This window comes from Ruegeria sp. AF1 (genome assembly GCF_056542125.1).
In genome coordinates, this window is record NZ_JBQFZG010000018.1 from 1 (window position 1) to 55433 (window position 55433).

Below are 55433 nucleotides of genomic sequence, written 5' to 3' on the forward strand. Positions count from 1 at the left end.
TAAAGCCCTCAACCGCATGACCCGTCTAGGTCGTGCGACCTATGAACGTGTCGCATAACGAACCGGGGAAAGGGGCAAATGCGGCCCAAGCGCTATTCGTGCAACGCGGTCCGCCAAAGCCTTTCGACGCGCTTGTCATTCACCTGCCAGCCCGCATCTCTCGGCAAAGCCGCGATCCGGCGATAACCGTAGCGGCCATACTGGCGGGCCAATTCTATCATGTCCGCCACCAGGCGCTTCTCATCAGTTCGACCTTTCGGCAGCTTTCGCTGTGTGGATCGGTGCTGTTTCAGGACACGACACGCCCGGCGTTCTGAGACACGCAGTTTGCGGCGCACATGGTTGATGCAGGCACGGCGACGGGCGGGGCTCAGTAGTTTCCCTTGGCCGCCTCCGTCAGGATCAGTTTGTCCAGGGTAAGATCCGAGACGGCCTTTCGAAGACGCTCATTCTCTTTTTGAAGGCGCTTGAGTTCCTTCAACTGATCCGTACCCATTCCGCCGTACTTTTTCTTCCAGCGATAATAGGTCTGTTCAACAAGACCAATCTGCCGGATTGCATCCAGGCGGGACATGCCTTGCCCCATCAATATCTCAACCTGTCGCAACTTCGAGACAATCTCTTCCGGCTTCGGTCGCTTGTTTGCCATTCGTGGTCCTCCGTTTCCTAAACATAACGGTGGACCAGTTCAGTTGGGGAGGCTCACTGCGTTCAGTAAAATTGGATTGCCACTTGGAAGAGGATGGCGGATTGGTGGATCAGAGTAAACGACCCCAAACTTACCAGCCGTCCGCACATTTCGACCAACCTGGAACAAGGGACGCATCGTCGGCCAGAAGCGACGGCACTGGCCGAAACAGGTTTGTGCATCAGATATCGTCAAAGGATGAACTGACTGCGCTCGTCACACTTGCGTTCCTCACTAATCCTCCTATGAAAGTGCAATAAATTTATCGGGGGAAAGCTTGCGATGCGCATGCGCGATACGTTCATCAAACCGATGCACCCTGAAGGTATTCGGTTTGTCGCAATCTTTGCCGCAATAGCTGTCGGCCTGTTTTTACTTTCTGACATTCTGGGTTGGATTGGCGTCGGTCTCACGATCTGGTGTTACTATTTCTTTCGCGACCCGGAACGGGTGCCGCCGACGGAAGAGGGTTTGATCGTCAGCCCGGCGGACGGGGTGGTTTCGCTGATCGAAGCAGCGGTACCTCCGAGCGAACTTGGGATGCCCGACGCGCCGCTTACCCGTGTCAGCGTGTTCATGAGCGTCTTCAACTGCCATGTAAACCGAACGCCAGTTGAAGGTGAGATTGCCGCTGTTGCCTATCGCCCCGGCAAGTTTTTCAACGCATCCCTGGACAAGGCGAGTGCCGACAACGAACGCAACAGCTTGCGTATTCGTATGGCAAACGGTCAGGATCTGGCTGTTGTCCAAATTGCGGGCCTAGTTGCCAGACGGATCGTCTGCTTCGTAAAACCCGGTGACAAGCTGCAAACCGGAGAACGGTTTGGATTGATCCGGTTCGGATCTCGGTTGGATGTTTATCTTCCTGATGGTGTCGAGCCACAGGTGCGTGTCGGGCAAACGATGATTGCGGGCGAAACCGTCCTAGCTAGTTTGCGCACACCTGAACAAAAATAGGTGGTGGGATCTGTGGCAAAACCATCTAAGCAGGAAGAGACCGGGTTCGCGCTGATCCATTTGTTGCCCAATGCGCTGACCATAACAGCTATATGCGCGGGCCTGACGGCGATCAGATTTGGTGTACAGGGCAATTACGTTCTTGCGGTGCAGCTCATTATTGCTGCTTGCGTGCTGGATGGGTTGGACGGGCGTATTGCGCGCCTGCTCAGCAGTGACAGCAAAATCGGCGCGGAACTAGATTCACTCGCAGATTTTCTGAACTTCGGAGTGGCCCCGCCGCTCGTTCTTCATTTTTGGGCCTTGCAGGATATTCAAAACGCAGCATGGCTTGCCGTCCTGTTTTATGCGGTATGCTGCGTGATGCGCCTTGCCCGTTTCAACGTGGGTAGCAAATCCGAAGCCTGTGATCAGAACGATGCCTATTTCAAAGGGGTCCCGGCCCCTGCGGGGGCGCTGTTGGTGATGCTGCCAATGTATGTTTCCTTCGCTTTTGCAGACGCCCCGCTGCTGCCCGGCATATTGATTTGTCTTTACATGGTGGTCATCGGTCTGCTGCTCATCAGCCGGATACCAACCTGGTCTTTCAAGACGACGCGGATCTCGCGCGAGAATGCAAAATACTTTCTCATCGGGGTCGCTGTTGTTGGCGCGGCGCTGCTGACCTATCCCTGGGTCACGCTGATCGCGCTTTGCGTTGGATATGTGGGAACGGTTGCTTGGGCCTGGCGTGGCAAGGAAGTCTCTTCTAACCGTTAAGGACCTGATATGGACATAAAAGCCGTTCAAAACTCCTATGCTCGATGGGCGCCCGTCTATGACAAGACGTTTGGAGCCATCACCTGTGTTGGGCGGCAGCACGCGGTTGACTATATCAATAGACACCCGGGCAAAGTACTGGAGGTCGGCGTGGGCACTGGTCTGTCACTGGAACACTACAAGCCCGAGATGCAGGTGACAGGGATCGATTTCAGCGAGGAGATGCTGAAAAAGGCCCGCGACAAAGTGGAAGCCCAATCACTGAGTCACGTCGAGGAGCTGCGGCAAATGGATGCCCGCTCGCTTGATTTTCCGAACAACCACTTCGATACGGTTGCGGCGATGCATGTGCTGTCCGTCGTTCCCGAACCGGAAAGGGTGATGGCAGAAATAGCGAGGGTCTGCAAACCGGGCGGCAGAGTGGTAATCACCAACCACTTCCAACGAAAGCGGGGTTTGATTGCTTCCCTTGAACGGTTTTTTGCCCCGCTTGCAAACACAATTGGTTGGCATTCTGATTTCGAAATCGACACAGTATTGCAAGAGGATGTACTGACCGTCGGAGAGCAAAGAACCCTGCCACCGCTGGGGATGATGACCTTTTTGGTTTTGACGAAAACAGCATTTGCATAACGGCCTTGTCAACAATTCTCGTGGCCCACAAACTAGGAATTGAGCAACAGGCATTGCCAAGTTGATCGCGCTGTCCTTTTCGGATAGCGCGTAACATGACCATACCGACTTCATTGCCGCGGCTGAAAGCTTCCGTTTTCCTCGTGAAATCATCGCTTATGCGGCGTGGGCATATCATCGGTTTGCGCTCAGCTCGGCGGATGTGGAGGGTTTGTTGGGGGAGCGCGGCGTGATCTTCTGCCGCGAAGCCATTCGCCTTTAGGTGAACCGTTTAGGGTCTCAGTTTGCGGATTGAATCCGACGAGACCGGCCCCAGCCGCACGACAAATGGCATATGGACGAAGTGGTCGTCCCGATCAACGGCGTGAAACATTGGCTGTGGCGTGCAATCGATGGCAATGGAGATGTACTCGACATTCTGATCCAGCCTCGCCGCAATGCCAAAGCCGCAAAGCGTTTTTTCGGTCGATTGGTTGCTGCCTATGGCGAACCACGTGTCGTTATCACGGACAAGCTGCGTAGCTATATACCAAGCCGTTCAAGGTCATCGCGCCGGGCGCCGACCATCGGGCGCACAAGGGGCTCAACAACCGGATCGATGGGTCACACCGGCCGACGCGAAAGCGGGAAAAGATGATGGGTCGGTTCAAATCACTAACCTAAGAGCAACGATTTCTCGTCGCCCATAACCAAATCAATACGATCTTTCGTCCCCGCCGCTATCGCCTTTCCACTCTCTCCTACCGCCATGTCAGAGCCGACGCGTTCAAGCTGTGGCAAGGTTATGCTACCGGGCTATCGGCTTGATTGCGCGGTCTCACGCTTATTCCAATCCACTTCTGATGACTTGGCAATGCCGGTCAACATAATCCGCAAAGGTCAATTCACGCCTGGGCTCCGCCCGTTTCAGCAGTTTAACCAACTGGTAGGATAATCGCCTCTCCAGTTCCATCCTTTCAGTTCTCGAAGATACTTGCGGAGGAACCAGACGGTCCCAAGTTTAAGTCCGAGAGGCTTCAAACGCCTCCCATGCTTTTTCGAACGCGTCGAAATCGAACCCGGTTGCGCGGGCGGGATCCAGAATCAGTTTTTCGGTTTCAAGCAATTTGATAATCGCCTGTTCAAGCTTGCCTACCTCTTCGGGCGGGATCACCAGCGCGCCATGCCGGTCCGCGTGCACGAGATCGCCATCCTTGATCACAAGGCCGAAAACTGTCACCGGTGTGCCAATCTCTTTTACGTGCACAAACCCGTGGCTTGGCCCGACAGACCCTGCAACTACCGGGAATCCATCCGGCAGGTCGCCGAGGTCCCGCATCACGCCGTTGGTCAGAGCGCCGCTGATGCCAAAGCCTTTGTGGACCGTCGTATTGATCTCGCCCCAAAAGGCGCCGACGCAATCTGGATAATCAAGATCCTCAACCACGGTGACAGCCGGGCCACTCCCACTTGCCATATGCCTGTAATAGTCCTTCCGAAGTTGGCGGATCACCTCAGGCGGTTCTGACGGCGGGCTCACAGCAGCGATCTTCGCTGTACGGGCATATCCCACCATCGCCCCCGCATCGGGATCAGAACACAACATCGTGCCCCAGGTAAATTCACTGAATCCGCGCTTGCCCTGCGCCACTTCGATGGCGTTACAAACAGTCGGAGTGTCGACCTTTTTCAGCAGGTCCAGCAAGGATTGGTTCATATCATCTCCAGCCAGCGGATCAGGGCCGCCGTTGTTTGTTGCGGTTGTTCCAATGTCGGCAGGTGGCCGGCGTTTTCGATGATCTCCAACCGGCTTTGTGGCATCAGCTCGTGCATCAACTCATGCCTTGAGACGGGGCACAGGCCATCGTCGCGCCCACAGAGAATGAGTGCTGTGTCGGTGAAGTTGCGCAGAGTGTTGCTCTGGTCAGGGCGATCACGCAGGGCTTTGGATTGATTGACGAAAACGTCCGGGCCAAGATCCATGGCCATGTCCATGCACAAATCCAGAATGGCGGCGCGGCGCGGACCGTCCGTCAGGTAGTTCGGTTTCATCTCTTCGGCCATAACCTTGCGCAGGTTGCCACGTCCGACGGCCTCAATCTGAGGGCCGCGCGTGGCTTTGACCTCGTCCAATTCAGCAAGTGGGTTCGTGTCCATCAATGCCAGACCAGCCACACGGTCCGGTGCCTGACGCAGGATTTCCATCCCCACAATACCACCCATCGAGAGTCCCGCCAGAGCAAAGCGTTTGGGTGCATAGACTAACACATCGGCGGCCAGCGCCTGCATCGTTTCATGGCCTCCGATTGGTGCGCACAGGATCGGGTATTTGCCTGATAAAGCGTCAATCTGCGGAGCGAACAACCGCGCATCGCACATCATTCCGGGCAAGAGGATAAGCGGCGTCATTTGACCAGGGCAGCCCCTTCGGCAAGCGCGCCCAACTTGGCGTAGGCGATATCCGGATCTACCGCACCAAAGCCGGCAAAGGTGCCAAAGCCGCAGTCCGATCCGGCGATTACACGCTCAAGTCCAACGATTTTCGTAAACCGCTCGATACGCTGAGCAATCAGTTCCGGGTGTTCGACAAAATTGGTCGTGGTGTCCACCACACCGGGCACAAGAACCTTGTCATCCGGAATTTCACCCTTGCGGTCACGGAATACCGTCCATTCATGCGCGTGGCGCGGGTTCGAGGTTTCGAACAGTACATAGCGAGATTTGGTGGACATCAGCGTCGAAAACACCTTGTCCATGCCGATGTCGCAGCAATGTGGCCCCTCGTAATTGCCCCAGCAGATATGGACGCGCACCTTGTCGGCTGGGACATTTAGCAATGCGTGGTTCAATGCCTCAACATGCATGTTGGCGATTTTCACGAACTCGTCGTCGGACAGATCGGTGAACAGCATATGCCGCGACAGGGCCAGATCCGGGCAATCCAGCTGCAAATCCAGACCCGCACCAATGATGGTCTCATATTCTTCTTTCATCGCGTCGGCCAGCGCGGCCAGATAGGCCTCGCGCGTTGGGTAGAAGTCATTCTGCAGAAAAAGGGAAATTACCCCTGGGCTGGCGGCGTTCATAAAACCGCGCGCGACCCCGTGTTCGGTCATCGCCGCCTTGAGATTGTCTATGTCCTTCTGCAGCTCAACTTGCCCTATTGAGCGCACCTCGCCCACGCACATGGGCCGTGCATATTGGGGCGTGCCGCCATCATCCGCCAGACGTTGCAGATATCCGGGAAACATTTTGAGGTCCGCAGGCGCATTGCGCGGGCTGTCACCTGCAAAACCGGTATACCGGTCCTTGACGTAAGTGGCGTAAGAAATCTTTGAGGTCTCACCGTCCGAGACGATATCTACCCCAGCCTTGGCTTGTTTCCGCACGGTCTCGGACACGGCAGCGGTCATGCAGGCGTCAAATGCAGCCTGATCGAACGGTTCCTCTCGCTCGCGAGCAAAGATGAAATCAACGACCTTCTGAGTTCGTGGCAGACTTCCCACATGGGTGGTTGAAACGCGGGTCATGTCTTCATCTCCTTCCAAATCTTGATCCAGCACCGGGCCGGAAACCCGGCGCTGGATGCGCTAAGCGCGCCCCGAATGAAACCGGGACACGCAATTTTGGCTTTAGGCACCCGTCCAGGTCGCGCCTGCCGGATCGTCGGTTGCGGTGATACGATACAGCCCCGCTTCTCCGGTCATCGACGGCTCGGCGCTGTAGCTTTCGCCGGGCAGAACCAGTGCGGTGTCGCCGTTGGACAGGGTGGTCTCGACCTCATTGATCCTGATGCGCCAATGGCCGCTGGCCGGCATCAGAACCACGGGTTTGTCCGCCTTGATCTGTTCGGCCACGGCCGAGCCACGGGTCAGGAAATCAACCTCGAACCCTGGCTTGTCCTTGATCAGGCCGTTTTCACCGATCACAACCGCAGGCTTGTCCGCCGCCAGCGCCATCAGGTCCCAGTAGCGGGCGACATATTTGCCGATCACCGCCTCAACGGGAACCTCGGGATAGGCTTTCAGTTCTTCCTCGGTCAGCAATGGCATGGGCTGCACATTGTGCGGCAGTTCCTCGCCCTTCTTGCTGTCATAGAGAACGCCATTGTTGCCCAGCACCAGGCCATGGGCCTGCGCGTCCTCGATCACCTGAGGCGCCCAGGTCACGCCGCCACCGGCATCGTCGCCCCCCAACATCGACATGATCATGCCATAGTCCTGGCCGACATTCTCGAACCCGCGGAAGATGCCGGTCGGGATGTTGAAGATGTCACCTTCTTCAGCGATGAACTCGCCCGCCGTGCCATAACGACCCCAGAAGAACCGCCATCGACCTTTAGCAACAAAGAACACCTCGGCGGTAGTGTGACTGTGCAGTGAGTTGCGGCATTTCGGCGGTTGCCCCGCTGCGCCGATGTTGAACCCGATCTTGTCGGTGATGTGGACGTGCTGATCCGGGCTTTCGCTGACGCCGCCGCCAATGATTGTAAAGTTCTCTTTCTGGTCTGAACCTGGCGTGTGGGCGTCGATGAACGCGGTTTTACAAGGCTTCAGTTCGCCATAACGGACGATGCGGCTTTCGATGGTACTCATATCTTTTCTCCTTTTGATTTGGGTTTGATGAAATCAATCCAAACCACCCGGCGGGCGATTGTTCAGCCGCCGGGCGCGCAGGCTGGCGCGATGGGCGTGGTACCGCCGCAACGCCTGCCCGGCATCCAGATTTGAGATACGGTGCGACATTCTAGAGATCACCGGTCTTCAGCAGAATCTGTTTCCAGATCGAGGTTTCGTCAAACAAGGTGTATTCTTTGCGCAGACCCCACGGACCGAACTCGGCGTGGCTGATGCCCAGCACAAAGACCTCGGCCCCTGTGGGCACGCCGAACACGCCCCAGCCGTCATGCTTGCCGTGCAAAGACCAGCGGATCGCGGCGCGCGGCGGCATCATCGGGTCGTCACGGCCGATCTGATGGTGGATCTTGAATTCGGCACGTGGGAACGCTGCGCGCAGACCCATCCAGAACCTATCAACCGGCCCCCAACTGTGGCCGGTCGTGCCGCCGGGATATTCTGACAGAACAGCGCGGTCGTATTCAGCCTCGATCACCCTCATATCGGCATTCATGATCCGGGTCAGGATATCCGCGTATTTCTGGCCCCATTCACTGTCATTGCCACGGCCTTTATAGGGGCCGGGCCTATCGTTCGCGGGCGTGAGGGGCTGCACGCAGGCGTCTGGCCCACCCTCGCGCGCGATCAGATCGCGGGCGTATTCCTTGGGATCCCAGCCCATCTGCTGCACGATCGCGCTCTGGTCGCGGATGAGCCACTCATCGTTGATCTGGTTGTTTATTGCGTGGCAGTCGGCAAGAATGCGGTAGATCAGTTTCTTGCCAGTCGCCTTGCCATAAACACCGTCACCGAGATGGCTCGCGGTGGATAAAAGGCGATGCGACGACAGCATGCCCTCTTCTGGCGTTCCCGACCAGATCACATCCTCGCCCAACAGTGTACGATCAGGGAACTCTGCAAGGGTCGCCATAGTGGCAGCAATGACATTCTGATTTCCGACAACCACCGACCCAGGCGAACGCACGACGATGTCCGGGGCATAATAGTCGTGCAGCGTCGCAATGCCGCGATCTTCCCAGATTTCTTTGGTGATTCCTATTATGTAATCGGGAAAGTCTTTGAATTTGGGATTAAATCCCTTCATGTCTTCCATCCTTCAGGTATGCGGGCGGAGCCTCGAACAATCAGCGGCCCGTCAATCTCGACCCGACGCGGGCCGGCATCGGGGTCCTCAATCTTGCCAAGCAGAATATCGACAGTTTCGGTGACCATGCGATTGGCAGGCTGTCGAATGGTGGTCAGGTTGTAGGCTGGCCATGAGGCGACAGTGACATCGTCGTACCCGATGACCGAAACGTCGCCCGGAACATTCAGCCCTAATTCGAACCGCAGCGTGTCCATCACGGAAATGGCCATGTGATCGTTGGCGACAAACACAGCATCAGGCGGATCGGCTTCGAACATCCTCAGCGTGGCTTGCCGGGCTTCTTCCGTCGAAAAATTTCCTACCTCACGGGCGTGCAGCGTAACCCCGGCTTTCTGCAAGGCGGCAACAAACCCTGTTTCGCGGTCACGCTGGGTCGAAGCTCCTTCCCACCCGGCGATATATCCAATCTTTTGGTGCCCAGCTGCCAACAGGAACTCAGCCGCCTTTCGACCACCGGCAACGTTGTCGGATGTAACTGACGACATTGCCGTGTCATCTTGTGCCCGATTGAACAACACCATCGGTATACCGGCCGTTCGGCAGCGGTCGGACAAATCCGAGGACAAAGCCACCGAAGCGGCGATGATCCCTTCGACCTGAAAGTCGAGTATTTCTTCGACCACATTGTCGATGTTTCCAGACTCATGCGAAGCCATGAATATCAGCACGTGGTATCCACGTTCCTGTAACGTGTTTGTCAGCTTCTCCAGCGCCTCGGGATAGAACTGGTTGTTCAGATAGGCCACGACAAGCCCGATGATCCGGCTTTTCCCGGACACCACAGCGCGGGCCAGAACGTTCGGGCGATAGCCCAGTTCCTTGGCCGCCTTGCGCACCTTTTCAACGGTTTTTTTCGACGCCGACGCGCCGGGGGTGAACACACGGCTGACCGCAGATTGGCTGACCCCGGCGAGACGGGCAACTTCCAGTGATGTAACTTTTTGTGTCGCCATCAGTCTGCCGTCCAACCTCCGTCAACTATCAATGCCGTGCCCGTCACCAGCGCCGACGCGTCCGAGGCCAGATAAACCACCGCCCCCATGATGTCCTCAATCTCTCCCGGGCGACCCAGTTTTATCTTGTCCAGAATCCAGGCCCGCTTATCCGGATCGTCGAAAGTCGACTTTGTCAGATCCGTCAGAATGAAGGTGGGGCAAATCGTGTTAACCCGGATCTTTGACGGTCCGAACTCAAGCGCCATCGCCTTGGTGAAGCCTTCAACCGCGAATTTCGACGCACAATAAACCGCGCGTTCGCGACCACCAACATGGCCCATCTGGCTAGAGATATTGATCAGTGAACCGGGACGGCCGACGTCGAGTAGGCCTTTGGCAACAGCCTGGGTCAGGAAATATGCACCTTTGACATTGACGCCTATCACCGCATCGAAATCTTCAGGCTGTGTTTCCACGGCCTTGCCGTGTCGGGCAAGCCCGGCTGAGTTCAGCAGAATATCGAACGGCCCATTTTGCGCTACAGCTTCAGCGGTTGCCGCCACGTCCGAAACATCCAGTTCCAGAGCCCTGGCAGACCATCCCTGCGCCGACATATCTTTTGCAATATCCTGCAGCGCACCTGCACGGCGCGCTGCCAAAGTGACCTCAGCACCATGTTCCGCCAGCGCCACAGCGCAGGCCATGCCTATGCCCGACGAGGCTCCGGCGACCAAAGCTCGCTTGCCGCTCAGGTCGAAACTGGGGGTGCTGGGAAAATGGGGCATATCAGACCTCGCCGACCGGGAATGGGATGGTGCCCGGTACACGTGCCTTATTGAACTCACGCAGTCGGGCAAAAACATCTACGCCCAATTGCCGATACACGTCCAGCAGATCGACCAACACCCAATTCTCGCGGATCAGCCCACCTTCCAGACGCCAGAAATCAAGTGACTTCAAAGTGATCCGTTTGCCCGAAGACGCAATCCCCATCCAGCCGTCATGGGTGACGGTCTGGATCATGTTCGGCCAGCCAGTCACAGCGGCGTAGTCGCCATCACCAAAAAAATGAAAGGTAATCTCGTCAGCGTGCTGGCCACGATCGGGCATTCCGTTGAGGAAGGGAATCTGGTGCCAGTTGCGGAATCCCGCGATACCGCGCGCTGTCCCGATCCCGGCGGGGCCGTACCAGTTCATGCGCGGATGCCAGAACCGCTCCATCTCCATCACTTCGGGCCCACCCTGGCTGGGGTGTTTCTCAAGATGTTTCAGCATGTCGACGATATGATTGCACGAGGCCAGAGATTTCACCTCATCCCACGGTCCGGATACAACGCCATCCAGAGACGCCGGGCCGGGAATGCAGAACTCCAGCCCCAGAGACGGGGCCATTGGCCAGGCATTCGCCTGCATCATGACTTCGGGAATATCCCAGAGTGTCTGGATCTCGACAACCTTGCCTTCTTCGAAACGGTAGAATTCGTGGAACCGCATATGGACCAAATGCCCGGTCGGCGGGATGTCCAGCCAGGGGGCGACAAAGGTGCCGAAGTAGTGGCCGCCGCAGCCGACCCAGTCGTTGCCCTGTTCTGTCCGACCACCCATTACGATCCAGTCGCGACGCTCAAGATCGGGCATGGATTTTTGTATCGGCGCATAACAGGTGTCATAGAGTTCCTGCGGGCCGGTCAGATCTCCGAATGGATACAACATGTGGATGGCAGCATCGGGCGCGATTACCGCCTCCAGCGCATCTCGTACCCCGGCTTCGTCGAATTTATACATAGCCTCGCGCAGGGGCGCGATCAGGGCCTTGTGGGTAGAGTAAGTATCCATTGCGAAATCTCGCATCGTGTTAACTTCTTATCCAAAAAATTCTGTAGCGCCCCGGTCGATTCCGGGCGCAAGATTCGTCCCGCTTACGAGGACGCCTCCGCCGTCTCGCGATATGGTGCGCCTTCACCATAGGGCACGTTGATGCCCCCGTAACGCCGGAGGCGGATGTTGCATTGTTCGGCATGGCCGACAAAGCCTTCCAGCATGCACAGGCGCGAGCCGTATTCGCCGATCATCGCCGCGGCCTCATCAGTGACGACTTTCTGATAGCTGTGGGTTTTCATGAATTTGCCGACCCAGAGCCCGCCGGTATAGCGCCCGGCCTTCTTGGTCGGCAGTGTATGATTGGTTCCGATCACCTTGTCGCCGTTGGCCACGTTGGTGCGCGGCCCCAGGAACAGCGCGCCATAACAGGTCATGTTTTCCAGAAACCAGTCGTCGCGGTCGGTCATGACCTGAACGTGCTCGGAGGCAATGTCTTCGGCCATTTGCAGCATCTCGTCATAGGTGTCGCAGACGATGACCTCGCCATATTCTTCCCAGCTGACTTTGGCGGTACCTGCGGTGGGCAGGATTCCGAGGATTCGGTCGATCTCGCTCAGTGTTTCTTGGGCCAGCTTGTGCGAGTTGGTGACGAGAACGCAGGGGCTGTTATAGCCATGCTCGGCCTGTCCCAGCAAATCGGTCGCACAAAGCTCGGCATCTGCAGCAGTTTCATCGGCGATGACCATCGTCTCGGTCGGACCCGCGAAAAGATCGATACCGACGCGGCCAAACAGCTGGCGCTTGGCTTCGGCCACAAAGGCGTTGCCGGGGCCAACCAGCATGTGAACCGGATCAATGGTCTCAGTCCCGATCGCCATGGCGCCGATGGCCTGGATCCCACCCATCACGTAGATCTCGTGGGCACCGCCCAGATGCATCGCTGCGATTACGGCCGCATTGGGTTTGCCCTGAAACGGCGGGGTACATGCGATGATGCGCGGAACACCCGCAACCTTTGCTGTTGCGACCGACATATGCGCCGATGCCACCATCGGGAACTTGCCGCCCGGCACGTAGCAGCCAACCGACTGCACAGGGATGTTCTTGTGACCCAAAATCACTCCTGGCAGAGTTTCAACCTCGATATCCAGCATCGAGTCGCGTTGTGCCTGCGCAAAGTTCGTCACCTGCTTCTGCGCGAATTTGATATCGGCCAGTTCGCGTTCAGTCAGCGAGTTGATCAATTCGTCGATCTGATCCTGGCTTAGACGGAAGCATTCCGGCGAGTAATTGTCGAACTTCTCTGACAGCTCACGCACAGCGGTATCGCCGCGGGTTTCGATATCCGCCAGCGTTGCCTCGACAACAGCTCGGGTTTTGGCATCGTCTTCTGCTCGGTCAGCTTCTGGTTTGCCGCGTTTCAGGTATTCAATAGCCATTGTCTCTATCCTCAGTTTTCAGGCCGGGGTGGAGTTTTTTCTCCCCGGTCAAATGCTTCCCAGCCTTCGCCATTGAACAGATCAACGCCAAGCTGCGTGGCGACATGGGCGAAGTCGACATTCACCCAATTGTCGATGATCTTGCCATCGACGACTTTCCAGAAATCCATGTAACGGATCTCGACCCGCTTTCCCGTCGGAGCGATGCCCAAGAACTCGCCCGAATGAGTCGCCTCCTGTCGGCCAAAAGCGGCAGCCCACTCGCCCATGTAAAGTCGGGCCTCGTCGATGCAGGTCTTATCAGAAAATGCTGCCTGGAACGGGCGCTGCCAGTTGTTCTGAAACTCCTTGAGCCCAGTTTTGGTGCCGCAGCCCTGGTTGCCGATCCAGCGGAACCCTTCTGCGAAGAATTCGCCGATATCGTCGATGCGGTGATCATTCAAACCATCGACCATGCCCTCGATCACGGCGCGGGTCTCGTCGGTTTTTCTCATGTCCGTGTTACGTGTCAGCACGGCCTGTTCGGGGCGGGAGCCCTTCATGTGTCTTTTCCTTTTATGGTTACCAAGGGGTTTTCTGTGTCGACTGGGAAGGTCAGCCTGCTGTCAGAAAATCCCTTGGCATCCGGTTGAGCGCCGGGTGGCGCGCAATGGCGTTATGTCTGGCAGAACAGCTCATTGGGTCTGTTCAGAAATTTCGGCAAAAAGGTCGTAACCCAGTTGCAACAGCAGATGTGGAATATCGAGCATGCACCAGTTCTCGATGATCTTGCCGTCTGCGCAGCGCCACCAGTCGCAGTCACGCATAAAAACGCGCTTTCCCGTTGGCTCCAGGCCGAGGAAGGGTTTGACGTGGACGCCGGTGATCTGCGGCCAGCCGCACAGGAATGCATAGTCGCCATCCCCGGCCTTGCAATTCGAACCAACGCCGGTGACGCCTGCATCCGTGCCGTCGCCCCAGCCCTCGAACGTGTTTTCGAAAGGGGACTGGAAGCCGGCAAACGCATCCACTGTCGCATAAGAGCCCAGCCCGCCAGGACCGTACCACACCATTCGGTCATCCCAATAAGGTCGCCAGCTTTGGTCTTCGGTCGTCAGCTGTATTAGCATGTCCTCGACCAGATCTGCTGTGGCGCGTGACTGCGCTGGGTCTGATGGCCCAATGACGATGCCGTCATGAGTTGCCGGACCTGGCACGACACCTTCATAGCCCTGTAGGTTCAAAGGCCAGAGGCCGAGTGCGATGATCAGTTCTGCAAAGCCGAGGAAGACATAGGATTCGACGATCTTGCCATCTTCCATTCGGTGGAATTCACCAAACCGCAGAAATGCCAGTTTGCCACTGGGTGGAATACCACAAAGCGGTCGCGTGAAATGACCATGGAAATACCCGGTTGAGGTGACCCACTCGCTTCCCAGGTATTCGCCACCCGTGACCACATAGTTCTGACGGGTGAGCCCCTCGAACGCCTCTGATATCGCAAAGATGACAGAGCTGACGTAGCCGTTGCCATCGTGGGCTGCATTGATCGGATGGCTCGCTTCGGTAGTGGCCGTTGCGGCGAAAATCTCGCTGCCGGCCGTCTCCATGGTCTCGCCGAGGCCCTTATCAAAGCTTTCGAGAAACTGACGATAAAGCTGTTTGTTTTCAAACGTGGTTCCGGTAGCAATACCCATCGCTGGGCGATTTGCGCGCTTGTTCATGGCGCTTTCCTTTTTAGAACGTGTTCCTATTCGCTGTGACGGTGTGCTGGCACGAGGACCTGCGCGCATCAAAGCAAATGGAATTCGTCCCGGCCGACGGGCCCCGCGCGCAGCCAAGTTCAGGCTGGCTGCGGGCGCGTGGGCAGATACGGACTGAGGATGAGTGCGCCCCATTTTTGTCAGCCTTTCACAGCCCCGGCGGTCAGGCCGCCCACGATCTGACGCTGGAAGAACATCACCAGGAGGAACAGTGGAACTGTGGCTGAAACCACCGCCGCAACAGCAAACATCACGTTGCCCTCAGTCTGTGTTGTACCGAGGAAGGCGGCGATGGCAGGCACCATTGTGCGGTTGCTTTCGGACAGCAGCATCGCGCCCACAGCAAAATCGTTATAGGCCAACAGGAAGGAGAACAGCCCGGTGGTAATGACACCCGGCCACATCACCGGAATGATCACGCGTCGGAAAGCCTGAAACTGGTTGCATCCGTCGACCTTGGCACTTTCATCCAACTCGCTCGGGATGTTCTTGAAGAAGGAATGCAGCATCCACAGGGTGAACGGCTGGTTGATTGCCACCAGCACGATAATGGTGGTCGGAAGAATCCCCCAAACATTCCATTCAAAGAAGGGCAGAAGATATCCTGAGACCAGAGTGATTGGCGGCATTGCACGGAAAATCAACGCCGTGATCAAAAGCCAAAATGTGTAGTTATAGGTTGACCGCGAAAGGGCGTAACCCCCTAACGTTCCGATGGTCAGCGAGATGGTAACTACAAAGAAACACACGATCCCGGTGTTCAGAACATTGCGCCAGAACTCTTCCTGAATCCATGCGCCCTCATATCCGGTGGTGGTGAACGGCGAGCCGTAAACCGCTTCGGTTCGGGCGCCGGTCAGGGCGTTGGTCCAGTCAGCGATCGAGAAGAAATCCAGCTCGACCTTGAACGATCCCCAAACCGTCCAAAGGAACGGAAAGGCGGCCAGGATAAACCAAAGGAGCACAAACAGGGACGAGGCGATCCGAAGGCTTGTAGGCATTCTTTGTGCGCGGCTGGCCATATTATCTCGCTCCTTTGAAATCGCGCCAGGTGCGGACAAGCACGGGCGACAGAAGAATGGCGACCCCGATTATCGTCATCACAGAGGTAGCGGCAGCGGAAGACAGTTGCCGAGTCTCGCCACCGAGATCGTAAAAGATGAAGGTGCTGAGTGATTGCGCATGCGCTTGTGCGCTGAAGCCGATAATAGGTTCAAACACCTTGAAGTTATCCATCAACTGGATCAGCGCAACAAATGTGACCAGAGGCATGAGGTGGGGAACAACCACAAATTTGACCTGTTGCCAGCGCGTAGCCCCGTCGATCTGGGCAGCCTCGATCTGGTCTTGGGGCAAGGTTTGCAGACCAGCATAGAACACGACAAAGGCAAAAGGAGCGGCGTGCCAAACACCATAGACCATCAGTGCTACCCACATCAGCCCTGTTGAGGCTTTTAGGCTGAAATTCGGATCTCCGGCCAGATATACGAGGGCGTTTCCGATCACCCCGCGACTGTCAATCATCCAAAACAGGATGAGCGAGCCGATCAGCGGGGTCACAATCATGGGCAGAAGAGAGAAAAAGATCATCAGACCCTTGAGTTGCCGGTGCAAGGAGTTGACCGCCAACGCAATCAACAGCCCCAATACAATTGTGAGCGGTGTCACGACAGCTACGAAGGTCAGCGTAAACGCCATTGCCCGATAAAAGGGCAAATTCCCGAGCTCCGAGAAAAACTCGCCCCAATTGTCACTCGAGGCCCAGATTTGACCAAACTCCTGTGTCGCCAGATGGCCTCGATTAAAGTAAATGTCCAATCCCACAAACCGGCCCAGAGGTTGCTCGGCGCGAAGGGCCGCAGTGGCCGCTTGATCAACAGTGGTCTCGGTTGTGCATCCGATAAGCGGGGTGCAGTTCTCAACCTCCAACAGAACGGCCGGGTGCGGGGCGAAAATCGATTGGGTCACCACCGAGACAATAGGCATGGCGATGAACAACAACATCGCAAGACCTGTGGGCAAGAAGAACCAAAGGAATGTCTTATGGCGCACGTTGCAATCCTCTCATCGGTGTGTTTGTGCGGACGCCGTTCAAGAACGCCCGCACAAGGCACATCTTATTGAAGGTAACCTTGCTCGATGGCGGCAGCCCGATAAGCAGCCTCGACATCGGCCAATGCCTGCTCGGCTGATTCCTTACCTTGCATGAAGTCCGCAAGTTCGTTGCCGAGCGCCGTGTGCATCAAGCCCATGTAAGGCAACATCGGATAGGGCAGTGTACCCATCTTGGCTGCCGCAAACACACCTTGGGCATCTTTACCAGGCTGGTAACCTTCGATAAGCCAGACTGCCAGAGGCGTGGTTTCATCATTCAGCATGTCCGGGCGGATGCCGTGCTTCATAGCAATGAACGTGGCCTCAGCTTCTTCATCCGGAATGTTTTTTCCGACAGTCCAACCGTCCCACCACAGGGTCGTCGCTGGTGTGGTGCCGCCGCCAACCGTCAGCGGAGCGCCAATCGCATGGCCATCGATCACCTCCTGTAGCACACCTTCGGTAGTGGTTTGCTGCGATGCGCGCGAGCCCCACATATTCATGATCGCAACGTTGCCAGCGCGGTATTCGGCATTGGTGGCATTAGAGTCATGCGTCAGGAAGTCGGGATTCATGTATTCCGACAAAGCCTTCATCATGTTCAGGGCGTTGACACCGGCCTCAGAATTCACGTTGGGTTCCGCCGTACCGGGTTTAAAATGGCTGCCGCCATAGCCAAGGAACATATTGTTGAATTCCTGCGCCAGGTTCCAACCCGATGCATAGGCTCCACCAACCGGGTTTTGCATGATGCCCTGCGCACGAATGGCCTCGGCCACCTCGAGCATTTCCTCATAGGTGGTCGGCACTTCGACGCCAGCCTGTTCCAGAACATCCTTGCGATACATCAGATGCTGCGCGTTCGCCATAAAGGCGACGGCCATGATGTTGTCGCCAATCTTGATCAGCTGCCCAGGCTGCAGGTCCTGGCCATATTTTTCCACCAGATCATTGAGCGGACGAATAACGTCTTCGTTCATCAGTGCCACAACCGAACTATTGGCGATGATTGCGGTTGTGTATTCCGACGGATTGCCTGACAGGCCAGCCACGTTGATGGTCTGGTGCTCGGATGTCAGGTTGGATTCTACCGGCGCTCCGGTGCATTCCTTTGCTCCGGCTGCGACGGCCTGGATGGCCGCAAATTCATTACCGACTATGTTGACACGTGCGCCGATTTCGCAGGCATATCCTGCGCTTGCGGCAAAGGCGGCTACCGAGCCGGCCAATGCAATATTCTTCAGAAACATCAATATTCCTCCCTAGATGGATGGGTGCATCTTCGAAGTCTGCACCCTGGTTACCCCGTCCCAACGGGTGTCGTTTGCGGTTCTCAGCCTTCCAGGCGAGCCCCAGTTTGCGCATCAAACAGATGGCAGTGGTCGGTATGGATATGAATCGAGACCTGATCGTCGATTTCGGCCCGATAGGTTTTGTCGGCCTTGACCGAGACCAGCGCACCACCGATCCGAACCGAGACCATGGTGCTGTCGCCCAACAGCTCTTGTGTATAGATCGGTGCATTGATCTCGCCGCCGCTTTCCACAACATTGGCGTCCTCGGCGCGAAACCCCAGCGTGATAGGACCGTCTGGCGCGTTCAACCCGTGTACCTCAGTGCTTTTGGCGCGAAACACGCCACCCTGAACCTCGCCATCGACAAGGTTCATTGCCGGGTTGCCGATAAAGCTGGCGACAAAGGTGTTGGCGGGGGTGTCATATATATCGACCGGAGTACCGACCTGTTGCACGACACCCTGTTTCATGATCACCACCCGATCAGCCAGTGTCATAGCCTCGATCTGGTCGTGGGTGACATAGATCGTGGTGACCGCCAATTCGTGGCTGAGGTTCTTGATCTGTGCGCGGGTGGAAACGCGCAGTTTTGCGTCAAGGTTGGATAATGGCTCGTCCATAAGGAACACGTTCGGCTCGCGCACTATGGCACGAGCCAAGGCAACCCTCTGACGCTGACCACCAGACAATTCCGCTGGCTTGCGGTGCAGGAAGTCATCCAACTCAACCATGGCCGAAGCGCGCCGCACTTTTTCGTCATGGGTAGCAGGGTCAATACCGCGAACTTTAAGCGGGAAGCGAATATTCTCGTAAACGTTCATGTTGGGGTACAGGGCGTATGACTGGAACACCATTGCAACGTCTCGGTCTTTGGGCTCCATGTCATTTACTCGGGCGCCGTCTATCAGGATGTCACCCTCAGATGCGTCCTCGAGGCCAGCAATCATGCGCATTGTCGTGGTCTTTCCGCAACCTGACGGCCCAAGAAGTACCAGAAATTCCTTGTCGGCTATTGTCAGGTCAAAATTGTCAACTCCGACAAACGATCCCCAACGCTTTCCAACATTGCGAAGTTGAATTTCGGCCATTCTGTCCTCCCTGCTGCACTCGTAGTGCATACGCTTGCAAAACCATAGACAACAAAAGAAACATCTGGCAAGCTTTTTTTGCATGCGTGTGCAAAAGCCGACTTCATCTTCCTCGCAATTCGCCCCTTGGCAGCGACTAAAGAACTGAAAGAAAATAATAATGTCCTATGAAATCCAAAAATCGATCATCTTGGATTACTACACGGCGCTCAGCAGCGTAAAAGAATCGGATATCGCCAACACGTTGTCTGAGTTCTGCACAGAAGACTACCTGTGGCGCGGTTTCCACCCGTTTGATGAGCTTCGGGGCACCCATGACGTAGCACAGGCATTCTGGCGTCCCCTGAAGCAAAGTCTAAGGAAAATGCAGCGCCGGATGGACGTGTTCATGGCCGGAAAAAACGAGATGGACGGATTCACCTCGGTCTGGGTTGTTTCAATGGGGCATCTGATGGGCCTGTTCGACAATGCGTGGCTGGGCATCGCCCCCACGGGCAAGATGGCGTTTTTGCGCTATTGTGAGTTCAACAAGATCGAGAATGGCAAGATCGCCGAAACGGCGATGTATTTCGACATCCCGCATTTCATGATGCAGGTCGGGTTGCAGCCCTTCCCGCCTCAAACTGCAGCCCATCTGGTTCAACCCGGACCGATGACGCATGACGGGTTGATGTTCAGCCCGCAGCCTGCCGAAGAAGGCGAGAAAACTCTCGACACGATCAATGCCATGATTTCCGATCTCGGCCAATGGAACAGCGGCTTGAGCCTTGAGGAAGAATTGCGCCAGACATGGAGCGAAGACATGATTTGGTGGGGGCCCGCCGGGATCGGTGCGACCTATACGATTGAGCGTTATGCAAAGCAGCACTCAGGCCCGTTCCGCGCATCCTTAACGGACCGCTCGAAGACCAAGCACATTTGCCGCTTGGCTGAGGGTCACTATGGCGGCTTTTTCGGCTGGCCGAATTTCACGGCGCGGCCCACCGGCGGGTTCATGGGTATGCCCGCCACAGACAAGGCCGGTGAATTCCGTGTGATCGACATCTATCGTCGCGCGGGTGACAAGCTGGCCGAGAACTGGGTTTTCATTGACCTGCTGCACTTCTGGAAACAACAGGGTGTCGATATTTTGGGGCGCATGTCGAAAGTACCGCGAACATGACCGGCTGGATCGATGCCCATCACCACCTTTGGGACCTTGAAGCTGTAAACTACCCCTGGCTGATGGCGCGCGGGGTGGAAAGGTTCTTTGGCGACCCGACGCCGATTCAACGGAATTATCTACTGCGCGAGTTCCGGTCCGAAGCCGCGCCCTGCGGAGTCGGTGCCTCGATCCATATCCAGGTGGGAGCCAAAAACGGTCTGGACGAAGCCCGGTGGGTTCAAGCTGTCGCCGAAACCAATCCAGACTGGCCAATGGCGCAGGTTGTGTTCTGTGACCTGACCTCGGCTGACCTACACGCCCAGCTTGATACGTTTCAGGCTCTTCCAACTGTACGCGGTGTGCGCCAGATCGTCGGGCGCGCACCCGGAGAGGACGCGCAGACGGGAACCAATTTCCTGTTGGACGATCCGCGGTTTCTGGACGGACTGAAGGAGGCTGGACGGCGTGACCTCAGCTTTGATCTGCAGCTCATTCCTGATTTGATCGGAAAAACCACCCGAGTTCTCGCGCAAGCCTCGAATACACGAGTCGCTCTATGCCATGCCGGATCACCATATGACCGCACTCCGGCGGGCCTGAAAAGCTGGGCTCAAAGATTGCGCGCTCTGTCCGATCTGCCGCACGTCTCATGCAAGCTCTCAGGTCTGGGCATGTTCGATCACAACTGGGCGCCTGAGAGTATTCGCCCGATCGTGGAGATTTGCCTTGAACAATTCGGACCAAAGAGGGTCATGTTTGGCTCGAATTTCCCGGTCGACAAACTCTATGGCAATTACACATCGCTGGTACAGGCTTACCGTGATCTGGTTCCGGCTGAGGCCCAATCGGCTGTGTTCAGAGAAACCGCAGAACACTTCTATGATCTCGAGGTGCCCTGAGAATGATATTCATCCTTGAAACAATAAGGTTCTGTCGCAGATTTCTTTGAGAACTGCACAGACGGAGCTGGAGAGGCGATTGTCCCGCCAGTTGTTAGGCCGGTAATCGGCTCTCAGGAGTCATCTCGACTTCCGCCCATCTGACAGCGATGACTTTGACGTTCCGGCACTCAAACGCAACGGGGACAGTCGTTCCGGGGAACCCGTAGGAATGGGGAAGCCTTCCAAAAGATAATGGAACTCGTTTCGGACCCATGAGGTGTTGGTATTCAAGGCTTGAATTGACAGAATCTTCAACATTGATCCTGTGCAGATGGGTTCGTCACAGATTAATTGGGTTTGCCCGCGAGGGTCCCAAGGCAAAAAACCCGGAAGAGAGCGTGATACGGAGGTAAAGCAGTGACCCAACAGAACTGGAGCCAGGCAATTCTCGACCGGCTCAAGTCCGAAGGAAGTCGTCTGGCCATACCAGACGGATACCAACTGTTTGCACCGGGCGCTTACGGTGAGGTGTTTTTGATCATTCGTTCGGGCATCGTCCGAGTGGAACAAACCAGCCCGTCAGGGCGGACCGTTGTTCTTTATCGGGTTGGCCCGTACGACAGTTGCGTTATGACGACCTCGTGCATGTTGTCGGACATCCCCTATTCAGGGTTCGGTTATGCCGAGGGGCCGGTGACGGCGCTGGCCATCGGGCGGGACAAGTTCAACACGTTGCTGGCCACAGATGCAGAATTTCGAGGTGCGGTCTTCATGGCGTTTTCACAACGCATTGTTGAACTGTCCGAGGTTATCGATGATCTTCTACTTAACCGGATGGACCTGAAATTGGCGCAGTGGCTTTTGGATCAAGGCGCACATTCGGGCGATATCCGCACCACGCACCAGCGCATTGCGGCCGAACTGGGCAGCGCACGCGAAGTCATGTCCCGTATCCTCAAGGATTTTGAACATCGGGGATGGGTCAGGCTTGAGCGAGGTGTGATTTATCTGCAGGATCGCCCAGCCCTGCACCACCATGCCAGAACGGGAGTTGTGTGACCTCGTCACATAACACGGTTTGGAAAACAGCGAATCTTGGACCAGATAATCAAGGAGATTCGACCATGCAATTCACGTCTAATGTTGGTTCTGTCGACCGGGTTCTGCGCCTGATCCTCGGTGGCGTGCTGATCCTTCTGGCACTGACCGGCACCATCGGCCCCTGGGGTTGGCTTGGAGCTGTGTTTGTGCTGACGGCCTTCATGAAATTCTGCCCGATTTATGCGCTTCTGGGTCTGTGCACCAACAAGCAAGCCAAGCCGTAACACGTCCTACCCTTGCCTCGCGCAACACTGGGATTCGTCTGGGTTCCGGCGTTGTGCGGCGGGCGCGGCGTTCCTCGGGGCATCCACTGTTGTCCATCCCCCAGCTGACAACCGGCACCAAATTCGAAAGGTGTCAGCATTCGGGCCAGCATGTCGCCTTCTACCCCTAGCACCAGACCGCTACGCAGTTGCACAACCCGGATGCCCATACCCACGATTGGCGCAGCGGCGCGCTCCCATGTGTCGCACACCTCATGGATGAAGACGGGGTGGTAGGTGTCGTCTTCGGTGAGGATCTCGTCTTGCCGCGGCCCATACCAGCCCACGGCGGAACCGGTGATTAGGCAAGATGGTTTTTGATCCAGCCTGCGGATCAGTGCGACGAAATCTTTCGTCATCACGACCCGAGACTGCAGGATGCGCGCGTTTCCGACGCGTCCAATGCGCGTTTGCCACCAGCTCACCTGCCAGATTGACGATGGCGTCAAAGCGCTCTGTGTTGTCAATTTGCTCGAGTGAGGTGATCAGGCGTACCGGATGGGGCAATGCGTCGGCCTTTTGCAGGTTGCGGGTCAGGACGGTGACGTGGTGGCCACCAGCAACCAGGGCCTCGACCAGACGTTGCCTGATGAAACCGGTGCCACCCGTGATCAGCAGATGTTGTCGGGGCGCGAGTTGCGTGACCAGAGAGGCCGCGTTGACGGCATTCAACCGCGTGCTGCGTGCGGCCGCCAGCAAATCGCGCGCGCTGAACAGCGCCACACCAAACGCGGCAAGGGTAGCCATGATGCTCCAACTGCCGTGATGGACAGCCATTCGCCGTCCAATTCGCCCTTCGTGCCGATGAAAACGATCTGGCTTCCAGGCGCTCGCACCGTCGAACAGATCGAAGGACTTGTGGAAGCTCTCTCGCACGGTGCGTTGCCGGAACCTGTCACGCAGCAGATCGAAGCCCTGATTGCACGTGAACCGGAAGACACGCCGGACAGGGCACATTGAAAGAAACCCATTGCGGGCAGTGGGCGAACGCCTGATTTGTTTGCAACTGGCCTTTTTGCCTGAGCGCTACCATCTGGCAGTAGGGCATGCGGCGACCAATCTAATGGAAGTTGAGAGTCCTATTTATCCTATGCTGCACTGTCGTCGAAAGCCGATTGCTGAGAAGCTCTATAAAAGACGCTTGACCTGAAGTAGCTTCAGGACTGTAGGAGCCTGGGCGAAAGGGTCTGATAGTATGATGATTTCAGAAGTTGCCGGACTCACCGGGCTCAGCATCTCGACAATTCGCTTCCATGAGAAATCGGGGCTATGCCCTTCATCCAACGCGGCTCGGATGGCAAACGCAGGTTCAAGAAGACAGATGTCGATTGGTTGGAGTTATTGGCGTCACTTCGCTCGACAGGAGTGCCTTTGACGGAAATGCGATCTTTTGCAGAGCTCTACGCATCTGGCGACGGCAAGGTCCCTGAGCGCAAAGCTGTCCTGTTGGCGCATAGGCGACGACTTGACGACCATCTCGCCATGGCTCTGCTTGATTCCGGGTGTCTGTCTCATCTCCACTCCTTGGTGGTTACGATGTGCCAGAAACCCTCTCTTATCAAATCAACCTAAACTGTCCCATTCGCGCTGACGTCAGACAATATAGATCACACCCCAGATGCCAAAGCCCCACCCCGAGGGTTGATCCGGCCAGAAGTCCATGGTGACAGGAAACTGTTCGGGCCGGTAGCCTGCGAATTCATTTGTCATCAATGGCGACGGCTCAAACACAACAGACGCCAGTGCAACTGTCATCGCAAGAATGGGTAGATTTTGTTCATCAGGACAGGTCCTTCTGTTCGGGTCCCATCCCGGTTCAGCGTCGTGCTTCGTGGTCCGGGCGCATGGTCGCGATCAACTCGGCCACCTTGATGCCGAATTTGCGCATCTCGGACTTGTTCATGATGACTCCGTTTTCAGTTAGGTAAAGCCAGTCGGTTGCTGTCAGCGTGTGACCGCCCGCGTCTTCCGGCAGAATGATCTGGTACTCCATCTTGATTGTTGACCCAGAAACGACTCCTCGTGCCTCGCCGACAATGTCGTCGGCGGTGGCGGTGAACGTGTTGCCGTCGCTGAGCTTCAGGAACCATTTGCGACTTTGCTTTTTGCCGTTTGAATAGGTGAACTCTTCGCTCAGCGTACCAGTGTCGCCGTCCCATTCACCGACCATTCTGGCAACGAAGCTGTTCGTCATCTTTCCGGTTGGGCCATAAATCAGACCTTCGGAGAGGATTTCACCGCTCAGGTGGGTTTTGAGCGAAAAGGCAGGGCTTGTATCGGCATAGTCTGACGAGGTTTGTGCGCGAAAACTGAGAAACATGGACTTTGCCGCCATGACCAGAGCGGCAAGAATGAGCAGGGCAGTAAGGAGTTTCATTGGGTTGGGTTCTCCGTAGGAAGCGCCAGGACAAGCGCCAAGGCGCCGAGTTTCAGGATGCAGGGAAGGACGGCATAAGAGATGTTCAATGTATTCAGGGCCTCAGTGCTGTTTGTCGCGCCGGGTCTAAAGCCACTGCTTTCCAGCACGGGCAGAACAGCGAAAGCGGCCACAGCAAGGCCAAGTTTGCCCGCAAAGGACCAGATGCCAAAAGCTAACGATGCCTTTAGACCCGCCCGGGTCAGCGCCACCGAAAACATAGCCGGAAGGATAACCATATCGGCCCCCAGGGCGGCGCCGGATGCCAGGCAGATCACCGCAAAGCCAACCTGACTGCCGGGTGTTAGGAACGCGGCCCCGACAAAGCCGAGGATTGCCAAGGGCATGGCGACCAACAGCGTGGCCTTCGAGCCCATTCTTTGGCTCAGACGGGCCCATAGCGGCACGCTGAAACCTGCGCTGAGAAAGAACAGGATCAACAAGGGGCCGGCTTTGCCCGGCAGTTGTAAGCGGTCTTCCACGAAAAAAAGAAACAATGTCGAGGTAATGGCAACAGGTAGGCTGTTGACCAGTGCCAACACGAGAAGTCTCAGAGCGCCAGTTTGGCGTAGCGCACCAAGGGACATACGGTCGCCTTCGATGGGTTCGCGACGCCAGATCGGCAGGGTGATCACGGCAACGACAAGGGCCAGCGCTCCAAGAAACAGGCCAAACGCTTCGTATCCCTGACCGGTGGCCCCAAGGGTGACAAGGAAAGCCGGTGCAATGGCGGCAATCACCACGCCAGCCAGCATGCCACCCTCACGAAACGCCGCCAGCGTCATCAGAGAGCGTGGCGTCGGTGTGGCTGCCAGAGTGGCGCTGCGTCCATAGAGCAGGATCATGCCAAGACTGTAGGCCGAGAAGAGCAGAACAAGGATTGCCACCAGACGTGGCATCGCGTTTGGCCCCGGTTGAGCGGTGAATAGCAATGGAAAGCCGATCGCCAGCCCAAGCGCCGCGGCGCTGGCAAACAGGATTTGTGCCCGTGGCCAGCGGTCGATTGCCCAGCCAATCAGTGGGTCCTGAACAAGATCGACCAGCCGGATGACCAACAGGATCGTGCCAATTGCCCCCAGCCCGATGCCAAGCTCGACCGAAGCAAACCGCGGCAAGTGGATGTAAAGCGGAATGCCAGCCGCGGCCAGCATCAGCGCATAGAGGCTGACACGCGGGTAAAGCATCACTCGCCCTTCAGTTTCCGGGTGAAGGATTCCGAACGTGTGTTTTCGCCAAGAAAGATCGACATGAACCTGTTCTTGATCCTAGGATGGCTTAGCGTGCAAACCCGTTTTCCATTGTGCCAGAACCCGATTTGGTTTGGCCCCTTGGAGATGGCGACATAGCGGTCACCCTTGCGTACATCGTTGAAACACATTTCCAACTGGCCGCGCGCCGGCAGGGTGGCCCCGGTACGGCTCAGTTCGCGCATGGTGGCTTCGACCAGATCAAGTTCTGTCAGGTTGCGGAGGTATTTCAGCTCGAGCCCGAAATCCTTGCTCCAGTCCAGAGGTGCTCCGGACTTGGTGAAGAGCTGAGCTTCGTAGAGCGGGAGGCCTATATAACGAAAAGTTGCCGTGCCGCGCGTTTCGGCATCGGGCAGCACAGATTTGATTGCGGACGCCTGCGTACCCGTGGGCGACGCGAGCAAGGCAAAAGCAAAGACAAAACTACGCATGGGCCATCTCCACTTGAACGACATTGGTATGCCCCACGGCAAAGGACGCGGCACAGATCTCGAGATAGTACTGCCAGTTGCAGAAGAAGCTCTCGCCATATCCAAATTCCGAAACGCGACGCTTTTGCGCGGTAAGGTTATTGGCCCAGTTCCGACAGGTTCGGGCATAATCCTGCCCGAAAGCAAAGCTGTCGCAAGCTGCGAATCCAGCGTTACTGGCTTGGGCCTCGATAACACGGTCCGACAGCAGCATGCCGCCAGGGAAAACGTATTGGCGGATGTAATCGGACGAGGACTTGTATGTGTCAAAAAAGCTGTCTTTGACGGTGATCGCTTGCAACAACACGCGCCCACCCTCGGCCAAGCTGCGCTTGAGCATGGCAAAGTAGCTGGGCCAGTAGCGCTCGCCCTCGGGGGTGCGCAGGATCAGCTGCCCGTCATGCAGTCGCTCGCAGGTCGATAGAAAATTCGATTTCAGAGCCTTGTTGATTAAGCGCATTTTCCATTCCTGTGATTAGGTGACGTTCATTCAGGGCGCGCACGACGCGCATTGCACTGGCGATACCGTCCTCGTGAAACCCGTGCCGGTTCCATGCTCCGGCAAACCATGTCCGGTTGCGTCCCTGCATTTCCCGAATGTCGCGCTGTGCCTTGAGCGCTGCCTTGTCAAACATCGGGTGGGCGAAGTTCGCTACGTCATAAACTTTGTCCTGAGGAATCTCGGTCGACGGGTTCAGGGTGACGAACAGGGGATCGGATTCAGGGATATTCTGCAGCCTGTTCATCCAATAAGTGAGGCCGATGTCGCCATCCTGCGACCGGTACGCCCAGCTCGACCAGCAGGCGCGCCGCCGGGGCATCTGATTTTCATCACAATGCAGAACAGCCGTATTGGGTTGATAGCGGATGTTACCAAGAGCGGCGGCTTCGGCGTGTGTCGCGTCTTGCCCCAAGATCTGGAGGGCCTGGTCCGAATGGCAAGCCATGATGATCTCGTCAAAAGAAGCCGATAGGCCCTTGTCAGCAAAGATGCGCACTTCATGCGTGTCGCGCTGGACATGCCGAACCGGTGCATCGGTGCGAATGACACAGCCGCGAGCCAGAAGCGCGGATTCCAACCGGCGGACATATTCGATGCTGCCACCTTTCACCGTCCACCACTGATGTTCGCCAGAGCCGGCTAAAAGTGCGTGGTTGCGGAAGAATTGTACCAGCGATTTCGCCGGGAATTGGTCTATATCTTCAACCGGGGTTGACCAGATCGCTCCGCACATCGGCATCAGGTAGTTGTTGCGGAACCAATCGCCGAGGCCCAGCTCCTCGACCAGTTCACCAATGGTCTTGTTGTCATCCGTAGCGGCAGCCTCGGCACGCTTTCCAAAGCGAATGATGTCCGCAATCATCTTGTAAAACTGCGGTCGCAGCAGGTTACGTTTTTGCGCAGTGATCGATCCCACGTTGTTCAGACCGTATTCCAGCCAGCCATCATTGATGCTGGCGCCAAAACTCATCACGCTCTTGATCACCGGAACGTCGAGATCACGGAACAGCCGCGTCAGGTAGGGATAGGTTACGTAGTTGAACACGATGAAACCGGTGTCGACCGGTTGGTCGCCGTTCTTGCCCGCCATCACGGTTCGGGCATGCCCGCCTAGACGCGGGGATGCTTCAAACAGGGTGACGTCATGGTAGGGCGCCAGATAATAGGCGGACGAGAGGCCCGATATACCACCGCCGACAATTGCGATTTTCTTTCTTGGGCCGTGAATCTGATCGAACATGCCGTCCTCATCTTTACAACGTTATGAGGCTGTTACGCGGCGCCGGTCAAATTGGATCAGAAAAGCACGAGAATAGTTTTCAACGCGTTCTGATCCATGAGCCGCGCAGCCGCGTATAGGACACATGATGCTGGAACATATTCAGGCCCAAACCCTGCATGCCCGACGCGGAAAGCTGAAGAACACCTTCAGCTACGGTGTCGATTTTGTGTTGACCGATCTTGGTGTTAAGGCGCCTTGGCTGTTGTCGCGAAACCGGTTCAATCTATGGTCACTGTGGGATCGTCAGCATGGCGGAACACGGGGTGACGGGCGCGGGTTGGCGTGGTTCAAGCAGGTTCTGCAAGAGCGTGGGTTACGAACCAAGGACGCACAACTTTTGCTTCTGACCCAGCCAAGCTTCCTTTGGTTTCATTTCAACCCGGTCAGCTTTTGGATTGCGCTGGTTGATGGCACCCCGAGGGCCTTTGTTGCCGAGGTTAATAGCACCTTCGGCCAGCGACATTGCTATTTTTGCGCACACGAAGGATTTCGCCCGATCGCACGTAGTGACACTCTGGTTGCCGAGAAACTCATGCACGTGTCTCCGTTTCAGAGAATTGCTGGTCACTACCGGTTCAATTTCGGCTTCAGTGACACACGGATCGACATTCGCATTTCCTTTGAAAATGAAGACCAGGGCGTTCTGGCTACGCTATCCGGAGAGCGGCGTGCGGCAACAAACAGGTCGCTCCTTTGGGCCGCCGTCCGCCGACCCTTGGGTGCGGTGCGGGTTTTGGCGCTGATCCATTGGCAGGCGGCGATCCTGTATCTGAAACGCGCGCCGTTTCTTCGGAAACGCCCTGCGCCCGCGGCTCTTATAAGCGAAAGCCAGCCGTTAGGTGACGTCGGCAAATGACCGATTTCCTAAACAAGACATATTGGCTCATCGGAGCTAGCGAAGGATTGGGGCGAGCCCTGGCGAAGCGACTGGACGCAGAAGGTGCGCACCTGATCTTGTCGGCGCGTAATCGCGAGCGACTGAATACCCTGAATGCCGAGTTGACCAGTGCAACCGTGCTTGCGCTGGACGTGACCGATGGCGACTCCGTGCGTCGCGCGGCGCAGGCGGCGGGTGATGTGGACGGTGTGATTTATAATGTCGGCGCCTACGAACCCATGGGCACAACAGAGTGGGACAGCGAAACCGCGTTGACCATGGTGGATGTCAATTTCACCGGGGCGATGCGTGTCCTGGGCGAAGTGGTGCCAAGGATGGTTGCGCAGGATCGGGGCGACATTACCCTGATCGGATCGCTGGCGGGGTATCGCGGTCTTCCCGCCGCGATCGGATATGGCGCCAGCAAGGCTGCATTGATCAGCCTAGCCGAAACCATGCGTTTTGATCTTAGAGACAGCGGAGTATTTGTGCGTCTGATCAATCCCGGTTTCATCAAGACCCGCCTGACCCTGAAAAACAAATTCCGTATGCCCATGTTGATGACGCCCGAAGATGCCGCGACCCGTGTGTTGAAGGCCATGACAAGGCGCCGTTTCCGCACGGATTTCCCGGCGCCGTTTTCCTGGGTGATCCGCGCGCTCGCAATTCTGCCGGACTGGCTGGTTTATCGCGGGAAGTAACGCCGTTTCCAACTTGTTCCGAAACGATGGGGCTGCCGAGTTTTCAGCAGCCCCAGATTGTTGGCGGTGCCCTGCCATGACGAACAGGTTATTGTCCTTAGTGACGGGCTGGTCGCGTGCCGGGAAGCGACCGTATTGCACGGATCGCTCGGATTCCTTCGGCGGCACGTTTTCAGAAAGGCCCGGCCAGAATGCCCTTTTAGTTCAACGATCCTGTTCGGACGGAGTTTGTGACAGAACCAATTACATGCGTCCGGTGAGTATCTTAGCCAGATCAGGTTCAACCTTTTGGGTTTTCTCCAGATCCAGGCTGTTTTTAACGTGAAGAAGGTGGTGTTGGATGCTGTCTACCGCAGATTGCGGGTCACCACTCGCGATCGCATTGATGATCGACGCGTGCTCATCATCGGGGCAAGATGAGTCCTTGTTGGTTCCGAACAGCGCCACGATCAGAGAAGACCGGGTCACCAGTTCCCTGACGACGCGAGTGAGTACTGCGTTGTTGTGGCATTTAGCTAACTCGACATGAAATTCACCAGAGAGCCTGATAACACACATGAAAGTCCGCCTTGCGAAGAAACATCGATGCGCATTTGAACGCGATCCATGTCTGCTCTTGGCCGTCCGTGTCCTTCGCCCTCAAGCGGATTGGGTGGAAGGATTAAGGACCGCCTAGGACGATGCGCCACTGTACCGGTGTCCGTGATGAATGTCTCTTGCCCGAGCGCTCAGTTTCTCTTTGAAAGCTTGCGGAAAGGCCTTGCTTCTCCGCCCTTGCCGTTTTTGCTTTTTGAACGCGGCGCTTTCTGGTCTTTGGTGTCGGTCTTGAAACGCGCCTTTTGTGCTTTCAGAGATTTGGATGTGTCAGAAGCGTTCTTATCTTGCTTTTGTCGCTTCTTATCCATTGCGACGGGCTGTGGTTTGGCCTTTCCGCGCTCACGCGTCGGTCGCGCTTGCGGAGCCGAGTCCCGTTTTTTCTTGTCTTCGCTTGCTTGTCTGTTCGACGTACCTGCCGCAGATTTTCCTTTGCTCTTAGGGCGCTCGGATGCAGTCCGGACATCTTGGTCAGAACGTTCGGAGCCAGGCACAGCTTTCGACGGTTTGCCTGAATCAAGCCCTCGGGATTTGGCGGGCTCGTCCGATGATTGTGGGGCTGCAGGCGGTCCTTTGGGCGAGGTATCGAAATCTGGTGTGCCCACCAGCTCGGTCAACGTCGCACCTTGTTCTATGATGAGATCAGCGCCCAGTTCTTGTTTCATTGCGGGCACAGCATCATTGGCGATCTCGACAAAGGTCTCTTGATACTGAACGCGGATTGCGCCGATAGCGTCTTTGGACAAACCCGCGTTGCGGCACAGCATTGGCAGCAACCAACGCGGCTCCGCACGCTGTTTGCGTCCCAAAGAAAGTGAGAACCAGGTGCTTGGCCCAAACGCCGCGCGTCGATCAGTGTCGCGTTTTCCAGACTCTGGTGCCGTTCCAAGGATCTCTGGTGCCGAGTGGCGCTCTCGGTAGAGGCGCATATAGGCTGCGGCGATCTGCTCGGGAGTTCTTCCGCTGAGCAGCCGCTCGGCAAAAGCCGTTTCCTCAGCACTTGGCGGCTCATCCAGGGCGGGATTGGAAATGATGCGTTCCTCTTCCCGTTTAAACACCTCATCGGCTGAGGGTGGTGCGCCCCATTCGGCCTCAAGCTTGGCGGTTTTCAGCAATCGTTGTGCCTTTGAACGCTGCCGAGCCGGCACGATCAGAATGGATGTTCCCTTGCGTCCGGCACGGCCTGTCCGTCCAGAGCGATGCAACAAAGTTTCCGCATTTGAGGGCAGATCCGCATGGATCACCAACTCCAACCCTGGAAGATCAATGCCGCGGGCGGCCACGTCGGTCGCAACGCAAACCTGCGCGCGCCCGTCACGCAGGGCTTGCATCGCGTTGGTGCGCTCTGCCTGACTGAGTTCCCCTGACAGTGAGACGACAGAAAACCCCCGATTGGAAAGTTTCGCGGTCAGACGCGCCACCATAGACCGGGTGTTGGCGAACACAATCGTGGTTTGAACGTCGTGATAACACAGCAAATTGATGATCGCTTTTTCAATATCCGACGGAGCTACGTTCAAGGCACTATAGGTTATATCCGAATGCTGGACATCTGCGCTTCCGACCTTGATCCGCTGCGCACCCTCTTTCTGGTAGGTCTGGGCAAGCCTGGCAATGCCTCGTGGAACAGTGGCAGAGAACATCAGGGTGCGCCGGTTTTCGGGCGTTTGATCAAGGATGTATTCAAGATCTTCGGCGAACCCCATGTCCAGCATTTCATCGGCTTCGTCGAGGACGACGGTCCGCAGATCGCTCAGGTCAATCACCCCACGTGTGATATGATCGCGCAGCCGCCCAGGTGTAGCGACTACGACATGTGCGCCGCGTTCAAGCGCCCTGCGCTCTGTGCGCGCATCCATGCCACCGACAGCCGATGCAGTAACGATCCCGGCTTCGGCAAACAGCCAGTCGAATTCTCTCCGCACTTGCAGAGCCAGTTCGCGCGTGGGTGCAATGACCACGGCCAAAGGCGCTGCTGGTCGGTCAAAACGGCCGTGCTTGTCGAGAAGTTCTTCCGCCATCGCCAGCCCGAAGCCCACGGTCTTGCCGGAACCGGTTTGCGCAGAGACAAGCAGATCTTTTCCTGCCAGCGCTTCATCTGACACAGCCTCTTGTACAGGCGTCAAGTTGCTATAGCCTTTTTGGGACAGAGCTGCGGACAGGGTTTTCGGGAGGGCAGAGAAATCATTCATAGGTCACCAATTGCCGGGAAAGATCTGGCGATAGTGGTTTTTGGTTCAGATGTATAGCCCGTAACGCGCGCCCGAATGCGTCAAGGATATGTCGCAAGCTTTTGTTTCTGGATTGACGATCATGCAGATTCCGGCTTGGACCTGTTACAGTCGTTAAGCGATTGACGCTCGTGGCGCCACCTATCACAGATTTGGGTCGACACCATAAGTGCCTCGGCCTCGTTGACCGCCGAATTATAGTGGTTGAGCGATGACGCGAGGCGAGAATAGGTACTTAACACGATTTCACGCACCTTTTTTGCCCGGGCGACAGACGGGTAGTAGGCCTGATTATCTTTGCTTTGCGGGAAATAGCCTGTGCTTTGCCACCTGTTTTTTCAGTGGCTTGTGTTTCCACGGGCCAATCTAGGTTCTGGACCCTTTAAATCGGTTGCCATGACTTAGACTGCTTGGTTCAAGTGATCAGCCCCACTTGTGCTGCCAGTGGTTGATGGGCTCAAGTTTCAGTCTCAAGCAAAACCCGATGGCCTGGCGTCGCTCGGGTGGAACTGGCGGTTCGAGAAACCCGTCTTCGCAGGTGACACGATCCGGGCTGATCTGATCGTCGTCTCAAAACGCATTACGACATCGGGAAAACGCGGGATCATTGAATTTCAGTTTGATGTTTTCAATCAAGATGATCTGAGAGTTCAGCAGGGAACCAATGAGTTGATCTTTGATCTGCACCTTCATCAAGATTGATGTGCGGACATGTCGACATCACGGATGTGTCAAACTTTTTGAGCGGCCAGAAGCAGCGACTTACCGGGCACACCTATCCCGCAATCTCGGCAAATAGCCGATAGCCAGACCTCGTGGTATAAAAAAAGCCGCTTCGCGATTATTTTGGCGACCGCGATCCCGTTGGTTTTGCAGATCTCGATCAGTGGCGCGATGACTGCCGCAGGTATTTCTTCCATGAAGAGCTTGGTTGAGCGCTTCAGTTGGGCCATTACTCTGAGAGGACGGTGATCAGGAACGCGGTACACCATCTCAATGACCGAGAGCCGAACTGAGCGGTCATGTATTCATTGTCCAGGCCCTGTCCCATGTGTGAAGCGACGTTGGATTTCACCAAATATTCTACGGCCGGGAAATCAGGGTCTGCCAGGGTCAATCCGTTCGCAAGATATGTATCCAAGCCACAACAGAAATGGCTAACCAGACACCCGCGCGAAGGGTCATCGCACCAACGGTGCGCATCTCGTAGGCGTTGCCTTGCAACACATGAACGCCGAAGGCCAGGAAAACCAGAACGGTGGCTACCAGAATGCCTGTTGATATCCAGGCCGCTGACCGGTGCCGAAGAAACAGCCCAATACCGGCCACGACATAGGCGAACCCCGCCAGAAAGTTGAACCACAGCACGAAGGGCACCGCATCGCCAACGGCGGTGCGTGCTTCCTCGCCACCAAACAAGGCCCACCCGCCTGAGAAAACGGTCAACGCGCCGAAAACTAATGCTACGCTTGCCGCTACTTTCAGGGCGCGGTTGCCAAGGGTCGCATTTCTCATGTCACGCCCCCTTCCGTTCCATCAAGTAGGCCGTCGCGCAGGTGGAACAGCTTGTCGAACCGGTCATAAATCTTTTCATCATGCGTCACAGCAATGATGCAGGCGTCTTGCTCAGCCGCGAGCTTGCGCATCAAGTCCATCACGATCCCGGCCCGCTGGCTGTCAAGCGCCGCAGTTGGTTCATCTGCCAGAATGATGCGCGGGCTGTTGGCAAGGGCGCGTGCGATGGCCACACGCTGCGCCTCACCTCTGGACAGAAGCGCGGGCATCGCATCCCTGCGGTGACCGACCTCCAGATAGTCCAGCAGTTCGATAGCGCGCCTTTGCGCTTCGACCGTCGATTTTCCAGCCAGTTTCAGCACCAGGGCAACGTTATCTTTGGCATCGAGAAATGGCAGAAGATTATGGAACTGAAAGATAAACCCGATCTTGTCGAGCCGTAGCTTGCGCAGATCGTTTCGCAGCCATTGCTTGTCGTAAACCACCTCATTGTCCAGCGTAACCTTCCCCGTACTCGGAGCAATGATGCAGCCAATGACATTCAGAAGCGTCGTTTTACCCGATCCAGACGGGCCGAGTAGTGCCACGACTTCGCCTGCCTGGACTGACAGATCAACACCCTTCAATGCGTCGACGCGAGCATCACCTTCGCCAAAGTGCTTGGAGACATTGGTAACATCTACAATCACGCGGCGCGGATCATTGAGCATGACGTCACCCTCCGATTGCCGTGGCCGGATCGACCTTGAGTGCGGCACGAACGCCAAGGCCGCTGGCGACGATGCAGACAACGAGTATGATCCCTGCCAAAGCGACGGCGTTGATCGGCTCCAACACAACCCGGCGGGGGAAGTAGTCCTTGACTAGCAGGATAAGGATCAGGCCGAAACTCCAGCCAACCGCACCAAGTGCAATGGATTGCTGCACGATCAGCCCGATGATCGTGCGGTCGGGGGCGCCGATCAGTTTGAGTGTGGCGATCTGCTTCAGCTTTTCCATGGTCATCGTGTAGATAATTAGCGCGATTACAACGGCTGAAACGGACAATAGAATGCCCAGAAACAAACCTATCTGCCGCTTTGCTCGATCCACCACAGACATTAGCAAGATAGACTCCTGATCGGCTTGTGTCAGGGCCCCAAGATGTTTCCATTGGCGCACCGACTGCGCCACTTCTTGCGGGTCTGCAAGCGGTTCAAGCCGCGCGATCACAGCCGCAACGCTGTCCTGACTTTCGAGCAACCCCGCGCCTCGTGCCTGCTGAATGCGTTGCGCCGACGGGGCCAGTTGCGTCTGTAGCACCTGCGCATCGCGTAAAGTGATGAACGCAGCCGGATCACCGGCGGAATTCATCGTATCCTCGACCAACCCGACCACAGTGAAAGGATCGCGGCCCAGTCGGATCACATCACCGACGGACAGTCCGGATTTGGCGTCTGCCACGATTTCGAAATGGGACTGGCTGATCCCACGCCCTACCGTGATTGCTTCGGGTCCACCGGGGTGACCTGGCTCGTATCCGATCACGTACAGGCGTAGCGTTTCGCCGCGAAAGGGCGCCTCGACGGTCTGGTATGTGATGCTGCCCGCTTCGGCCACACCATGCAATCGCCCCACGGCATCACGGGTTCCGTCAGGAATTTTTGAGGCTTCTGCAAACGGCCCGCGTGTACCAGTTTCAACAATCCAAAGATCTGCTCGCGGTGCTTTGACAATATTCAGCGCGTCTGCAACCAGTCCATTGTAAATACCAATCATTGCCAGCACGACCGCCATCAGGAGGCTGAGGCCGAGGCAAGTCAGAACGAAGCGGAACAGATTGTGACGCACATCGCGGTAGGCGAGGTTCATGGCGCATTCCTCTCGACGACCCGAACCATGCGCCCTTCAGACAGCCCTTTAACGGGTGCCAAGATGACCTGCGAGCCATTGGGAATACCACTAACCAGCTCGACCCGCGCATCCTCGGTCCGGTGCCCGAAAACTGCCGACACCTGATGCGCACGCCCATCCTGCGCGACCCAGATACGACCTTCATGCCCGTCAAAACCGGTTATTGCGATCTCTGGAACCAACATCGCTTCGACCAGCTCTGTCACTGTGATCCAAACTTCGGCCTGTTCGCCGAGAAAAACCTGTTCCGGGCACCGATTGCATGCAATCCAGACCCGGCGTTCTTCGTTCACCCGGTCGCTTTCTATACCGATCCGCGCGATCTTGCCGGTGAAGACCTTGTGCGGCAAAGACCGCAACCTCACTTCGGCAACTTGTCCGAGTTGCAGGCCCCCGGCCCGCTCCTCATCAATGTAGGCCAATGCCCAGACAGTGTTCGGGTCCACAAGAGTAAAGATAGGTTCACCAGCGACAACAACAGTACCTGCTTCGACATGACGCTCAACAACGACCGCGTCAAACGGTGCCCGCAGCACATGATGATCAAGCAGTACACGCTCTTATTGCAGAACTGCCTTGGCGTCATTGTGCATGGATTGGGCAACCTCAACATCACTTTCTGCGACGGCCAGATCAGCGGCTGCAACATCGACATCCCGCTGCGCTTCTTCCGCAGCCTGAGTCGAGACGGCGTTGCGCCCGGCAAGTTCCTGCTGGCGCGCATTTGTCGACTGCCGCTGCGCAAGAATGGCACGCGCGCGGATCACATTTGCCTCAGCCTTGCCCAAGGTGGCCTCTGCGGCGGCAACCCCCGCTTTGGCGCGCGCGACTTTTGCTTGTTGTTCCGTCGGATGAAGCCGGGCAAGGACCTGCTCCGCTTTGATCGTATCACCACTGTCGACCGAAAGTTCTGTCAGCGTGGCACCAACTTCAAATCCAACATCTGAGAAGATCCTGGCCTCGACCGTACCCAGCCCATAAACACGTACAGGGACATTCTGTTCAATTGCGGCCGCGGAAACACTGATCGGGCGCTCTGTAAGGACAAACCTGCCAAAGACTGCGAGGACGACAACAAGGCTGACACCCAGGATGATACGGCGGTTCATGGCGAAACCTCTGTACTTGCTATTCGGAATAGCCGCATCTGAGCATCGAGCAATCGGCTTCCTTCGGCTTCCAATGCGAAACCGCGTTTCCCCAAAGTCCAGCGGATCGCCAACCCTTGCACCAGCGAGACCAACAGTAGCGCTCCGTCTTCAGGCGGCAGGTCTGTGTCGAACAGGCCCGCTTTCTGCCCGTTGGTCAGCTCGATGGACAGCAATCCGACCAATTCAGTCATCAGCGTAAGAACAGATTTCCGGAGATCGTCGTTTTCGACCTGTAGCTCGCGCGAGAACAGAATGGACGGGATGGCCGGCATAGTCTCGATCTGGTGCAATTGTGCCAAGATCAGCGCTTTGATCCGATCTGCCGGATCGGCGGATGTCCTAAGCGCGTCACCCCATGCGGTTCGGAGACGTTCAGAAATCTCAGCTGCCACCGCCAACCATAAATCCTGTTTGGTCGCGAAATGCCGGAAGATTGCGGGCTGCGTCAGCCCGACTGTATCAGCAACCGACTGCGTGGTCAGGCGATCCGGGCCCAACTCGTCCGCGAGACGCAGCATTGCCTGTACGATCTCGGTCTTGCGTTCATCTGCGGGCTTGCGTGCAGGCATTGGATATCATTTTGTTAGTGAGTAATAACTAACTATCTAAAACGAGATACACTTGCCGTCAAGCGCACCTGCATTTGATTTCGGCATCGGGGGCGAAAAGAATGGCTTGGCATCTATTAGGAGCGATATGATCTACAGGAAAATAGCGGAAAGCACCCAATAACCGCGTGGCACCTAAAGACAAATTTCGTGAAAAACACGACATCAAGCCGCTTGGGATCGTCGCAAATAGGCCGCATAATCAAACCAGTCAGATGCGCCGGACCCTCTCTTAGATCAGATAGCCATCTGTACCAAAATCCCTGACGACGGACAACAGGTTGGGGGTGAAGTTTGCGACAGATCCCGGCAGCAGTCAGTGTTTTAACAGAACACTGGACGCCGCGTTTGGCGGCATCAATCTGAAATCTCGGCCAAATCGACCCAGCGGCTTTCTCGGGCGGATTTGAGAACGGCCTCGCAGAAACGCATTTCATAGTGACCGTCTTCAAATGTCGCCCACGTGCTGCCTTGCCCGCGCGTGCCTGCGCAAATGTCCAGATAAACGCTGTTAAAAAAGTTAAAAAAACTGTCCGCGAACCCTTCGACATGGCCCGGCGGTAAAGACGCGGCACGGGTCCCGGCTGCATTCATCAGGGTAAAATCACGCATCAATACCTGATTGGCGGCGTCGCGATGACCTATGAACAGATGATCCGGCTTTTCGCTGTCCCATGCCGCACTGGATTTGCTTCCGGCTATGTCCCAGACTAGGGAGTTCTTGCGTCCGAAATTGATCTGCGACGTCGTCATGACCCCCTTGGCGCCGCCCTCATACCGTATCAGGATTGCTGCGCTGTCGTCTGTATCAATCGCCACGGTCTCGGTTGCGCCACCTGCGTTTGAGAAAGTTCCAACTGGCCCCATCGGGCGCTGCCGCTCCGGTAGAAATGTCGTCAAATCCGCGAAAACGGATTTTGCCTTTAATCCTGTAATAAAGCCCGTCAAATCGACCCAGTGCGTGCCAATATCGCCAACCGAACGCAGAACTCCTCCTGACTCGGCCTGCAATCGCCAATTCCAGTCCGTTTGTTTCGCAAGCCAATCCTGATGGTAGTGGCCTGTGACAAGGCGGATATCGCCCAAATCCCCTTGGGTGACCATTCCATGTGCGTGCTGGTTCAGAGGATAAAACCGGATATTGTGGCACACCGCGCAAATCTTACCGGACGCTGCTGACATTTTGACCATTTCAGCCGACTGCTGGCTGGTCATTGCCAGTGGTTTCTCGCAGATCACGTGCTTTCCGGCTCTGAGGATGGCCATGACCTGCGGATAATGCGCCTGGTTTGGGGAAGTTACGTGAACCACATCCACGCTATTATCGGCCAGCAACTCCTCTAAGGACGAGTATGCCTGTGCCACACCGAGTTCTGCGGCGCCGGCTGCGCCTCTTTCCGGAGATGAGCCAAGAACGCCAGCTATCTGCACACCCAAGCGGCGCAAGGTCTGCACGTGAACTGTTCCGATAAAACCCGTTCCAATGACTGCCGCACGAACCCCTGATAGGTTTGCCATGTAGCTCTCCTTTTGAATACCGAACACCGTTCACTGACCGGCATACGCGGAGTTAAGATATTCTCAACCAACAAAAAAGTTCTTGCCACTTGGTGCGGTTCACCGCAACAGACACCGGTAACTTCGGACTGCTTTTTGCTGTAAACTTGCGGGTTTCGCAAAGCTTCTGCGCGAATGAAGCCGCTCAAAGCAGTCTCTAGATCAATTGACCATGCGCCAAGCGGGCGATGTGTTCCATCGGGTCGCGCTGCTGGTCTCCGACCAACGTATACTGCCAGGGTCCGTCCTGCCAGAAGACGACAAGATACCCGTCCTCTTGTCGAAACCGAAATGATTGAGTTTGAGTTGTGTCGCCATGCGTGGCCATCAAACTTAACCGATCACCCTCTGCATTCTCGTACATAAATAAAGCTGAGGCTCGGTCTCCTGCGGGCAAAAGGCGTCCTCCAATCAGGGAGAACCCGGTTTCCCCAAGTTGCGGCGCGATAATGGCAGAGCCCAGACGATTGGAGAGCCAGGTTTGCAAGTGGTCTTTTTCCGCAGCGGCGACTTCTACAGGGTGAAGAACCTCAACGGCGAATAGAGAATGCGCCGCCTTTGCGTGTTGCGAAAACAATGCCAGATCGTCGGTTGTTCCACTGTTCCAAGGTTGCAAATAAGATCCCAAGCCGAATCCGACTGTAAAAACCGCGACCGAAGCAACCAGCCTCAAAGAGACTGGCGAGGGTGGCGTGGCCTGTTTCCGCAGACTTCGAAGATGTGCCGCAGAAGGTACAGGGACCGCCTTGTTTATCAGATCAGATTGACGCTGCATTGCACGAACGCGCGCTGCATCGTCCGGGTGACGGGCAAGGTGACGGTCAAGGCGTTCGCTCTCTTCCGGTGACAACTCACCGTCTATGCTACGCTGAACCAGGTCTTCGATGGATGGGGTGTGCGTCATTTCACGCTCCTGATCTTCACGGCGGTCGAAGCGTCCATTTCAGATTTGATTTTAGTACGCGCGCGCGAGATCCGCGACATCAGCGTACCCTTTGGAATGGACAAAGTTGTGGCCGCTTCGTCATAGCTTAACCCACCAATCACAACAGAAAGAAGGGCTTCTCGCTGATCTTGGGGAACAGAATCCAGCGCCTTCCAGACAGCCTTGAGTTCCAACCGTTCTTCGGCCGTGCTTGTCGTAGCTGCCAGCGTCGAAATGTTGTCGAGATCGACAGTGTTGAATTTGGTCTCTCGACGCCACCTGTCCCGGTAGAGGTTCAACAATATTTTAGTGAGCCATGGTTTCAACGGCCGTCCCGGAAGCCATAGCAATCGTTTGCGAAGGGCGCGTTCAACACAATCCTGCACCAGATCATCCGCCGCATCCCGGTCACGGGTCAGCGACCAGGCATAACGCCAAAGATCGGGGAGGCAGTTTTCAAGCTGGTTTTCAAATGACTGAAGCATGTACGTAAGCCGGGGGAGGAAACTTTCCCCCGGCACCAAGGTTCAGGGGCGTGCGATATGCCAAACACCTTTTACACCGTCCCCTGTCATGTCCCCAGGGTTTTCGTCTTTGAACCATAGGTAAAGCGGCTTTCCTTTGTAGGCGACCTGAACGCTGCCATCCTTGCGTTCAATCAGGCTGTAGCCTTTTTTCAGTTCCATGTTGGAATCACCCATCAGCGGCGGCCATTTGGCGGCACAGTCATCATAGCAATTCGAAACGCCTGTCTCGTCCTTGTCAAAGGTATAGAGCGTCATCTTGTGCGCATCCATCAGGAAGGTTTCTCCGTTGAGCTGGCCAGTTACGGCTGGCGCACCGGTGTGACCATCCGCAAATGAACCGGTTGCAGTCGCAACCAGCGCGACACCGGTAAAAGTGAGGGATTTTAGGGACATTGGATTCTCCGACTTTTTCAGGTCTGCCGGATGGCAGACAATACAACTACGAAGGCGCCTGGAAAAAATTCCCCAAAGTGAAACTTTTTTTGTGGCGTGTAGGCATTGTTGTGGTGGCTAAGCCAAAATCCGAGCCTACAGGAAAGGTCACCCATGTCCGGTTTGGGTACGAATAACCTGTATCTGTCGACAAGTGGACAAGCGCCTTAGGCCCGTGGGGCAGGGGGCTTCGTCACCTGACAGTGTCCCAAGTTTGGGTATGTAAGTAATGGCACGGCAGTCGCAGTTGTTTCAAAACGAAAGCACAGACGAGCTGATTGTATGCGCCCGGAACAATTTTCTCTCAGAAACTTCTGTCTCCGAGTTATCCAACTTGAACTAGAACACCGCCAAGGCTTAAACCTAGAATTTTCCGGGGAAAAGTCCGCATAAAAACCTTCGAACAAGGTTGACGGAGCGGCGGCGTGAAAATCCCTGCATATCGGTTAGGTAATTCACCCACATCCCCTCCAGCAAGGCGAGCGTTCCGCTGGTTGCGTCATCTACTAGGTTCGGGTCACGTCCGTTTTTAGGGGCTATCTCTTTGAACGCGGACCGCAAGGTTTCGACAAGTTTGTCATCCTGAGTGCTGCTGTAACGGGCGATACCTGGATGAGAGCTTGCGATACCCCGAAACGCATGCCAGATTTTCGTACTGCGCGGATTGAGCAGTGCTTCTGACAGGTCGGCCTCAATCACTGCCATAACACGGTCTTCGGGCGTTGCGCTCGCGCCCAGATCCATCCTTCTGTCCATCTCGGCATAATACTCGGTGCTGAAATGCCGGGCGGCTGCGGTCAGCAAATTGTCCTTACCCCCGAAATGCAAATGGATCATTCCGCGCGACAGGCCGGAGCGCTCGCAGATTCGGCTGACCGAGGTATCGGTAACTCCAATATCGGCAATTGTGTCCAGAGTCGCGTCGATCAGTAGCTGTTTATTGGCTTCCGGATCCCGCTTTGAACCGCGTTTTTGTTCCTTGGTGCTTTGCACTTTGTTCAATGTTACCAACCGTTTGTGAATGCCTTATAGAGGTAGATCAAAGGAATATTGACACGAAAGGCCTTTCTGGCGCAACATTTAATGGACGATCGTCCATTAGTAACTCGTGAATTTCGGGAAGGGAGGTTGGGTGATCTTTCGCAGCGAAGCGTCCCGGGGATATACCCTCAGCGCGCCAGCCACGGCTTACGTGGGGTTTCTGGTCGCGGCGCCATTGTTGATCCTGATTGCCTATTCATTCTGGACCCAAACCTATGTGACGCTCGACAAGACACCGACGCTGAAGAATTACAGCGATGCGTTTGCGGATCCGCTGGTCCGGCACCTGATGCTTCGGTCGATCTGGATTGCCGGAGCGGTAACCGTAGTCACCGTCGCACTGGCCTATCCCATCGCGTATTTTATCGCGATGAAGGCCCAGAAAAAGACCATCTGGCTTCTGCTCATCACCATTCCATTTTGGTCCAGCTATTTGCTGCGCGTATTTGCCTGGAAACTCATTTTGGGTTTCAACGGCGTTATGAACTCTGCGCTTCTGGCGCTGGGTCTGATCAGCGAGCCTCTCGACTTCCTGCTTTACAACGAATTCGCAGTTGTGCTGACGCTCGCTCATGCCTGGGCGCCATTTGCGATCCTACCGATCTATGTCTCATTGCAGAAAATCGATCCCAGTCTACTTGAGGCTGCAACAGATCTTGGGAACAGTCCCATTCAACGTTTTATGCGGGTGACGCTGCCGCTGACGATCCCAGGTATCATTGCCGCTTGCCTGATCATCTTCATCCCTACAGTTGGTGATTATGTGACCCCGGCTCTGGTTGGTGGTTCAGATGGGAAGATGATCGCCAATCTTATTCAGGTGCAGTTCGGGGCCGCCAACAACTGGCCCCTTGGGGCTACGCTATCGCTGATCGCAATGCTGTCGGTGGGTTTTGTGGCTATCGTGTTTGTCATGTCCGCAACGCGGCTGGGGAGGCGGATCAGATGAGACGTCCTACAACCCTGACAGCCTATGCGTTCCTGTATCTGCTGTTTCTGTACCTGCCGGTTCTGTTCCTTCCCTTGTTCTCGTTCAACAGCGGCACAATCGTTGCGTTCCCGATCAAGGGCTGGACACTGGACTGGTATCGGAAGCTAGGCGAGCAGGACACGTTGATCCAGGCGCTTTGGAATTCGCTTGCCGTCGGCACTGTTGTTGCCCTTCTATCGACCGCCATGGGATTGTTCGCCGCCCGTGCCTTTGTTCGGTACCGTTTTCGGGGTCAACGCGCTGCAGAAGGTCTGGTGATGCTGCCTTTGGTGATCCCGGGCATAATCGTCGCCTCTTCAATGCTGGTCCTGTTTCTGTTCCTCGGTCTCAAGCCGTCATTGCTGACCGTCATTCTGGGCCATACGTTTCTCGCACTGCCGTTCTCTGTCTCGATCTTGAAATCCGCCTTTGATGACTTCGACGCATCACTGGAGGAAGCATCTTACGATCTGGGCGTCGGCGTGTTCGAAACATTCCGTCGCGTGACGCTGCCGGTCGTTGCCCCCGGTATCGCAGCCAGTGTTTTGGTCACATTCACCGTCAGTTTCGATGAATTCGTCCTCGCCTTTTTCCTGTCCGGTAACCAGCCAACCCTGCCGGTTTACATCTGGAGCCAAATCCGTTTCCCCGCCAAGCTTCCAAATGTTTTGGCACTGGGGTCGATCCTGTTGCTAACCTCGGTTCTGCTTCTGGTTCTGGCTGAATACTTCCGCCGCCGTTCATCCGCATCTGAGGTCCGATGACAAACAGAAACATCATAGAGCTCAGGGATGTCGAAAAGCGCTACGGCACATTTGTGGCCGCGAGCGGCATAAACCTTGACCTCAGAGAGGGCGAGTTCTTTTCGCTCCTCGGTCCCTCAGGGTGTGGCAAGACCACGGTTTTACGCATGATCGCGGGCTTTCAGGAACCCACCAGAGGGAAGGTGCTGATTGACGGTCAGGATATGGAAGGAGTGCCCGCCAACAAACGCCCGACGAACATGGTTTTCCAAAGCTACGCAATCTTTCCGCACCTCAATGTCGGGAATAACGTAGCCTACGGGTTGCGGGGCAAAGCGCCTAAGGCCGAGATCGATCAGCGCGTCGCCGAAGCCTTGGAAATGGTCGAACTGGGTGGTCTTCAGGATCGCGGCGCAAGCGAGTTATCGGGCGGGCAACGTCAAAGGGTGGCGCTTGCCCGCGCGCTGATCATGCGGCCAAAGGTGTTGCTTTTGGATGAACCCTTGTCAGCGCTTGACAAGAAGCTGCGTGAACAGATGCAGTTTGAAATGCGCAATCTGCAACAGTCGCTTGGCATTACCTTTGTGATGGTCACGCATGACCAGTACGAGGCGATGACCATGTCCGACCGTATCGGCGTGATGTTCAACGGGCAACTCAAGCAGGTGGACACGCCAACAACGCTTTATGCCCGTCCCTGTGATCAGCAAGTGGCTCGCTTCATCGGTGAGATGAACATATTGCCGGCCCGGTTGCTTGGCGAAAGCGGTGACACGTTGTCAATCGATGCGGCTGCCTTCGGGCGGATGGAAATCGAAAGAAATCCCAATGTGGCGATCAGCGCCAGAAACATGAATATCGGTATTCGACCGGAACAGCTGGAGATTGCTGCGGACCGGCCTGAAGACTACCCATCAACGGTTCAGGGCACTGTCAGCAACGTCGCCTTCTACGGTGAGAATATTCACTACCACATTCAAGTGGCTGGGGCCGAGAAACCAATCTCGGTCTCGGTTCCGAACTATTTCCACACGGTCGACTTTAAACGCGGCGATGTCGTTTGGCTGGGGCTTCAGGCGGCTAGCGTGATCGATCTTGGTACGATCTCGGGATAAAACAGAGGGAGGATAGAATGAAACTTCAGGGAATTGCGGCATTCACATGTGCGACGGCAATAACGGCAGGCAGTGCCAGTGCAGGTGGCGCCGATCTGACGGTTTTTGACTGGTCGGGATATGAAGATCCCGGATTCTTTGCCAGTTACATGGAAAAATACCGGGATGAAGCGCCAAGCTACTCCTATTTTGGAAGCCAGGAAGAAGCCTTTACCAAGCTGAGTTCCGGTTTTACCGCTGATCTGGCACATCCTTGTTCTGACGCGGTCAGAAAATGGGTCGCAGCTGATCTGATTCAGCCTTTGGATGAAAGCAAGCTGACCAATTGGGCGGATGTGCTGCCCGAGATCAAAGAGGTCGACGCCATCGTTCTGGACGGCCAGCTTTACATGCTGCCGTTCGAATGGGGGAACACAGGTCTTATCTATCGCACCGACAAGATCTCTGGGGATGACATCTCACTGCAATTGATGGCGGACCCGGCCTATGCAGGCAAAATCGCCATCCCGGATGCTGCATCGTCTGCTTATGCCTTGGCCGCGCTGGCCACCGGAAACGCGGATGACTACACCAACCTGAGCGATGAGCAATTCAAGGAAGCATCGGATTTCCTGCGCTCGATCCACCCGAATATGCGTTTTTATTGGTCCGATGCGGGTCAGTTTGACCAGGCCATGACCAGTGGCGAGATCGAAATGGGGTGGGCCTGGAACCAGTCCGAACTGAACCTGATCTGGAACGAAGTGCCCGCGGCCATGATGCGCAACGTGGACAAGGGCATCGCGACCTGGGCGTGTGGCTATGTGCATCTGAAATCGTCCACGACACCGGTCGATCAGGTCTATGACCTTTTGAACGCGCTTACGGACCCTGCCAGTGGTCAGTACATCATCGACAACTGGGGCTACCCGCATTCCAACGCAAAAGCGTTCGAAATCGCCGATCAGGCCAATATCGAAGCCTATGGTTTTTCCGATCCCAAAAGCTTTTTCGAAGGCAGCTTGTTCTTTGATGCTGTGAACCCCGAGCTTGAGGCAAAGATGCTGGCGGAATTCGAGCGGATCAAAGCCGGCTTCTAACACAACCCATCATCCGGGGCCTAAGGGCTCCGGAACCCAACTACAGGAAAACGCGTGATTATGTCGAACGCGAACCCATATGCTCTGCTTTTTGAACCGATCCAGATCGGGCCGGTGACAGCCAGAAACCGCTTTTATCAGGTGCCGCATTGCACCGGGATGGGGCATCTCAGGCCGCGGGCGGACGCTGCCGTGCGGGGAATGAAAGCAGAAGGTGGCTGGGCCGTGGTGTCCAATCAGGAGACCGAGATTCATCCGACCTCGGATTTGTCCCCGTTCCCAGAAGGGCGACTGTGGGACGCACGCGATTTGCCTGCGCTGCGTCTGATGACGGATGCGGTGCATGCACATGGTGCGTTGGCGGCCATCCAACTGGTTCATAACGGCAACCATGCGCAGAATCTGCTGACCCGCGCTCCGGTTCTTGCACCGTCCGAGATGTCTGTGGATACGACGCAACCAAAGCATGCGCAGGCTATGGACAAGGCTGATATTAGGGAACTTCGCCGCTGGCACCGCGACGCGGCCCTGCGCGCGAAAGAGGCCGGGTTTGACATCGTTTATGTCTATGCCGGGCACAACATGACATTGGCACAGCATTTCATGCTGCCCCATATGAACCAGCGCAGCGATGAATATGGGGGGTCGCTTGAAAATCGAGTGCGGCTGACGCGTGAACTGCTGGAAGACACCCACGATGCCATAGGCGACAGCTGTGCCGTGGCGTTCCGCTTTGCCATTGACGAGATGATGGGCGCCGACGGTATGCAGGCGGCAGAAGAAGGCTGCGCCATTGTCGAGCTATTGGCCGATCTTCCCGACCTGTGGGACGTGAATGTGGCGGATTGGTCCAATGACAGCGCAACGACCCGTTTCCAGCCCGAAGATGGTTATCAGAACGCGTTTCTGTCTCACGTCAAACAGATCACCCGAAAACCTGTTGTTGGCGTTGGCCGACTGACGTCCCCGGACATGATGCTGTCGGTGGTCAAAAAGGGAATTGTCGACCTTATCGGTGCCGCGCGGCCATCCATTGCGGACCCTTTCATACCAAAAAAGATCGAGGAAGGCAGGATCGACGAAATCCGCGAATGCATCGGCTGCAATATCTGCGTGTCGTCGGACAATCTGGGAATCCCGATCCGCTGTACACAAAACCCAACGATGGGCGAGGAATGGCGCCGCGGCTGGCACCCCGAGATCATTGCGCCGAAAAAAAGCGAGGCCGAAGTGCTGGTCATCGGTGGCGGACCTGCGGGGCTGGAATGCACCATGCAATTGGCACGACGCGGGTATCAGGTGACACTGGCCGAGGCCTCGGCCGAATTTGGTGGACGGGTTGGCAGGGAAAGCAGACTTCCCGGCCTCGCCGCCTGGTCGCGCGTGGTTGACTATCGCCTGAACGATCTGAAGCAGCGGGCCAACGTACAGTTGTTCACGGACAGCAAGCTCGAAGCCGGACAAGTCTCCGAGCTTGGCATCGAACATGTCTTTGTCGCAACCGGCAGCTATTGGCGCGCAGATGGCGTGGGTCGCAACACGCAGCGCCGCCTGCCCACGGTCATGCCGGGTGCCAAGGTGCTGACGCCTGATGAGATCATGGATGGGGTTCTGCCCCCGGGCGGCCCGGTGATGATCTATGATGATGACCACATCTATCTGGCGGGAGTGATTGCCGAGAAACTGGCGACTGCCGGATATCAGGTCATTTTTGCCACGCCAGAGAGTTTGGTTTCGGCCTACGCCGTTCATACTTTGGAACAGTCCCGCATCCAGGCCCGTATGATCGAACTGGGGGTGGATATCCGCTGCAATCAGGTGCTTACGGCGGTTCAGGGCGGCGCGGTGCGGATCGGCTGTGTCTTTACCGGCCGCGAAATTGAAATCCCGTGCGCCTCAACGGTTCTGGTGACCGAGCGCCAGCGTGAAACCGCCCTTTTCGACAGCCTGAAGGGAGCCGGTTTGAAAACCCTTGACCTCATTGGTGATGCCGCGTCGCCGGGGCTGATCGCAGACGCAGTTTTTGCAGGTCATCGCGCCGCCCGCGATTTCGAGCGCCCAAAGGCCGATGCAGACAATGACTGGTTTCGCCGTGAGATTATTGATTTGGCAGAGGATGCGACATGAACAGCACCAATGAAACAACCCGTTCACGTCGTCGCGGGGGCGGCGGGCGCGCAGCGCGTCTGAAGGTACAACAGACGACCACGGGTAACGAAGCCGTACGCGGGGGTCTGAGCGGCGGACGCTATAGACCTCTGACTCAAATCGATATGGAGAACATCCATCATGCAGCCCTGACCGTTCTGGAACAAACCGGTATTACCGACCATTTCCCGGAGTTGCTTGAGCTGGTGCTTCCCAAAGGTGCTATGTTGAGTGACCTCAACCGGCTGTGCTTTCCACGCGCCCTGATGGAAGACATCCTGGCTGGTGCTGCCAAGGAGTTTTATGTCTATGCCCGTGGAGAGCGTGAAGGCAAAGACGACATGCATTGTTCGGCAGAGAGCGTTTACTTCGCCAACTCTGGAACCGCCGTGACAACATTCGATGCCAAAACCAAAACCTATCGTCCGTCGGTTCTGCGTGATGTTTATGATTTCACCCGCCTGGTAGACCGTTTGGAAAACATTCACATGCTGGGCGACACGGTTCTGGCGACGGATGTGACCGATGATTTCACCCATGACATGAACACCATTTACGCCATGCTTGCAGGCAGCCAAAAACCCGCCTGCCTGACATTCCGCGACCGCAGCCACATTCCACATGCCATCCGCATGTTTGACTTAGCTCAGGGCGGCGAGGGGGCTTTCCTGAAAAAGCCAAGCGTCATATTCGGCGGCTGCCCCATTGTTTCCCCTCTGCGGGTCGGCAAGGAAAACATGGAAATCTTGATCGATACGGCCAAGCTGGGCCTGACTGTTGATCTGGCCGTGCCGCCTCAAGCCGGGGCCACGGCTCCGGCGACGCTTGCGGGAACACTGGTTCAAACCGTCGCCGAAACACTTGCCTGCGTCGCCATCGTCAACCTGATCACGCCGGGTTGCCCTATCTGCTTTGCGGCCTGGCCTTTCATAACGGACCTGCGCAGCGGGTCTTTCACCGGCGGCAGTGGTGAACAGGCGCTGATCGGTGCCGCAGCAATTCAGATGGGCAACTTTTACGGCCTTCCCACTTCGGTGGGTGCAGGTATGACCGATGCAAAAATACCTGATGCACAATACGGGTTGGAAAAGGCGCTGACCTTTACCCTTGCAGCGCATGCCGGCGCCAATCGCCTGTGCGAGTTTGGTGGTATGATCGGTAGTCTTATGGGATGCAGCTTTGAAAGCATGGTCATCGATGACGAAGCCGGCGGCATGATCCTGCGATCGTTGCGCGGGATAGAGGTTACCGATGAAACCATGGCGGTGGATGTGATTCACCAATGTGCCATAGATCCGGGTCATTTCCTCGGCAATCCGCACACGCTGAGCTATATGAACAGCGAATTCGTCTACCCTCAGCTTATGGACCGCGAGCGTACGGACACTTGGGAGAACGAGGGGAAAACGGATCTTCTGGACCGCGCCCGCGACAAGGCGAATTCCATCCTCGACAGCCATTTCCCCAACTATTTTGGCGCCTTGGACGCTCGGGTACGCGAAGAATTTCCCATTGTGTTAAGCGCGGAAAGCATGGCGCGCCATGGATAATTCCAACGTAAAGCAATGGGACAACGACCACTTCCTGCACCCGTGGGAAGGGATGGAGGCTTTGGGTGAAAACGACCGCACCTTTATCGAAGGTGCCAGCGGCATTCATCTGATAAACGAAAAAGGTGCACGCCTGATCGACGGACCGGGGGGCATGTGGTGCACCCAGATTGGGTATGGACGCGCGGAAATGGCCGAAGCAATGGCCGAGCAAGCCCGGAACCTTGCCTATTTCTCGCCCTTCAACAACACAAACTCGACTGCGGCACAGTTTGCCCGCGAAATCGCCAAACGTGCGCCGGGTGACCTGAATAATGTCTTCTTTACAACCGGCGGTTCCACTGCGGTTGATACTGCCATCCGGTTTGTCCATTTCCGCAACAACCTAATGGGTTGGCCAGAGAAAAAGAAAATCATTTCAAGGCAAAAAGCCTATCACGGAAGCACATATCTGGCGGCCAGCGTCAGTGGGAAGGAACGTGACAGGCTCTGGCTCGACAAGGCCGACGACCTGGCGCATTTCCTGCCGGACGTGAACCCGCTTTACCGCGCGCCCGGTCAAAGCGATGAAAGCTTTCTGAACGAGAAAGTTGCCGATCTCGAAAACGCCATTGTGGCACTTGGCCCGGAAAATGTTGCCGCTTTTATCGCCGAACCGGTTTTGGCCTCGGGCGGCGTCATCGTACCACCAATTGGGTATCACGCACGCTGCCTGAACATCTGCAGGAAGTATGATGTTTTGTATATTTCCGACGAGGTCGTGACGGCTTTCGGTCGATTGGGCCATTGGTTCGCCTCCGAGGCTGTCTTTGGCATTCAGCCTGACATAATCACCTGTGCCAAAGGAATGACATCCGGGTATGCGCCGATGGGGGCCGCGATTATTTCTGACAGGCTGATTGCGGATGTTGCGGGAAAAGATGCCACCTTTTCGAATGGCTATACCTATTCGGGCCATCCGGTCAGCGCGGCTGCCGGGTTGAAAAACATCGAGATTATCGAGCGGGAAAGGATACTCGAACACGTTCGAAAAGTCGGCCCGGTTTTTCAGGATCAGTTACAGCAGTTGCGCCAGATTGACATCGTGGCCGATGCGCGTGGGATGGGATTGATGGGGTGTGTTCAGTGCTCAGTCGATGGCGATCCCCAGAGCGAGCTGGGGCGCGACTATGAGATTGGCAGCCGTATCGATATGGAATGCCAGAAACGCGGTCTGCTTGTTCGACCCGTGATCAACATGTGTGTTCTTTCGCCGCCCCTCATCATTACACAAGGCGAAATCGAGCATATGTTTACTATCCTGCGGCAAGGGCTAGAAGCGACATCCGAATGGCTCGGCAGAATCAGTGGCCGGTGACTGGTGTGGGCTGTTTCTGTAATAATCTGGAGATCGGGTAATATAGCGGCATTTCGATCTTAGGGATTGCCAAGTTCATTTTTCGCTTAGGAATTGGCGTATTTGCACTGTCAGAACGATTACGGCATCCAAGCATTGGGTCCAGCGATAGAGCGTTTCGGGTCGATCAGTATAATCCTTTGGTTTTGTCGTGCACGCCACTACAGGACCGGCCATTTTCGTCCAGAGAGATCCCAAACAAGGCCATTGGAAGAATGGTGAATTCGCAGTACGTCAAGACAGTGGATGCAGGTTCAACCTCGGGACAGCGTAATCAAGAGAATTCCCACTGCGATCAGGCTGGCCCAGCCGATACGGTGCAGAAAGCGGGATTCCTTGAGGATGATCGCTGCGAGGGTCACCGAAACCGGGATTGATGCTTGCCGGACCGCGCTGACTGTGGCGGCCTCAGCCCCAAGCTGAAAAGCGGTTAGGATGAACAGGTAGGACAGATAGGACACGATCCCGGCAAATGCGATCCGCACCGGTGCCTGTGCCCAGCCCCGCACGACCCCCAGGAACGGGGCTGACAAGTGGCGATCTTCCCAGGCCCTGATGCCAGCAAGCAGCGGTGTCACAAGAATATAGGTGAAAAACAGGAAAGGTGCCGGATTGGTCAGCTTCATCGCTTGGGCATCGCTTAACGAATAGGCAGCCGACCCCAGCATCGCCATACTTGCCAGCGCGAATGCTCTGTGATCGTGCAGTAGGCCGCCGGGCGACTTCTGGATCATCAGGCTGCCTAAAAGGACCAGCGCGATTCCCACCAATGTGAACCACGAATAATGCTGATCAAGGGCCAGCCAGCTGAAAGCGACAATGGCAATCGGCGACGAACGGATGATCGGATAATAGACCGAAAGGTTTCCACGTCTCAGGGCCGACAACGTGCCGTAGTAATAGAAGGCAAGCCCAAGGGCCGAAATCGCGACAAAGGGCCAGACCTCATAAGGCAGGCTCAGATCATGTCCCATGGCCAGCGTTTGAACCGCCGCCAGGATCACCCAGGTCAGGGACACCCCGACATAGCACGACACCGGATGCGCAACCCCTTTCAGCGTAAGGTCGCGCAATGGGTGGGTTGCCGCCGAAACGAGAACCAATGCGATCCAGTAGGGTTCCATGCCTCAGGTCTGATGCAATGGGTTGCGTTGCAGGAAAGTGTTGAAATGCACCGTCAGCTGATCCTCGGCAATCTGTACCACACCGTAGGCCGGAGGTTCGTCGCAGAACTCGCCATCGACGCTGGTCGCATTCAACGGGACCTGGTGGTTGAGGCTGGGCAGGCTGGTAAATGGAAAGCCGCGCCAATTCACGTAGGTCATGCGGTGTACATGACCGTAAAATACATGCCGAATATTGCGTCCGTGTTTGAGGGCATCAGCAAAGGCGTCCGCCTCGACCAGCCTGATATCGTCCACAAGGGGAATGCCAAGGTCAAAGGGTGGGTGGTGCAAAAACACATAGGTGGGCTTGTCCTCGGCTTCGGTCAATTGCTGCCTGAGCCAGTCCAGCCGGGCAGGGCAAAGCTGCCCTTCATGCACATCGCGCCCGTCTTTGGTTGAATCGAGAAATAAGAAAACACCCTCATCCATTTCGAACCGATGCTGGACAAACCCGTTGGCATCCTTTGGATGATCCGGGAAGACCGATTGGAAAACGGCTCGGTCGTCGTGATTTCCAATCAGCAGAAAAGAGCGGAGCGGAAATGCGGCCAGTCTCGCCTTGAGCGCCCGATAGGCCTCTTCCTCGGCAAATTCAGCCAAATCGCCAGAGATGACACAGAACGCCGCATCGGAATGCCACTGAAGGATATCGTCCAAACAGGCGTCCAACCGTTGGGACGGAAAACCGCCATTGAGCGGACCGGAGTCGCGGACGAGGTGTATATCAGTGATGTGAATGAACTTCATCCGCCATTTCCCCCGAGTAATGCAAGAAACAAGGTATCGACGAAGCTTGCCGATCGCACGGATTTAGTAAGAATTTCACTGGCATCACTCGCTCATACACGACAAGGTTGGCAGCCGAACACGACAGAGTTTGCGAAACTTGCCTCGACCGGTGTGAAACCGTATTCCAGATGATCCGGCCGTGTTGCTATCGCGGTATTCAAATCTGAAACGGGCGTAGTGCCTGGCCGAAACGATCATGTGAAACCAGGGCAGACCTGCACAGTTAAGAAAAGGGTGAACCCAAGTCGCACAAACCATAAAGGGAAGTGCGCCTTGGTTTGTCTTCTCTACACTTCCGTTTTACACAGCGCAGCCAGTGTCATCACACCGGCTGGCCTGACTGGGATGCCGACTTGCGTCCTCAGCAGCAGCCTTACGGGCAAGCAGGCTGCCAATCTCTGCACCCACTTGCAGCTCTGAGACCTGGCCAAAGTGATGTGCTGCAATCCGTCCTGACTGATCCAACAGAACAAGGCTGGGCGTGCCGCGCATTCCGTATGCCGCCATGGTTTCCGGCAAAGGCCCGGTGCCCTGTTTGTCGACCGCCACAGGAAATTTGATACGGTATTCGTGAAGAAAGGCTTTCAGTGATACCGGGGTCATCGCGTCATGATGTTCGAAAACGGTGTGCAAACCGATTACGGCGACGTGTTCGCTGGAAAAATGCTCCCGCACAGCTTGTGCCAGAGGAATGCCATGGAGGACGCAGCCTGGGCACAGCATCTGGAAAGCCTCAATCAGGACAACCTTACCCTGGAAATCCGAAAGCTTTAAATTCTTGTCAGTGTTGAACCATTCACTGACCTGTAGTTCAGGTGCTTGCATATTGGTCTCTCTTGTTCAGGGGCCGGACGCCTGCGTGAAGCGACCGGCTGATACCGTTACTGAAGCTTGCCCGGCAGGCTCAGGTCGCCCGACGCAATGTCGAAAACATCCGTGACGCACAACAGCGGAGCGTGAATGTTGGCGTTTACCCGCAGGGCAGAGGCCACGCCATCATAAGCGATGCCCTCAAGCTGAACGTCGCTGGAAAACCCAGCGTTAACCTGAATTTCCGGGCCATCGAACAGCGGTGTGAACCCAGGGCTGTCCAGAAAGATTGGGAACCCGGGCCAGGTTGCAGGAAGCTTTGGCGTCGACCCTTCGGGAATATCGCGCACTGCAAGGGCGCCCGGGCCGCAAGTTTCGGTCGGGGTGAGTACAACCCAGTGGCTGTGCCACTCGATGCCATCATTGGCTGGATTGCCATCGCCGTTTTCATCAAAAAGAGGCGTGTCGTCAAAATCCGGGTGGCTGGTTGCAGCCATTGCCAGTATGCCGGTGCCGCCTTCGAAACCCACTGCGGACGGATCCAGAGATGTAGGCCACACATAGGACCAGACGTCTGACCCGCCCACTGCCCCGGTTGCCGCTGGAACCGAAGCCCCGGCAGTGCCGTTGGTGGTCATGTGAAACGTAACAGTATTGCCGTTGCGATGCGCATGCGCTGCAAGGATGTCGAAGTCAGCCGCCATGCTGGCATCAGCGGGAGAGATAACAGCCCCCTCCTGATGAAGGGCGTGAGTGCCGTCTGCGATGGCAGGTGAAGCTCCTATCACAATGGCAGCAAGTGATTTCCAAGTAAGTGTCATTTCTCATCTCCGGCCAAGTAATAGCGACTCGCTACAATAAGAAGAAACACATTGCAACTTTAATTTCGACTCGCTACTTGTTGTAGCATGAGAAACGATCACAATATTCGTATCCTTATCAACCGCCTTGCCAGGATAGATTCCGCTGCGGGCTGGGCGGGCGACCTGAATCCGACGCAAAGAGCCGCGCTGGAGTACCTGTCCGAGGCAAATCAGTTTTCCCGTTCACCGTCACATGTCGCAGAATACCTTGGGACAACACGCGGAACGATGT

The 55433-nt window shown here is 56.1% G+C and carries 60 protein-coding genes and 4 pseudogenes (1 of these 64 running past the window's edge); 23 read left to right on the forward strand and 41 right to left on the reverse strand.

Features of this window, described 5'->3' with window-relative positions:
• Positions 1-110: 110 nt before the first annotated feature.
• Positions 111-649 (reverse strand): annotated as a pseudogene (locus ACR0BK_RS17635) (transposase); the annotation flags it as partial.
• 321 nt (positions 650-970) lie between these two features.
• Here ACR0BK_RS17635 and ACR0BK_RS17640 point away from each other — a divergent pair.
• From ACR0BK_RS17640 to ACR0BK_RS17660, 5 genes and pseudogenes are all read left to right on the forward strand, one after another.
• Entirely contained in the window at positions 971-1645 is a 675-nt protein-coding gene (locus tag ACR0BK_RS17640) for a phosphatidylserine decarboxylase (protein ID WP_480495278.1), read from the forward strand.
• Between the two features lie 12 nt (positions 1646-1657).
• The gene (gene pssA / locus ACR0BK_RS17645; RefSeq protein ID WP_480495276.1) at positions 1658-2404 is read left to right on the forward strand and encodes a CDP-diacylglycerol--serine O-phosphatidyltransferase; all 747 of its coding nucleotides are present in this window, start codon (positions 1658-1660) and stop codon (positions 2402-2404) included.
• Between the two features lie 9 nt (positions 2405-2413).
• Positions 2414-3037, forward strand: a complete 624-nt coding sequence (locus ACR0BK_RS17650; protein WP_480555734.1) for a class I SAM-dependent methyltransferase — start codon at positions 2414-2416, stop codon at positions 3035-3037.
• Positions 3038-3132: 95 nt separating this feature from the next.
• Positions 3133-3844, forward strand: a pseudogene (locus ACR0BK_RS17655) (IS6 family transposase).
• 52 nt (positions 3845-3896) lie between these two features.
• Positions 3897-3971 (forward strand): annotated as a pseudogene (locus ACR0BK_RS17660) (IS6 family transposase); the annotation flags it as partial.
• A gap of 66 nt (positions 3972-4037) precedes the next feature.
• Here the strand turns inward: ACR0BK_RS17660 and ACR0BK_RS17665 are convergent.
• The 15 genes from ACR0BK_RS17665 to ACR0BK_RS17735 form a co-directional block, all read right to left on the reverse strand.
• Positions 4038-4733 (reverse strand): RraA family protein, encoded by a 696-nt coding sequence (locus tag ACR0BK_RS17665; protein ID WP_480520790.1) that lies wholly within the window; start codon positions 4731-4733, stop codon positions 4038-4040.
• The gene (locus tag ACR0BK_RS17670) at positions 4730-5425 is read right to left on the reverse strand and encodes an alpha/beta fold hydrolase (RefSeq protein WP_480555736.1); all 696 of its coding nucleotides are present in this window, start codon (positions 5423-5425) and stop codon (positions 4730-4732) included. The genes ACR0BK_RS17665 and ACR0BK_RS17670 overlap by 4 nt, the downstream gene beginning before the upstream one ends.
• Positions 5422-6546 (reverse strand): cobalamin-independent methionine synthase II family protein, encoded by a 1125-nt coding sequence (locus ACR0BK_RS17675; protein ID WP_480555738.1) that lies wholly within the window; start codon positions 6544-6546, stop codon positions 5422-5424. The genes ACR0BK_RS17670 and ACR0BK_RS17675 overlap by 4 nt, the downstream gene beginning before the upstream one ends.
• A 102-nt stretch (positions 6547-6648) precedes the next feature.
• On the reverse strand, positions 6649-7611 hold the full coding sequence (locus ACR0BK_RS17680; protein WP_480520786.1) for a cupin domain-containing protein: 963 nt from the start codon (positions 7609-7611) through the stop codon (positions 6649-6651).
• 151 nt (positions 7612-7762) lie between these two features.
• On the reverse strand, positions 7763-8737 hold the full coding sequence (locus ACR0BK_RS17685; RefSeq protein WP_480484715.1) for a nuclear transport factor 2 family protein: 975 nt from the start codon (positions 8735-8737) through the stop codon (positions 7763-7765).
• Entirely contained in the window at positions 8734-9753 is a 1020-nt protein-coding gene (locus ACR0BK_RS17690; protein WP_480477938.1) for a LacI family DNA-binding transcriptional regulator, read from the reverse strand. The genes ACR0BK_RS17685 and ACR0BK_RS17690 overlap by 4 nt, the downstream gene beginning before the upstream one ends.
• Positions 9753-10520 carry an SDR family NAD(P)-dependent oxidoreductase gene (locus ACR0BK_RS17695; protein ID WP_480555740.1) on the reverse strand — a complete coding sequence of 256 codons (768 nt, stop codon included), beginning with the start codon at positions 10518-10520 and terminating at the stop codon, positions 9753-9755. Before ACR0BK_RS17695 ends, ACR0BK_RS17690 begins: the two co-directional genes overlap by 1 nt.
• A 1-nt stretch (position 10521) precedes the next feature.
• Positions 10522-11571 (reverse strand): ester cyclase, encoded by a 1050-nt coding sequence (locus tag ACR0BK_RS17700; protein WP_480555742.1) that lies wholly within the window; start codon positions 11569-11571, stop codon positions 10522-10524.
• An 83-nt stretch (positions 11572-11654) separates the two neighbouring features.
• The gene (gene hisD, locus ACR0BK_RS17705) at positions 11655-12995 is read right to left on the reverse strand and encodes a histidinol dehydrogenase (RefSeq protein ID WP_480555744.1); all 1341 of its coding nucleotides are present in this window, start codon (positions 12993-12995) and stop codon (positions 11655-11657) included.
• Between the two features lie 11 nt (positions 12996-13006).
• Positions 13007-13537: an ester cyclase gene (locus tag ACR0BK_RS17710; RefSeq protein WP_480555746.1), complete on the reverse strand. Its 531-nt coding sequence runs from the start codon at positions 13535-13537 to the stop codon at positions 13007-13009.
• Positions 13538-13669: 132 nt separating this feature from the next.
• Complete coding sequence (locus tag ACR0BK_RS17715) at positions 13670-14698, reverse strand: ester cyclase (protein ID WP_480555748.1); 1029 nt, start codon at positions 14696-14698, stop codon at positions 13670-13672.
• 179 nt (positions 14699-14877) lie between these two features.
• A complete protein-coding gene (locus tag ACR0BK_RS17720; protein ID WP_480477928.1) occupies positions 14878-15759 on the reverse strand; it encodes a carbohydrate ABC transporter permease in 882 nt (293 codons plus the stop codon).
• Between the two features lies 1 nt (position 15760).
• Positions 15761-16789, reverse strand: coding sequence for a carbohydrate ABC transporter permease (locus ACR0BK_RS17725; protein ID WP_480520775.1), 1029 nt, complete (start codon positions 16787-16789; stop codon positions 15761-15763).
• Positions 16790-16854: 65 nt separating this feature from the next.
• Positions 16855-18081, reverse strand: a complete 1227-nt coding sequence (locus tag ACR0BK_RS17730) for an ABC transporter substrate-binding protein (RefSeq protein WP_480520773.1) — start codon at positions 18079-18081, stop codon at positions 16855-16857.
• A gap of 83 nt (positions 18082-18164) precedes the next feature.
• Entirely contained in the window at positions 18165-19214 is a 1050-nt protein-coding gene (locus tag ACR0BK_RS17735; RefSeq protein ID WP_480484721.1) for an ABC transporter ATP-binding protein, read from the reverse strand.
• 160 nt (positions 19215-19374) lie between these two features.
• On the opposite strand from ACR0BK_RS17735, the gene ACR0BK_RS17740 reads away from it, so the two are divergent.
• The 4 genes from ACR0BK_RS17740 (at position 19375) to ACR0BK_RS17755 (ending at position 22564) form a co-directional block, all read left to right on the forward strand.
• Positions 19375-20376 carry a nuclear transport factor 2 family protein gene (locus ACR0BK_RS17740; RefSeq protein ID WP_480484722.1) on the forward strand — a complete coding sequence of 334 codons (1002 nt, stop codon included), beginning with the start codon at positions 19375-19377 and terminating at the stop codon, positions 20374-20376.
• Complete coding sequence (locus ACR0BK_RS17745) at positions 20373-21257, forward strand: amidohydrolase family protein (RefSeq protein ID WP_480484723.1); 885 nt, start codon at positions 20373-20375, stop codon at positions 21255-21257. The genes ACR0BK_RS17740 and ACR0BK_RS17745 overlap by 4 nt, the downstream gene beginning before the upstream one ends.
• A 399-nt stretch (positions 21258-21656) precedes the next feature.
• Positions 21657-22298: a Crp/Fnr family transcriptional regulator gene (locus ACR0BK_RS17750; RefSeq protein WP_480520767.1), complete on the forward strand. Its 642-nt coding sequence runs from the start codon at positions 21657-21659 to the stop codon at positions 22296-22298.
• A 65-nt stretch (positions 22299-22363) separates the two neighbouring features.
• Entirely contained in the window at positions 22364-22564 is a 201-nt protein-coding gene (locus ACR0BK_RS17755; RefSeq protein ID WP_480520765.1) for a YgaP family membrane protein, read from the forward strand.
• Positions 22565-22816: 252 nt separating this feature from the next.
• Here ACR0BK_RS17755 and ACR0BK_RS17760 read toward each other — a convergent pair whose 3' ends face one another.
• Positions 22817-23350: an NAD-dependent epimerase/dehydratase family protein gene (locus ACR0BK_RS17760; RefSeq protein ID WP_480477912.1), complete on the reverse strand. Its 534-nt coding sequence runs from the start codon at positions 23348-23350 to the stop codon at positions 22817-22819.
• 18 nt (positions 23351-23368) lie between these two features.
• Between ACR0BK_RS17760 and ACR0BK_RS17765 the strand changes: the two genes are divergently transcribed.
• From ACR0BK_RS17765 to ACR0BK_RS17775, 3 genes are read left to right on the forward strand one after another with little or no spacing between them, the layout of a single operon-like run.
• The gene (locus ACR0BK_RS17765) at positions 23369-23563 is read left to right on the forward strand and encodes a hypothetical protein (protein ID WP_480555751.1); all 195 of its coding nucleotides are present in this window, start codon (positions 23369-23371) and stop codon (positions 23561-23563) included.
• Positions 23564-23582: 19 nt separating this feature from the next.
• Positions 23583-23753 (forward strand): hypothetical protein, encoded by a 171-nt coding sequence (locus ACR0BK_RS17770; RefSeq protein ID WP_480555753.1) that lies wholly within the window; start codon positions 23583-23585, stop codon positions 23751-23753.
• 48 nt (positions 23754-23801) lie between these two features.
• Positions 23802-23978, forward strand: coding sequence for a MerR family transcriptional regulator (locus ACR0BK_RS17775; protein ID WP_480555809.1), 177 nt, complete (start codon positions 23802-23804; stop codon positions 23976-23978).
• Between the two features lie 218 nt (positions 23979-24196).
• On the opposite strand, the gene ACR0BK_RS17780 is transcribed toward ACR0BK_RS17775, so the two are convergent.
• The 6 genes and pseudogenes from ACR0BK_RS17780 to ACR0BK_RS17805 all read right to left on the reverse strand — a co-directional run bounded on the left by ACR0BK_RS17780 (position 24197) and on the right by ACR0BK_RS17805 (position 28478).
• A complete protein-coding gene (locus tag ACR0BK_RS17780) occupies positions 24197-24358 on the reverse strand; it encodes a hypothetical protein (protein WP_480555755.1) in 162 nt (53 codons plus the stop codon).
• A 61-nt stretch (positions 24359-24419) separates the two neighbouring features.
• Positions 24420-24980, reverse strand: coding sequence for a DUF3833 domain-containing protein (locus ACR0BK_RS17785; protein WP_480520763.1), 561 nt, complete (start codon positions 24978-24980; stop codon positions 24420-24422).
• A complete protein-coding gene (locus ACR0BK_RS17790; RefSeq protein ID WP_480520761.1) occupies positions 24977-26203 on the reverse strand; it encodes an MFS transporter in 1227 nt (408 codons plus the stop codon). Before ACR0BK_RS17790 ends, ACR0BK_RS17785 begins: the two co-directional genes overlap by 4 nt.
• Positions 26203-26697, reverse strand: a complete 495-nt coding sequence (locus ACR0BK_RS17795; protein WP_480520759.1) for a hypothetical protein — start codon at positions 26695-26697, stop codon at positions 26203-26205. The genes ACR0BK_RS17790 and ACR0BK_RS17795 overlap by 1 nt, the downstream gene beginning before the upstream one ends.
• Positions 26690-27106: pseudogene (locus ACR0BK_RS17800) on the reverse strand (class I SAM-dependent methyltransferase); the annotation flags it as partial. The gene ACR0BK_RS17795 and the pseudogene ACR0BK_RS17800, both read right to left, overlap by 8 nt.
• 28 nt (positions 27107-27134) lie before the next feature.
• Positions 27135-28478: an NAD(P)/FAD-dependent oxidoreductase gene (locus ACR0BK_RS17805; protein ID WP_480555757.1), complete on the reverse strand. Its 1344-nt coding sequence runs from the start codon at positions 28476-28478 to the stop codon at positions 27135-27137.
• Between the two features lie 127 nt (positions 28479-28605).
• Between ACR0BK_RS17805 and ACR0BK_RS17810 the strand changes: the two genes are divergently transcribed.
• Both ACR0BK_RS17810 and ACR0BK_RS17815 read left to right on the forward strand, forming a co-directional pair.
• Complete coding sequence (locus tag ACR0BK_RS17810) at positions 28606-29376, forward strand: DUF1365 domain-containing protein (protein WP_480555810.1); 771 nt, start codon at positions 28606-28608, stop codon at positions 29374-29376.
• Complete coding sequence (locus ACR0BK_RS17815) at positions 29373-30098, forward strand: SDR family NAD(P)-dependent oxidoreductase (RefSeq protein WP_480555759.1); 726 nt, start codon at positions 29373-29375, stop codon at positions 30096-30098. Before ACR0BK_RS17810 ends, ACR0BK_RS17815 begins: the two co-directional genes overlap by 4 nt.
• Before the next feature lie 243 nt (positions 30099-30341).
• On the opposite strand, the gene ACR0BK_RS17820 is transcribed toward ACR0BK_RS17815, so the two are convergent.
• Entirely contained in the window at positions 30342-30656 is a 315-nt protein-coding gene (locus ACR0BK_RS17820; RefSeq protein ID WP_480520751.1) for an FCD domain-containing protein, read from the reverse strand.
• Between the two features lie 170 nt (positions 30657-30826).
• The gene (locus ACR0BK_RS17825; RefSeq protein ID WP_480555761.1) at positions 30827-32884 is read right to left on the reverse strand and encodes a DEAD/DEAH box helicase; all 2058 of its coding nucleotides are present in this window, start codon (positions 32882-32884) and stop codon (positions 30827-30829) included.
• A 474-nt stretch (positions 32885-33358) separates the two neighbouring features.
• Between ACR0BK_RS17825 and ACR0BK_RS17830 the strand changes: the two genes are divergently transcribed.
• Positions 33359-33625 carry a MaoC family dehydratase gene (locus tag ACR0BK_RS17830; protein ID WP_480555763.1) on the forward strand — a complete coding sequence of 89 codons (267 nt, stop codon included), beginning with the start codon at positions 33359-33361 and terminating at the stop codon, positions 33623-33625.
• A gap of 29 nt (positions 33626-33654) precedes the next feature.
• Here the strand turns inward: ACR0BK_RS17830 and ACR0BK_RS17835 are convergent, their stop codons facing one another.
• The 12 genes from ACR0BK_RS17835 to ACR0BK_RS17890 all read right to left on the reverse strand — a co-directional run bounded on the left by ACR0BK_RS17835 (position 33655) and on the right by ACR0BK_RS17890 (position 42524).
• Complete coding sequence (locus ACR0BK_RS17835) at positions 33655-33876, reverse strand: hypothetical protein (protein ID WP_480520747.1); 222 nt, start codon at positions 33874-33876, stop codon at positions 33655-33657.
• A gap of 160 nt (positions 33877-34036) precedes the next feature.
• Positions 34037-34438 carry a hypothetical protein gene (locus ACR0BK_RS17840; RefSeq protein WP_480520745.1) on the reverse strand — a complete coding sequence of 134 codons (402 nt, stop codon included), beginning with the start codon at positions 34436-34438 and terminating at the stop codon, positions 34037-34039.
• Complete coding sequence (locus tag ACR0BK_RS17845; protein ID WP_480555765.1) at positions 34435-35148, reverse strand: ABC transporter ATP-binding protein; 714 nt, start codon at positions 35146-35148, stop codon at positions 34435-34437. The genes ACR0BK_RS17840 and ACR0BK_RS17845 overlap by 4 nt, the downstream gene beginning before the upstream one ends.
• A gap of 4 nt (positions 35149-35152) precedes the next feature.
• Entirely contained in the window at positions 35153-36289 is a 1137-nt protein-coding gene (locus ACR0BK_RS17850) for an ABC transporter permease (RefSeq protein ID WP_480520741.1), read from the reverse strand.
• Positions 36286-36882 (reverse strand): efflux RND transporter periplasmic adaptor subunit, encoded by a 597-nt coding sequence (locus ACR0BK_RS17855; protein WP_480555811.1) that lies wholly within the window; start codon positions 36880-36882, stop codon positions 36286-36288. The genes ACR0BK_RS17850 and ACR0BK_RS17855 overlap by 4 nt, the downstream gene beginning before the upstream one ends.
• 9 nt (positions 36883-36891) lie before the next feature.
• Positions 36892-37440 (reverse strand): efflux RND transporter periplasmic adaptor subunit, encoded by a 549-nt coding sequence (locus ACR0BK_RS17860; protein WP_480555767.1) that lies wholly within the window; start codon positions 37438-37440, stop codon positions 36892-36894.
• Complete coding sequence (locus ACR0BK_RS17865) at positions 37437-38051, reverse strand: TetR/AcrR family transcriptional regulator (RefSeq protein WP_480555769.1); 615 nt, start codon at positions 38049-38051, stop codon at positions 37437-37439. The genes ACR0BK_RS17860 and ACR0BK_RS17865 overlap by 4 nt, the downstream gene beginning before the upstream one ends.
• 396 nt (positions 38052-38447) lie before the next feature.
• On the reverse strand, positions 38448-39608 hold the full coding sequence (locus ACR0BK_RS17870; RefSeq protein WP_480555771.1) for a Gfo/Idh/MocA family protein: 1161 nt from the start codon (positions 39606-39608) through the stop codon (positions 38448-38450).
• A 196-nt stretch (positions 39609-39804) separates the two neighbouring features.
• Entirely contained in the window at positions 39805-40551 is a 747-nt protein-coding gene (locus ACR0BK_RS17875; RefSeq protein WP_480555773.1) for an anti-sigma factor family protein, read from the reverse strand.
• On the reverse strand, positions 40548-41057 hold the full coding sequence (locus tag ACR0BK_RS17880; RefSeq protein WP_480477778.1) for an RNA polymerase sigma factor: 510 nt from the start codon (positions 41055-41057) through the stop codon (positions 40548-40550). Before ACR0BK_RS17880 ends, ACR0BK_RS17875 begins: the two co-directional genes overlap by 4 nt.
• A 42-nt stretch (positions 41058-41099) precedes the next feature.
• A complete protein-coding gene (locus ACR0BK_RS17885; RefSeq protein ID WP_480555775.1) occupies positions 41100-41492 on the reverse strand; it encodes a COG4315 family predicted lipoprotein in 393 nt (130 codons plus the stop codon).
• Between the two features lie 402 nt (positions 41493-41894).
• Positions 41895-42524, reverse strand: a complete 630-nt coding sequence (locus tag ACR0BK_RS17890; protein WP_480520802.1) for a TetR family transcriptional regulator C-terminal domain-containing protein — start codon at positions 42522-42524, stop codon at positions 41895-41897.
• A 139-nt stretch (positions 42525-42663) separates the two neighbouring features.
• Here ACR0BK_RS17890 and ACR0BK_RS17895 point away from each other — a divergent pair, with 139 nt between their 5' ends.
• From ACR0BK_RS17895 to ACR0BK_RS17925, 7 genes are read left to right on the forward strand one after another with little or no spacing between them, the layout of a single operon-like run.
• Positions 42664-43521 (forward strand): ABC transporter permease, encoded by an 858-nt coding sequence (locus tag ACR0BK_RS17895; RefSeq protein ID WP_480520727.1) that lies wholly within the window; start codon positions 42664-42666, stop codon positions 43519-43521.
• Positions 43518-44306, forward strand: coding sequence for an ABC transporter permease (locus tag ACR0BK_RS17900; RefSeq protein ID WP_480555777.1), 789 nt, complete (start codon positions 43518-43520; stop codon positions 44304-44306). Before ACR0BK_RS17895 ends, ACR0BK_RS17900 begins: the two co-directional genes overlap by 4 nt.
• Positions 44303-45400 (forward strand): ABC transporter ATP-binding protein, encoded by a 1098-nt coding sequence (locus tag ACR0BK_RS17905; protein ID WP_480555779.1) that lies wholly within the window; start codon positions 44303-44305, stop codon positions 45398-45400. The genes ACR0BK_RS17900 and ACR0BK_RS17905 overlap by 4 nt, the downstream gene beginning before the upstream one ends.
• A gap of 17 nt (positions 45401-45417) precedes the next feature.
• Positions 45418-46479: an ABC transporter substrate-binding protein gene (locus ACR0BK_RS17910; protein ID WP_480555781.1), complete on the forward strand. Its 1062-nt coding sequence runs from the start codon at positions 45418-45420 to the stop codon at positions 46477-46479.
• Between the two features lie 60 nt (positions 46480-46539).
• Positions 46540-48606 carry an FAD-dependent oxidoreductase gene (locus ACR0BK_RS17915; protein WP_480555783.1) on the forward strand — a complete coding sequence of 689 codons (2067 nt, stop codon included), beginning with the start codon at positions 46540-46542 and terminating at the stop codon, positions 48604-48606.
• Positions 48603-50177, forward strand: coding sequence for a trimethylamine methyltransferase family protein (locus tag ACR0BK_RS17920; protein ID WP_480555785.1), 1575 nt, complete (start codon positions 48603-48605; stop codon positions 50175-50177). The genes ACR0BK_RS17915 and ACR0BK_RS17920 overlap by 4 nt, the downstream gene beginning before the upstream one ends.
• Positions 50170-51534 (forward strand): aminotransferase, encoded by a 1365-nt coding sequence (locus ACR0BK_RS17925; RefSeq protein WP_480555787.1) that lies wholly within the window; start codon positions 50170-50172, stop codon positions 51532-51534. Before ACR0BK_RS17920 ends, ACR0BK_RS17925 begins: the two co-directional genes overlap by 8 nt.
• Positions 51535-51827: 293 nt before the next feature.
• Here ACR0BK_RS17925 and ACR0BK_RS17930 read toward each other — a convergent pair whose 3' ends face one another.
• The 4 genes from ACR0BK_RS17930 to ACR0BK_RS17945 all read right to left on the reverse strand — a co-directional run bounded on the left by ACR0BK_RS17930 (position 51828) and on the right by ACR0BK_RS17945 (position 55159).
• Positions 51828-52697, reverse strand: a complete 870-nt coding sequence (locus ACR0BK_RS17930; protein WP_480555789.1) for an EamA family transporter — start codon at positions 52695-52697, stop codon at positions 51828-51830.
• Positions 52698-52700: 3 nt separating this feature from the next.
• Positions 52701-53486: a phosphodiesterase gene (locus ACR0BK_RS17935; RefSeq protein WP_480555791.1), complete on the reverse strand. Its 786-nt coding sequence runs from the start codon at positions 53484-53486 to the stop codon at positions 52701-52703.
• Between the two features lie 342 nt (positions 53487-53828).
• A complete protein-coding gene (locus tag ACR0BK_RS17940; RefSeq protein WP_480520712.1) occupies positions 53829-54353 on the reverse strand; it encodes a redoxin domain-containing protein in 525 nt (174 codons plus the stop codon).
• A 56-nt stretch (positions 54354-54409) separates the two neighbouring features.
• Positions 54410-55159 (reverse strand): hypothetical protein, encoded by a 750-nt coding sequence (locus ACR0BK_RS17945; protein WP_480555793.1) that lies wholly within the window; start codon positions 55157-55159, stop codon positions 54410-54412.
• A gap of 87 nt (positions 55160-55246) precedes the next feature.
• Between ACR0BK_RS17945 and ACR0BK_RS17950 the strand changes: the two genes are divergently transcribed.
• Positions 55247-55433 carry the beginning of a MarR family winged helix-turn-helix transcriptional regulator gene (locus tag ACR0BK_RS17950; protein ID WP_480520708.1) on the forward strand. Its footprint extends 356 nt past the window's final position, so only the first 187 of its 543 coding nucleotides appear in the window; the start codon lies at positions 55247-55249; its stop codon lies beyond the right edge, outside the window.

Coding starts and splice junctions, on each gene's coding strand:
- ACR0BK_RS17640 (WP_480495278.1), top strand. CDS start 971: ATGCGCATGCGCGATACGTTCATCAAACCGATGCACCCTGAAGGTATT.
- ACR0BK_RS17650 (WP_480555734.1), top strand. CDS start 2,414: ATGGACATAAAAGCCGTTCAAAACTCCTATGCTCGATGGGCGCCCGTC.
- ACR0BK_RS17665 (WP_480520790.1), bottom strand. CDS start 4,733: ATGAACCAATCCTTGCTGGACCTGCTGAAAAAGGTCGACACTCCGACT.
- ACR0BK_RS17670 (WP_480555736.1), bottom strand. CDS start 5,425: ATGACGCCGCTTATCCTCTTGCCCGGAATGATGTGCGATGCGCGGTTG.
- ACR0BK_RS17675 (WP_480555738.1), bottom strand. CDS start 6,546: ATGACCCGCGTTTCAACCACCCATGTGGGAAGTCTGCCACGAACTCAG.
- ACR0BK_RS17680 (WP_480520786.1), bottom strand. CDS start 7,611: ATGAGTACCATCGAAAGCCGCATCGTCCGTTATGGCGAACTGAAGCCT.
- ACR0BK_RS17685 (WP_480484715.1), bottom strand. CDS start 8,737: ATGAAGGGATTTAATCCCAAATTCAAAGACTTTCCCGATTACATAATA.
- ACR0BK_RS17690 (WP_480477938.1), bottom strand. CDS start 9,753: ATGGCGACACAAAAAGTTACATCACTGGAAGTTGCCCGTCTCGCCGGG.
- ACR0BK_RS17695 (WP_480555740.1), bottom strand. CDS start 10,520: ATGCCCCATTTTCCCAGCACCCCCAGTTTCGACCTGAGCGGCAAGCGA.
- ACR0BK_RS17700 (WP_480555742.1), bottom strand. CDS start 11,571: ATGGATACTTACTCTACCCACAAGGCCCTGATCGCGCCCCTGCGCGAG.
- hisD (WP_480555744.1), bottom strand. CDS start 12,995: ATGGCTATTGAATACCTGAAACGCGGCAAACCAGAAGCTGACCGAGCA.
- ACR0BK_RS17710 (WP_480555746.1), bottom strand. CDS start 13,537: ATGAAGGGCTCCCGCCCCGAACAGGCCGTGCTGACACGTAACACGGAC.
- ACR0BK_RS17715 (WP_480555748.1), bottom strand. CDS start 14,698: ATGAACAAGCGCGCAAATCGCCCAGCGATGGGTATTGCTACCGGAACC.
- ACR0BK_RS17720 (WP_480477928.1), bottom strand. CDS start 15,759: ATGGCCAGCCGCGCACAAAGAATGCCTACAAGCCTTCGGATCGCCTCG.
- ACR0BK_RS17730 (WP_480520773.1), bottom strand. CDS start 18,081: ATGTTTCTGAAGAATATTGCATTGGCCGGCTCGGTAGCCGCCTTTGCC.
- ACR0BK_RS17735 (WP_480484721.1), bottom strand. CDS start 19,214: ATGGCCGAAATTCAACTTCGCAATGTTGGAAAGCGTTGGGGATCGTTT.
- ACR0BK_RS17740 (WP_480484722.1), top strand. CDS start 19,375: ATGTCCTATGAAATCCAAAAATCGATCATCTTGGATTACTACACGGCG.
- ACR0BK_RS17745 (WP_480484723.1), top strand. CDS start 20,373: ATGACCGGCTGGATCGATGCCCATCACCACCTTTGGGACCTTGAAGCT.
- ACR0BK_RS17755 (WP_480520765.1), top strand. CDS start 22,364: ATGCAATTCACGTCTAATGTTGGTTCTGTCGACCGGGTTCTGCGCCTG.
- ACR0BK_RS17760 (WP_480477912.1), bottom strand. CDS start 23,350: ATGGCTACCCTTGCCGCGTTTGGTGTGGCGCTGTTCAGCGCGCGCGAT.
- ACR0BK_RS17765 (WP_480555751.1), top strand. CDS start 23,369: ATGGACAGCCATTCGCCGTCCAATTCGCCCTTCGTGCCGATGAAAACG.
- ACR0BK_RS17775 (WP_480555809.1), top strand. CDS start 23,802: ATGATTTCAGAAGTTGCCGGACTCACCGGGCTCAGCATCTCGACAATT.
- ACR0BK_RS17780 (WP_480555755.1), bottom strand. CDS start 24,358: ATGACAGTTGCACTGGCGTCTGTTGTGTTTGAGCCGTCGCCATTGATG.
- ACR0BK_RS17785 (WP_480520763.1), bottom strand. CDS start 24,980: ATGAAACTCCTTACTGCCCTGCTCATTCTTGCCGCTCTGGTCATGGCG.
- ACR0BK_RS17790 (WP_480520761.1), bottom strand. CDS start 26,203: ATGCTTTACCCGCGTGTCAGCCTCTATGCGCTGATGCTGGCCGCGGCT.
- ACR0BK_RS17795 (WP_480520759.1), bottom strand. CDS start 26,697: ATGCGTAGTTTTGTCTTTGCTTTTGCCTTGCTCGCGTCGCCCACGGGT.
- ACR0BK_RS17805 (WP_480555757.1), bottom strand. CDS start 28,478: ATGTTCGATCAGATTCACGGCCCAAGAAAGAAAATCGCAATTGTCGGC.
- ACR0BK_RS17810 (WP_480555810.1), top strand. CDS start 28,606: ATGCTGGAACATATTCAGGCCCAAACCCTGCATGCCCGACGCGGAAAG.
- ACR0BK_RS17815 (WP_480555759.1), top strand. CDS start 29,373: ATGACCGATTTCCTAAACAAGACATATTGGCTCATCGGAGCTAGCGAA.
- ACR0BK_RS17820 (WP_480520751.1), bottom strand. CDS start 30,656: ATGTGTGTTATCAGGCTCTCTGGTGAATTTCATGTCGAGTTAGCTAAA.
- ACR0BK_RS17825 (WP_480555761.1), bottom strand. CDS start 32,884: ATGAATGATTTCTCTGCCCTCCCGAAAACCCTGTCCGCAGCTCTGTCC.
- ACR0BK_RS17835 (WP_480520747.1), bottom strand. CDS start 33,876: ATGGCCCAACTGAAGCGCTCAACCAAGCTCTTCATGGAAGAAATACCT.
- ACR0BK_RS17840 (WP_480520745.1), bottom strand. CDS start 34,438: ATGAGAAATGCGACCCTTGGCAACCGCGCCCTGAAAGTAGCGGCAAGC.
- ACR0BK_RS17845 (WP_480555765.1), bottom strand. CDS start 35,148: ATGCTCAATGATCCGCGCCGCGTGATTGTAGATGTTACCAATGTCTCC.
- ACR0BK_RS17850 (WP_480520741.1), bottom strand. CDS start 36,289: ATGAACCTCGCCTACCGCGATGTGCGTCACAATCTGTTCCGCTTCGTT.
- ACR0BK_RS17860 (WP_480555767.1), bottom strand. CDS start 37,440: ATGAACCGCCGTATCATCCTGGGTGTCAGCCTTGTTGTCGTCCTCGCA.
- ACR0BK_RS17865 (WP_480555769.1), bottom strand. CDS start 38,051: ATGCCTGCACGCAAGCCCGCAGATGAACGCAAGACCGAGATCGTACAG.
- ACR0BK_RS17870 (WP_480555771.1), bottom strand. CDS start 39,608: ATGGCAAACCTATCAGGGGTTCGTGCGGCAGTCATTGGAACGGGTTTT.
- ACR0BK_RS17875 (WP_480555773.1), bottom strand. CDS start 40,551: ATGACGCACACCCCATCCATCGAAGACCTGGTTCAGCGTAGCATAGAC.
- ACR0BK_RS17880 (WP_480477778.1), bottom strand. CDS start 41,057: ATGCTTCAGTCATTTGAAAACCAGCTTGAAAACTGCCTCCCCGATCTT.
- ACR0BK_RS17885 (WP_480555775.1), bottom strand. CDS start 41,492: ATGTCCCTAAAATCCCTCACTTTTACCGGTGTCGCGCTGGTTGCGACT.
- ACR0BK_RS17900 (WP_480555777.1), top strand. CDS start 43,518: ATGAGACGTCCTACAACCCTGACAGCCTATGCGTTCCTGTATCTGCTG.
- ACR0BK_RS17905 (WP_480555779.1), top strand. CDS start 44,303: ATGACAAACAGAAACATCATAGAGCTCAGGGATGTCGAAAAGCGCTAC.
- ACR0BK_RS17910 (WP_480555781.1), top strand. CDS start 45,418: ATGAAACTTCAGGGAATTGCGGCATTCACATGTGCGACGGCAATAACG.
- ACR0BK_RS17915 (WP_480555783.1), top strand. CDS start 46,540: ATGTCGAACGCGAACCCATATGCTCTGCTTTTTGAACCGATCCAGATC.
- ACR0BK_RS17920 (WP_480555785.1), top strand. CDS start 48,603: ATGAACAGCACCAATGAAACAACCCGTTCACGTCGTCGCGGGGGCGGC.
- ACR0BK_RS17925 (WP_480555787.1), top strand. CDS start 50,170: ATGGATAATTCCAACGTAAAGCAATGGGACAACGACCACTTCCTGCAC.
- ACR0BK_RS17930 (WP_480555789.1), bottom strand. CDS start 52,697: ATGGAACCCTACTGGATCGCATTGGTTCTCGTTTCGGCGGCAACCCAC.
- ACR0BK_RS17935 (WP_480555791.1), bottom strand. CDS start 53,486: ATGAAGTTCATTCACATCACTGATATACACCTCGTCCGCGACTCCGGT.
- ACR0BK_RS17940 (WP_480520712.1), bottom strand. CDS start 54,353: ATGCAAGCACCTGAACTACAGGTCAGTGAATGGTTCAACACTGACAAG.
- ACR0BK_RS17945 (WP_480555793.1), bottom strand. CDS start 55,159: ATGACACTTACTTGGAAATCACTTGCTGCCATTGTGATAGGAGCTTCA.